This is a genomic window from Streptomyces sp. NPDC047974, assembly GCF_040653375.1.
Classification (GTDB): Bacteria; Actinomycetota; Actinomycetes; order Streptomycetales; family Streptomycetaceae; genus Streptomyces.
In genome coordinates this window covers 50,599-104,868 of sequence record NZ_JBEZNU010000022.1, presented here as the reverse complement: position 1 = coordinate 104,868, position 54,270 = coordinate 50,599, and the positions used below count along the sequence as shown (strand labels likewise).

The 54,270-nt window shown below is 72.5% G+C and carries 56 protein-coding genes, 1 tRNA gene and 1 riboswitch; of the genes, 39 read left to right on the top strand and 18 right to left on the bottom strand.

Annotated features, from left to right (window positions below; translation table 11 throughout):
• Positions 1 to 21: 21 nt before the first annotated feature.
• On the bottom strand, positions 22 to 648 hold the full coding sequence (locus tag AB0E19_RS27530; RefSeq protein ID WP_362184869.1) for an FMN reductase: 627 nt from the start codon (positions 646 to 648) through the stop codon (positions 22 to 24).
• Between the two features lie 4 nt (positions 649 to 652).
• Positions 653 to 1,732 carry an LLM class flavin-dependent oxidoreductase gene (locus AB0E19_RS27525; RefSeq protein WP_362184868.1) on the bottom strand — a complete coding sequence of 360 codons (1,080 nt, stop codon included), beginning with the start codon at positions 1,730 to 1,732 and terminating at the stop codon, positions 653 to 655.
• Positions 1,733 to 1,833: 101 nt separating this feature from the next.
• Between AB0E19_RS27525 and AB0E19_RS27520 the strand changes: the two genes are divergently transcribed.
• The 3 genes from AB0E19_RS27520 (at position 1,834) to cobM (ending at position 4,028) form a co-directional block, all read left to right on the top strand.
• Entirely contained in the window at positions 1,834 to 1,974 is a 141-nt protein-coding gene (locus AB0E19_RS27520) for a DUF6126 family protein (protein WP_362184867.1), read from the top strand.
• Positions 1,975 to 2,055: 81 nt separating this feature from the next.
• A complete protein-coding gene (gene cbiE / locus AB0E19_RS27515; RefSeq protein WP_362184866.1) occupies positions 2,056 to 3,282 on the top strand; it encodes a precorrin-6y C5,15-methyltransferase (decarboxylating) subunit CbiE in 1,227 nt (408 codons plus the stop codon).
• A complete protein-coding gene (gene cobM, locus AB0E19_RS27510) occupies positions 3,279 to 4,028 on the top strand; it encodes a precorrin-4 C(11)-methyltransferase (RefSeq protein ID WP_362184865.1) in 750 nt (249 codons plus the stop codon). Before cbiE ends, cobM begins: the two co-directional genes overlap by 4 nt.
• A 50-nt stretch (positions 4,029 to 4,078) precedes the next feature.
• Here the strand turns inward: cobM and AB0E19_RS27505 are convergent, their stop codons facing one another.
• On the bottom strand, positions 4,079 to 4,246 hold the full coding sequence (locus AB0E19_RS27505) for a hypothetical protein (RefSeq protein ID WP_362184864.1): 168 nt from the start codon (positions 4,244 to 4,246) through the stop codon (positions 4,079 to 4,081).
• Here AB0E19_RS27505 and AB0E19_RS27500 point away from each other — a divergent pair.
• From AB0E19_RS27500 to AB0E19_RS27490, 3 genes are all read left to right on the top strand, one after another.
• The gene (locus AB0E19_RS27500; protein WP_362184863.1) at positions 4,245 to 4,928 is read left to right on the top strand and encodes a hypothetical protein; all 684 of its coding nucleotides are present in this window, start codon (positions 4,245 to 4,247) and stop codon (positions 4,926 to 4,928) included. The two genes, AB0E19_RS27505 and AB0E19_RS27500, sit on opposite strands and share 2 nt — an antisense overlap.
• Positions 4,929 to 5,000: 72 nt before the next feature.
• Complete coding sequence (locus AB0E19_RS27495) at positions 5,001 to 5,339, top strand: transcriptional regulator (RefSeq protein ID WP_362184862.1); 339 nt, start codon at positions 5,001 to 5,003, stop codon at positions 5,337 to 5,339.
• Complete coding sequence (locus tag AB0E19_RS27490) at positions 5,336 to 6,013, top strand: nucleotidyl transferase AbiEii/AbiGii toxin family protein (RefSeq protein ID WP_362184861.1); 678 nt, start codon at positions 5,336 to 5,338, stop codon at positions 6,011 to 6,013. Before AB0E19_RS27495 ends, AB0E19_RS27490 begins: the two co-directional genes overlap by 4 nt.
• 36 nt (positions 6,014 to 6,049) lie before the next feature.
• On the opposite strand, the gene AB0E19_RS27485 is transcribed toward AB0E19_RS27490, so the two are convergent.
• On the bottom strand, positions 6,050 to 7,174 hold the full coding sequence (locus AB0E19_RS27485) for a cobalt-precorrin-5B (C(1))-methyltransferase (RefSeq protein WP_362184860.1): 1,125 nt from the start codon (positions 7,172 to 7,174) through the stop codon (positions 6,050 to 6,052).
• 12 nt (positions 7,175 to 7,186) lie between these two features.
• Here AB0E19_RS27485 and AB0E19_RS27480 point away from each other — a divergent pair, with 12 nt between their 5' ends.
• Positions 7,187 to 7,915 carry a cobalt-precorrin-6A reductase gene (locus tag AB0E19_RS27480; protein ID WP_362184859.1) on the top strand — a complete coding sequence of 243 codons (729 nt, stop codon included), beginning with the start codon at positions 7,187 to 7,189 and terminating at the stop codon, positions 7,913 to 7,915.
• A gap of 137 nt (positions 7,916 to 8,052) precedes the next feature.
• On the top strand, positions 8,053 to 9,624 hold the full coding sequence (locus AB0E19_RS27475; protein WP_362184858.1) for a serine hydrolase: 1,572 nt from the start codon (positions 8,053 to 8,055) through the stop codon (positions 9,622 to 9,624).
• A gap of 44 nt (positions 9,625 to 9,668) precedes the next feature.
• Here the strand turns inward: AB0E19_RS27475 and AB0E19_RS27470 are convergent, their stop codons facing one another.
• The 3 genes from AB0E19_RS27470 to AB0E19_RS27460 are packed head-to-tail and all read right to left on the bottom strand — an operon-like array spanning position 9,669 to position 13,095.
• A complete protein-coding gene (locus AB0E19_RS27470) occupies positions 9,669 to 11,153 on the bottom strand; it encodes a precorrin-2 C(20)-methyltransferase (protein ID WP_362184903.1) in 1,485 nt (494 codons plus the stop codon).
• Between the two features lie 5 nt (positions 11,154 to 11,158).
• The gene (locus AB0E19_RS27465; RefSeq protein ID WP_360602758.1) at positions 11,159 to 11,794 is read right to left on the bottom strand and encodes a precorrin-8X methylmutase; all 636 of its coding nucleotides are present in this window, start codon (positions 11,792 to 11,794) and stop codon (positions 11,159 to 11,161) included.
• A 2-nt stretch (positions 11,795 to 11,796) separates the two neighbouring features.
• Complete coding sequence (locus tag AB0E19_RS27460; RefSeq protein ID WP_362184857.1) at positions 11,797 to 13,095, bottom strand: cobalamin biosynthesis protein CobG; 1,299 nt, start codon at positions 13,093 to 13,095, stop codon at positions 11,797 to 11,799.
• Positions 13,096 to 13,174: 79 nt separating this feature from the next.
• Positions 13,175 to 13,310: riboswitch (cobalamin riboswitch) on the top strand.
• A gap of 39 nt (positions 13,311 to 13,349) precedes the next feature.
• Here AB0E19_RS27460 and cobN point away from each other — a divergent pair.
• Entirely contained in the window at positions 13,350 to 16,991 is a 3,642-nt protein-coding gene (gene cobN / locus AB0E19_RS27455; RefSeq protein ID WP_362184856.1) for a cobaltochelatase subunit CobN, read from the top strand.
• A 47-nt stretch (positions 16,992 to 17,038) separates the two neighbouring features.
• Here the strand turns inward: cobN and AB0E19_RS27450 are convergent, their stop codons facing one another.
• Positions 17,039 to 17,386, bottom strand: a complete 348-nt coding sequence (locus AB0E19_RS27450) for a DoxX family protein (protein WP_362184855.1) — start codon at positions 17,384 to 17,386, stop codon at positions 17,039 to 17,041.
• Between the two features lie 92 nt (positions 17,387 to 17,478).
• Here AB0E19_RS27450 and AB0E19_RS27445 point away from each other — a divergent pair, with 92 nt between their 5' ends.
• Positions 17,479 to 17,919 (top strand): MarR family transcriptional regulator, encoded by a 441-nt coding sequence (locus AB0E19_RS27445; protein WP_362184854.1) that lies wholly within the window; start codon positions 17,479 to 17,481, stop codon positions 17,917 to 17,919.
• Positions 17,920 to 17,925: 6 nt separating this feature from the next.
• Here AB0E19_RS27445 and AB0E19_RS27440 read toward each other — a convergent pair whose 3' ends face one another.
• The gene (locus tag AB0E19_RS27440) at positions 17,926 to 18,894 is read right to left on the bottom strand and encodes a S8 family serine peptidase (RefSeq protein WP_362184853.1); all 969 of its coding nucleotides are present in this window, start codon (positions 18,892 to 18,894) and stop codon (positions 17,926 to 17,928) included.
• Between the two features lie 151 nt (positions 18,895 to 19,045).
• On the opposite strand from AB0E19_RS27440, the gene AB0E19_RS27435 reads away from it, so the two are divergent.
• From AB0E19_RS27435 to AB0E19_RS27415, 5 genes are all read left to right on the top strand, one after another.
• Positions 19,046 to 19,990 (top strand): DUF1648 domain-containing protein, encoded by a 945-nt coding sequence (locus tag AB0E19_RS27435; protein WP_362184852.1) that lies wholly within the window; start codon positions 19,046 to 19,048, stop codon positions 19,988 to 19,990.
• Between the two features lie 2 nt (positions 19,991 to 19,992).
• Positions 19,993 to 20,349: a GntR family transcriptional regulator gene (locus AB0E19_RS27430; RefSeq protein WP_360602744.1), complete on the top strand. Its 357-nt coding sequence runs from the start codon at positions 19,993 to 19,995 to the stop codon at positions 20,347 to 20,349.
• Between the two features lie 63 nt (positions 20,350 to 20,412).
• Positions 20,413 to 21,753, top strand: a complete 1,341-nt coding sequence (locus AB0E19_RS27425) for a hypothetical protein (protein WP_362184851.1) — start codon at positions 20,413 to 20,415, stop codon at positions 21,751 to 21,753.
• 148 nt (positions 21,754 to 21,901) lie between these two features.
• Positions 21,902 to 22,312 carry a VOC family protein gene (locus AB0E19_RS27420; protein ID WP_362184850.1) on the top strand — a complete coding sequence of 137 codons (411 nt, stop codon included), beginning with the start codon at positions 21,902 to 21,904 and terminating at the stop codon, positions 22,310 to 22,312.
• A 160-nt stretch (positions 22,313 to 22,472) separates the two neighbouring features.
• A complete protein-coding gene (locus tag AB0E19_RS27415) occupies positions 22,473 to 22,940 on the top strand; it encodes a DUF1801 domain-containing protein (protein ID WP_362184849.1) in 468 nt (155 codons plus the stop codon).
• Between the two features lie 15 nt (positions 22,941 to 22,955).
• On the opposite strand, the gene AB0E19_RS27410 is transcribed toward AB0E19_RS27415, so the two are convergent.
• Entirely contained in the window at positions 22,956 to 23,852 is an 897-nt protein-coding gene (locus AB0E19_RS27410) for an NAD(P)-dependent oxidoreductase (RefSeq protein WP_362184848.1), read from the bottom strand.
• A 189-nt stretch (positions 23,853 to 24,041) separates the two neighbouring features.
• Between AB0E19_RS27410 and AB0E19_RS27405 the strand changes: the two genes are divergently transcribed.
• Positions 24,042 to 24,521: an SAM-dependent methyltransferase gene (locus tag AB0E19_RS27405; RefSeq protein WP_362184847.1), complete on the top strand. Its 480-nt coding sequence runs from the start codon at positions 24,042 to 24,044 to the stop codon at positions 24,519 to 24,521.
• 185 nt (positions 24,522 to 24,706) lie between these two features.
• Positions 24,707 to 25,753 carry a helix-turn-helix transcriptional regulator gene (locus AB0E19_RS27400; RefSeq protein WP_362184846.1) on the top strand — a complete coding sequence of 349 codons (1,047 nt, stop codon included), beginning with the start codon at positions 24,707 to 24,709 and terminating at the stop codon, positions 25,751 to 25,753.
• Between the two features lie 78 nt (positions 25,754 to 25,831).
• Here the strand turns inward: AB0E19_RS27400 and AB0E19_RS27395 are convergent, their stop codons facing one another.
• Entirely contained in the window at positions 25,832 to 26,350 is a 519-nt protein-coding gene (locus AB0E19_RS27395) for a thiamine pyrophosphate-binding protein (RefSeq protein WP_362184845.1), read from the bottom strand.
• 134 nt (positions 26,351 to 26,484) lie between these two features.
• A complete protein-coding gene (locus AB0E19_RS27390) occupies positions 26,485 to 26,652 on the bottom strand; it encodes a hypothetical protein (protein ID WP_362184844.1) in 168 nt (55 codons plus the stop codon).
• A 423-nt stretch (positions 26,653 to 27,075) separates the two neighbouring features.
• Between AB0E19_RS27390 and AB0E19_RS27385 the strand changes: the two genes are divergently transcribed.
• The 12 genes from AB0E19_RS27385 to AB0E19_RS27330 all read left to right on the top strand — a co-directional run bounded on the left by AB0E19_RS27385 (position 27,076) and on the right by AB0E19_RS27330 (position 39,234).
• Entirely contained in the window at positions 27,076 to 27,387 is a 312-nt protein-coding gene (locus AB0E19_RS27385; protein ID WP_362184843.1) for a hypothetical protein, read from the top strand.
• 35 nt (positions 27,388 to 27,422) lie between these two features.
• Positions 27,423 to 28,316 (top strand): GNAT family N-acetyltransferase, encoded by an 894-nt coding sequence (locus AB0E19_RS27380; protein WP_362184842.1) that lies wholly within the window; start codon positions 27,423 to 27,425, stop codon positions 28,314 to 28,316.
• 5 nt (positions 28,317 to 28,321) lie between these two features.
• Positions 28,322 to 29,020 (top strand): SDR family oxidoreductase, encoded by a 699-nt coding sequence (locus AB0E19_RS27375; RefSeq protein WP_362184841.1) that lies wholly within the window; start codon positions 28,322 to 28,324, stop codon positions 29,018 to 29,020.
• A gap of 1 nt (position 29,021) precedes the next feature.
• Complete coding sequence (locus AB0E19_RS27370; protein ID WP_362184840.1) at positions 29,022 to 30,437, top strand: long-chain fatty acid--CoA ligase; 1,416 nt, start codon at positions 29,022 to 29,024, stop codon at positions 30,435 to 30,437.
• Positions 30,434 to 31,072 carry a hypothetical protein gene (locus tag AB0E19_RS27365; protein WP_362184839.1) on the top strand — a complete coding sequence of 213 codons (639 nt, stop codon included), beginning with the start codon at positions 30,434 to 30,436 and terminating at the stop codon, positions 31,070 to 31,072. The genes AB0E19_RS27370 and AB0E19_RS27365 overlap by 4 nt, the downstream gene beginning before the upstream one ends.
• An 11-nt stretch (positions 31,073 to 31,083) precedes the next feature.
• Positions 31,084 to 32,799: a chloramphenicol-biosynthetic FADH2-dependent halogenase CmlS gene (cmlS, locus tag AB0E19_RS27360; protein WP_362184838.1), complete on the top strand. Its 1,716-nt coding sequence runs from the start codon at positions 31,084 to 31,086 to the stop codon at positions 32,797 to 32,799.
• Between the two features lie 5 nt (positions 32,800 to 32,804).
• Complete coding sequence (locus AB0E19_RS27355) at positions 32,805 to 33,368, top strand: alpha/beta fold hydrolase (protein WP_362184837.1); 564 nt, start codon at positions 32,805 to 32,807, stop codon at positions 33,366 to 33,368.
• 143 nt (positions 33,369 to 33,511) lie between these two features.
• Entirely contained in the window at positions 33,512 to 34,948 is a 1,437-nt protein-coding gene (locus AB0E19_RS27350) for a GNAT family N-acetyltransferase (RefSeq protein WP_362184836.1), read from the top strand.
• A gap of 153 nt (positions 34,949 to 35,101) precedes the next feature.
• Positions 35,102 to 36,568 (top strand): DHA2 family efflux MFS transporter permease subunit, encoded by a 1,467-nt coding sequence (locus AB0E19_RS27345; RefSeq protein ID WP_362184835.1) that lies wholly within the window; start codon positions 35,102 to 35,104, stop codon positions 36,566 to 36,568.
• Positions 36,565 to 37,833 (top strand): cation:proton antiporter, encoded by a 1,269-nt coding sequence (locus AB0E19_RS27340; protein ID WP_362184834.1) that lies wholly within the window; start codon positions 36,565 to 36,567, stop codon positions 37,831 to 37,833. Before AB0E19_RS27345 ends, AB0E19_RS27340 begins: the two co-directional genes overlap by 4 nt.
• On the top strand, positions 37,830 to 38,564 hold the full coding sequence (locus tag AB0E19_RS27335; RefSeq protein WP_362184833.1) for a ceramidase domain-containing protein: 735 nt from the start codon (positions 37,830 to 37,832) through the stop codon (positions 38,562 to 38,564). Before AB0E19_RS27340 ends, AB0E19_RS27335 begins: the two co-directional genes overlap by 4 nt.
• Positions 38,545 to 39,234 carry a 4'-phosphopantetheinyl transferase superfamily protein gene (locus AB0E19_RS27330; protein WP_362184832.1) on the top strand — a complete coding sequence of 230 codons (690 nt, stop codon included), beginning with the start codon at positions 38,545 to 38,547 and terminating at the stop codon, positions 39,232 to 39,234. The genes AB0E19_RS27335 and AB0E19_RS27330 overlap by 20 nt, the downstream gene beginning before the upstream one ends.
• A gap of 38 nt (positions 39,235 to 39,272) precedes the next feature.
• Here AB0E19_RS27330 and AB0E19_RS27325 read toward each other — a convergent pair whose 3' ends face one another.
• Positions 39,273 to 39,941 carry a M15 family metallopeptidase gene (locus AB0E19_RS27325; protein WP_362184902.1) on the bottom strand — a complete coding sequence of 223 codons (669 nt, stop codon included), beginning with the start codon at positions 39,939 to 39,941 and terminating at the stop codon, positions 39,273 to 39,275.
• A 202-nt stretch (positions 39,942 to 40,143) separates the two neighbouring features.
• Here AB0E19_RS27325 and AB0E19_RS27320 point away from each other — a divergent pair, with 202 nt between their 5' ends.
• The 3 genes from AB0E19_RS27320 to AB0E19_RS27310 all read left to right on the top strand — a co-directional run bounded on the left by AB0E19_RS27320 (position 40,144) and on the right by AB0E19_RS27310 (position 42,728).
• Entirely contained in the window at positions 40,144 to 40,893 is a 750-nt protein-coding gene (locus tag AB0E19_RS27320; protein WP_362184831.1) for a maleylpyruvate isomerase N-terminal domain-containing protein, read from the top strand.
• A 339-nt stretch (positions 40,894 to 41,232) separates the two neighbouring features.
• Complete coding sequence (locus tag AB0E19_RS27315) at positions 41,233 to 41,961, top strand: type IV toxin-antitoxin system AbiEi family antitoxin (protein WP_362184830.1); 729 nt, start codon at positions 41,233 to 41,235, stop codon at positions 41,959 to 41,961.
• Positions 41,958 to 42,728 carry a hypothetical protein gene (locus AB0E19_RS27310; protein ID WP_362184829.1) on the top strand — a complete coding sequence of 257 codons (771 nt, stop codon included), beginning with the start codon at positions 41,958 to 41,960 and terminating at the stop codon, positions 42,726 to 42,728. Before AB0E19_RS27315 ends, AB0E19_RS27310 begins: the two co-directional genes overlap by 4 nt.
• An 88-nt stretch (positions 42,729 to 42,816) precedes the next feature.
• Here AB0E19_RS27310 and AB0E19_RS27305 read toward each other — a convergent pair.
• A tRNA-Gly gene (locus tag AB0E19_RS27305) sits at positions 42,817 to 42,887 on the bottom strand.
• A 410-nt stretch (positions 42,888 to 43,297) separates the two neighbouring features.
• Between AB0E19_RS27305 and dcd the strand changes: the two genes are divergently transcribed.
• Both dcd and AB0E19_RS27295 read left to right on the top strand, forming a co-directional pair.
• Positions 43,298 to 43,873, top strand: a complete 576-nt coding sequence (gene dcd, locus AB0E19_RS27300; protein WP_030495892.1) for a dCTP deaminase — start codon at positions 43,298 to 43,300, stop codon at positions 43,871 to 43,873.
• 14 nt (positions 43,874 to 43,887) lie between these two features.
• A complete protein-coding gene (locus AB0E19_RS27295; RefSeq protein ID WP_360602676.1) occupies positions 43,888 to 44,385 on the top strand; it encodes a phosphoribosyltransferase in 498 nt (165 codons plus the stop codon).
• Between the two features lie 8 nt (positions 44,386 to 44,393).
• Here AB0E19_RS27295 and AB0E19_RS27290 read toward each other — a convergent pair whose 3' ends face one another.
• Positions 44,394 to 44,873 carry a hypothetical protein gene (locus AB0E19_RS27290; protein WP_362184828.1) on the bottom strand — a complete coding sequence of 160 codons (480 nt, stop codon included), beginning with the start codon at positions 44,871 to 44,873 and terminating at the stop codon, positions 44,394 to 44,396.
• A 242-nt stretch (positions 44,874 to 45,115) separates the two neighbouring features.
• On the bottom strand, positions 45,116 to 45,943 hold the full coding sequence (locus AB0E19_RS27285; RefSeq protein WP_362184827.1) for a Yip1 family protein: 828 nt from the start codon (positions 45,941 to 45,943) through the stop codon (positions 45,116 to 45,118).
• A 180-nt stretch (positions 45,944 to 46,123) separates the two neighbouring features.
• Between AB0E19_RS27285 and AB0E19_RS27280 the strand changes: the two genes are divergently transcribed.
• Positions 46,124 to 46,873 (top strand): hypothetical protein, encoded by a 750-nt coding sequence (locus AB0E19_RS27280; RefSeq protein ID WP_362184826.1) that lies wholly within the window; start codon positions 46,124 to 46,126, stop codon positions 46,871 to 46,873.
• A 53-nt stretch (positions 46,874 to 46,926) separates the two neighbouring features.
• Here AB0E19_RS27280 and AB0E19_RS27275 read toward each other — a convergent pair whose 3' ends face one another.
• Together AB0E19_RS27275 and AB0E19_RS27270 are read right to left on the bottom strand one after the other, a co-directional pair.
• Positions 46,927 to 49,185 carry a heterodisulfide reductase-related iron-sulfur binding cluster gene (locus AB0E19_RS27275; RefSeq protein WP_362184825.1) on the bottom strand — a complete coding sequence of 753 codons (2,259 nt, stop codon included), beginning with the start codon at positions 49,183 to 49,185 and terminating at the stop codon, positions 46,927 to 46,929.
• A gap of 162 nt (positions 49,186 to 49,347) precedes the next feature.
• Entirely contained in the window at positions 49,348 to 49,884 is a 537-nt protein-coding gene (locus AB0E19_RS27270; RefSeq protein ID WP_362184824.1) for a sugar transferase, read from the bottom strand.
• 246 nt (positions 49,885 to 50,130) lie between these two features.
• Between AB0E19_RS27270 and dnaK the strand changes: the two genes are divergently transcribed.
• From dnaK to AB0E19_RS27250, 4 genes are read left to right on the top strand one after another with little or no spacing between them, the layout of a single operon-like run.
• The gene (gene dnaK / locus AB0E19_RS27265) at positions 50,131 to 51,966 is read left to right on the top strand and encodes a molecular chaperone DnaK (RefSeq protein ID WP_362184823.1); all 1,836 of its coding nucleotides are present in this window, start codon (positions 50,131 to 50,133) and stop codon (positions 51,964 to 51,966) included.
• The gene (grpE, locus tag AB0E19_RS27260; protein WP_362184822.1) at positions 51,963 to 52,574 is read left to right on the top strand and encodes a nucleotide exchange factor GrpE; all 612 of its coding nucleotides are present in this window, start codon (positions 51,963 to 51,965) and stop codon (positions 52,572 to 52,574) included. Before dnaK ends, grpE begins: the two co-directional genes overlap by 4 nt.
• Positions 52,575 to 52,608: 34 nt before the next feature.
• Positions 52,609 to 53,787 (top strand): molecular chaperone DnaJ, encoded by a 1,179-nt coding sequence (gene dnaJ / locus AB0E19_RS27255; protein ID WP_362184821.1) that lies wholly within the window; start codon positions 52,609 to 52,611, stop codon positions 53,785 to 53,787.
• Positions 53,788 to 53,791: 4 nt separating this feature from the next.
• Complete coding sequence (locus AB0E19_RS27250; protein ID WP_362184820.1) at positions 53,792 to 54,241, top strand: helix-turn-helix domain-containing protein; 450 nt, start codon at positions 53,792 to 53,794, stop codon at positions 54,239 to 54,241.
• Positions 54,242 to 54,270: the final 29 nt, after the last annotated feature.

Here is a 54,270-nt window from a genome sequence, read left to right as displayed (position 1 = left end):
CTCCCCAACCTAACAAATCGGTCAGTCGAGCCTCAGGTCCGCCAGCTGCTTCTCGAAGGGGACCAGCTCCTCCTCGGCCGCGGGGCGGGCGTCCGCCGCCGTCGCCACCAGGTCCGCGAACTCCTCGCCCGCCCGGGTGATCCGGTGCGGCAGCCCCTCGGTGTACTCGTCGCCGCCCGTGCCCCAGTCCTCGGAGGCCGCGTAGACGGCGGTGGAGGAGATCCGGGCGCGCAGGTAGGAGAAGAGGGGGCGGAGGGCGTGGTCGAGGACCAGGCTGTGCCGGGCGGTGCCGCCGGTCGCGCCGAGGAGGACCGGCGTACCGGTGAGGGCCGCCGGGTCGATCAGGTCGAAGAAGGACTTGAACAGGCCGCTGTAGGAGGCGGTGAAGACGGGGGTGACCGCGATGACGCCGTCCGCGCCGGTCACCTTGTCGAGGGCTTCCCGGAGCGCCTCCGACGGGAAGCCCGTCACGAAGTTCTTCGCGATGTCCAGCGCCAGGTCGCGGAGTTCGATCACCTCGGCCTCGACGGCGTACTCCTGCTCGGCGAGCCGGTAGCGGGCGGCCTGGACGAGGCGGTCGGCGAGCAGCCGGGTGGAGGAGGGGCTGCTCAGGCCGGCGGAGACGGCGACGAGCTTCAGGGTCTGCATGGCGTCAGACCTCCTTGGAGGCGAGGACGGCGGGGTGGAGCGGGGCGGTGGCCGGGACGCCGGCCGGGCGGAGGTTCGCGAACTCCTTGCGGAGGACGGGGACGACCTCCTCGCCGAGGATGTCGAGCTGTTCCAGGACCGTCTTCAGCGGCAGTCCGGCGTGGTCGACGAGGAAGAGCTGGCGCTGGTAGTCGCCGACGTACTCGCGGAAGGAGAGGGTGCGCTCGATGACCTCCTGCGGGGAGCCGACGGTCAGCGGGGTCTGGCTGCTGAACTCCTCCAGGGAGGGGCCGTGGCCGTAGACCGGCGCGTTGTCGAAGTACGGGCGGAACTCCCGTACCGCGTCCTGCGAGTTCTTCCGCATGAAGACCTGGCCGCCGAGGCCGACGATCGCCTGCTCCTCGGTGCCGTGGCCGTAGTGCGCGTACCGCTGCCGGTAGAGGCGGACCATCTTCTCGGTGTGCTGCTTGGGCCAGAAGATGTGGTTGGCGAAGAAGCCGTCGCCGTAGTACGCCGCCTGCTCGGCGATCTCCGGGGAGCGGATGGAGCCGTGCCAGACGAACGGCGGGACGCCGTCGAGCGGGCGCGGGGTGGACGTGAAGCCCTGGAGCGCGCTGCGGAACTTGCCCTCCCAGTCGACCACGTCCTCCCTCCACAGCTTGTGGAGGAGCGCGTAGTTCTCGATGGCGAGCGGGATGCCCTGGCGGATGTCCTGCCCGAACCACGGGTAGACCGGGCCGGTGTTGCCGCGGCCCATCATCAGGTCCACGCGGCCGTCGGCGAGGTGCTGGAGGGTCGCGTAGTCCTCGGCGATCTTCACCGGGTCGTTGGTGGTGATGAGCGTCGTGGACGTGGAGAGGACGAGGTTCTCCGTGCGGGCCGCGATGTGCCCGAGGAGGGTGGTGGGGGAGGACGGGACGAACGGCGGGTTGTGGTGCTCGCCGGTCGCGAAGACGTCGAGCCCGACCTCCTCGGCCTTGAGCGCGATGGCGACCGTGTTCTTGATGCGCTCGTGCTCGGTGGGGGTGCGGCCGGTGGTGGGGTCGGTCGTCACGTCGCCGACGGTGAAGATCCCGAACTGCATCGTGGTCACCTCTCGCGTTCCGAAGTAGTAGTTGAAGTTTAAATCATCTCGTCCAACGGTGCCACCCTCCGTCCTATTCCACGGCCCGTACCCTGGACGGCATGACCGAGAAGACGCACGACGACGAGAGCTGGAAGGAGCGGGGCGTGATGCTCCGCGTCTTCGTCTACGTCTTCGCCACCCACGCCTTCGCCGGCTTCGTCTGGCTCCTCTTCTACGTGGGGCAGAACGCCCGGAAGTGAGACCCGCCCCACCCGCGGGCACGGCCCACGTGAGCGCCGCCACGTGCCGCCCGCCCGCACCCCTCACGTAGAGTCGCCGACGTGAACGGTGCGATATCGGTCGTCGGAATCGGCGCGGACGGCTGGGACGGACTCCCCGAGAGCTCCCGCCGCCCCCTGCGCGCCGCCGAGGTGCTCATCGGCGGGCCCCGCCAGCTCGACCTCCTCCCCGCCGCGGACTGCCCCGGCGAGCGGATCGCCTGGCCCTCCCCGCTGCGCCCCGCCGTCCCCGGACTGCTCGCCGCCCACGAGGGACGCGCGATCGCCGTCCTCGCCAGCGGCGACCCCTCCTTCCACGGCATCGCCCGCACCCTCGCCGAGACCGCCGGCGACCGGGACCTCGACATCCGCCCCCACCCGTCCTCCGTCTCCTACGCCTGCGCCCGGCTCGGCTGGCCGCTGGAGGCCGCCGAGACGCTCTCCCTCGTCGCCCGGCCCCTCGACGCCCTGCGCGCCGCGCTGCACCCCGGGCGCCGGCTCCTCCTCCTCGGCGAGGGCCCCGAGACCCCGGCGCGGGTCGCGGCGCTGCTCCGCGAGGCCGGCTGGGGCGGCACCCGGATCCGGGTCCTGGAACAGCTCGGCGGCCCCGCCGAGCACCTCCTCGACGGCACCGCCGCCGACTGGCCGCACGCCCGCACCGACGCCCTCCACGTCCTCGCCCTCGACTGCGTCCGCGACCCCGGCACCCTCCGCCTCGGCGCCACCCCCGGCCTGCCCGACGAGGCGTACGAGCACGACGGGCAGCTCACCAAGCGGTACGTCCGCGCCGCCACGCTCGCCGCGCTCGCCCCCGCCCCCGGCGAACTGCTCTGGGACGTCGGCGGCGGCTCCGGCTCCATCGGCATCGAGTGGATGCGGACCCACCGCGACTGCCGGGCGATCGCCGTCGAGCGCGCGCCCGAACGGGCCGCCCGCATCACCCGCAACGCCGCCGCCCTCGGCGTACCCGCCCTCCGCGTGGTCACCGGCCCGGCGCCCGCCGCGCTCGCCGGCCTGCCCGCCCCGCACGCCGTCTTCATCGGCGGCGGGCTCACCGTCCCCGGCCTGCTCGACGCCTGCTGGGACGCGCTCCCCGCCGGCGGCCGGCTCGTCGCCAACACCGTGACGCTCGAATCCGAGGCGCTGCTCGCCGACCGCCACCGCCGCCACGGCGGCGAACTCGTCCGGCTCGCGGTCTCCACCGCCGTGCCCGTCGGCGGTTTCACCGGCTGGCGCACCGCGATGCCCGTCACGCAATGGTCCGTAACGAAGGGTTCTCCAGAGGCATGACCGTCTACTTCATCGGCGCGGGCCCCGGCGCCGCCGACCTCATCACCGTGCGCGGCGCCCGCACCCTCGCGGCCTGCGGGGTCTGCCTCTACGCCGGCTCCCTCGTCCCCGCCGAGCTGCTCGCCGAGTGCCCGCCCGGCGCGAAGCTCGTCGACACGGCGAACCTGCACCTCGACGAGATCCTCGCGGAGATCACCGCCGCCCACGAGGCCGGCCAGGACGTGGCCCGGCTCCACTCCGGCGACCCGTCCGTCTTCTCCGCCATGGCCGAGCAGATGCGCCGGCTCGACGCGGCCGGCATCCCCTACGAGGTCGTGCCCGGCGTCCCGGCCTTCGCCGCCGCCGCGGCCGCCCTCAAGCGGGAGCTGACCGTCCCCACGGTCGGCCAGACGGTCATCCTCACCCGCATCGCCCAGCAGGCCACCCCCATGCCGGAGGGCGAGGACCTCGCCACCCTCGGCCGCAGCGGCGCCCTGCTCGTCCTCCACCTCGGCGCCCGCTACGCCGACCGGATCGTCTCCGAGCTGATCCCCCACTACGGCGCCGACTGCCCGGCCGCCGTCGTCGCCATGGCCAGCCGCCCCGACGAGCTCGTCCTGCGCGGCACCCTGGAGGACATCGCGGGCCAGGTGAAGGAGGCCGGCATCACCAAGACGGCCGTCATCCTCGTCGGCCGCACCCTCGCCGCCTCCGAGTTCCGCGACAGCCACCTCTACGACCCGGCCCGCGACCGCCACACCTGCTGACGCACCGGAGGCCGGACCCGTACCGGCCCGGCCTCCGTCTCCGCCACGGCTCAGGCGTTGGGCCGCTTGCCGTGGTTCGCCTTCTTCTTCTTGCGGGCCCGCTTCTTGTTGCCGCGCTTCGCCATCGGACTCCCTCTCTCGCGGGGTTGCGTCGTGGCCAGCGTAGGGTCGGGGTCAGGGCCCCGCACGTCGGTGCCGTCCACTTGAATGGGTGCCATGACCGTCTACGACGTGGCCCGGGCACTGCCGGGCATCGAGGAACTGCGCGACCGCTCCCGGGGCCTCGCGATGCTGGACGCCGTGCTCAGCCCCGCCTGGGAGGGCCGGTACTACTCCTTCGACGCGCACTGGTCCGAGACCGAGCAGCTGGCGTCGATGAAGGACGGCCAGGGCGGCGAGTACACGATCGTGCTCTCCCCGGCGGGGGCCTTCGCCCGCGTCTTCGACCACGAGTCGCCGCTGAGCCCGTACGGCCCGCTCGCCGACGGCGCGACCTGGCCCGGCGTCCTCGACGGCGTCCCGGAGGCCTTCGGGGAGTACCTCACGGAGCCCGCCTTCCTGGACGAGGACGACGTCCACGCCACCACCGCCTGCCTGTGGCGCGAGGCCGCGGACGACGCCTGGCACACCGGCCCGGTCGCCTTCCCCGACCTGGACGGCCACCCGGACCCGGACGGCTCCCACGGCCTCCTCCACCTGCTCCTGGACCGCACCCCCGAGGCGTACGCGGAGTGGGCCTCGGAGTACTACGGGACCCCTGTCGACCTCGACGCGGTCCGCCACGTCCTCGCCCTGCGCCCGCTCACCCAGGAGGTCGTGACGGCCCTCAACCCGGCGGTGACCCTCGCGGACCTCGCCGAGGACATCGCGGAGATCGGCTTCCCGCCGCCCCGCCCCTGACGGGATCCCGCCCGTGACGGAAGTGCCGCGTGTTCCCCCACGGGCCGGCCGCGCACGGGGATAATCGGAGGCATGGCACATGAGACGGCGACCGTCTCCGAGGTACGGCGCGAACGGTACGCACGACGGCTCCCCACCGACCTGTCCGCCCTCCGGGGCCCCGGAGGGGGACGGGTCCGGCTCCCCCTGCACCTGGCGTGGTCGGGGCTGACCGAGTACGACCTCGACCGGCCCCGGCTGCGGATGAGCTGCTACCGCACGGTCCTCGCCGAAGGCGGCCACGACGACCTCGTCCGGTACCTCGACCGGGACCTGCTCGTCGAGATGTGGCCCGTCCTGCGCACCCTCGTCAGCAAGGACCTGCGCGTCATCTGGGAGAGCGCCTTCCGCGAGCTGACCCCCGCCGGATGAAGCTCACGGGGCTCCACCGCCGCCTCCTCGACGACGTCCTGCGCGCGGGCACCGAGTACCCGCTCGTCCTGACCGGCGGCTACGCCGTCCAGGCGCACGGCCTGGTGGACCGGCTGAGCCAGGACCTCGACGTCGCCACCGAGAACCCCCGGCCGATGGCGGAGATCGTCGCCCACCTGCGGTCCGAACTGGAGGCGCGGGGTTGGCGGGTGCGGACGGTGGAGACCGACCCGCTCTCCGCCCGCCTGATCGTCACCGACGCCGGCACCGGCGAGGCGTGCGAGGTGGACGTCCTCAAGGAGGTGCTGTGCGGCCCGCCCGAACGCCGCGAGTTCGGCCTCCTCCTCTCCCTGCGCGACGTCGTCGGCACCAAGGTGCGCGCGCTCGCCGACCGGGGCATGGCCCGCGACCTGATCGACGTCCACGCCGCGGCGGGGCGCGGCTGGAGCCTCGAGGAACTGGAGGAGCTGGGCCGGCAGCACGCCCGGGACGCGTTCGACCTGGAGGAACTCCAGGCGAAGCTGGCCGGCGCGGAGTGGATCGACGACGACGAGTTCACCGCGCACGGCCTCGACGAGGACCGGATCAGGGACCTGCGCGCCTGGGCCCAGCGCTGGGCCGACGACATCGGCGAACGCCTCCTCGAAGGCGCCCCGCCGGAGGACGACGCCTGACCCGGCGCCCGGGGGCGGTCCCGGCGGTCGCCCGGATCACGCGCCCGGGCCCTTCGGGGAGGAGCGGCCCACGACGACGCCCGCGCGGTCGATGGCGACGACGTCCACCGTGACCGGGGCGCCGCGCAGGACCGCCAGGGCCTCGTCGCGGGCGCGGGCGGCGACGCGGTCGCCGAGGGGGACGCCGGCGGCCTCGCAGAGGCGGAGGGCGGCCAGGCCCGTGTTGGCGGCGGCGACCTCCGCCGCCAGGGCCTCGGACGCGCCGGCCGCGCGGGCCAGGTCCGCCAGGAAGCCCTTGTCGACCTGGGAGCGGGCCGAGTGGAGGTCCAGATGGCCCGCGGCCAGCTTGGAGAGCTTCGCGAAGCCGCCGCAGACCGTGAGGCGGTCGACGGGGTGCCGGCGGACGTACTTCAGGACGGCGCCGGCGAAGTCGCCCATGTCGAGGAGGGCGATCTCCGGCAGGTCGTACAGCTCCGTCACCGTGCGCTCCGAGGTGGAGCCCGTACAGCCGGCGACGTGCGTGAGGCCGCCCGCGCGGGCCACGTCGACGCCCCGGCGGATGGAGTCGATCCAGGCCGAGCACGAGTAGGGCACGACGACGCCGGTGGTGCCGAGGACCGACAGGCCGCCGAGGATGCCGATGCGCGGGTTCCAGGTGGAGCGGGCGATCTCCGCGCCGTCGTCGATCGAGATCGTGATCTCGACGTCCCCGGGGGCGCCGTGCGCCGCCGCCACCGCCGCCACGTGCTCCCGCATCAGCCGCCGCGGCACCGGGTTGATCGCCGGTTCGCCGACCTCCAGCGGCAGGCCCGGCAGGGTGACCGTGCCGACGCCCTCGCCCGCCCGGAACACGACGCCGGAGCCCGGCGGCAGGAGCCGTACCGTCGAGCGGACCACCGCGCCGTGCGTGACGTCCGGGTCGTCGCCCGCGTCCTTCACCACCGCCGCCATCGCCGCGTCCGCCGTCAGCGACTCGGCCGTGAGCGCGAACGACGGCGTCTGCCCCTTCGGCAGGGTGATCGTCACCGGGTCCGGGAAGTCGCCGGTGAGCAGCGCCGTGTACGCGGCGGTCGTCGCGGCCGTCGCGCACGCCCCGGTCGTCCAGCCGGGCCGCAGACCGGTGTGCTTGAGTTGGGCCTCGCGCCCGCCGCCGGTACTCACGAAGAGGCTCCTATGCACGTACTCATTCTCGGAGGGACGACCGAGGCCCGCGTCCTGGCCGGGCTGCTGGACGGCCGGGGGACGCGGGTGACCAGCTCCCTCGCCGGGCGGGTCGCGGCGCCCCGGCTGCCGGCCGGCGAGGTGCGGATCGGCGGCTTCGGGGGCGCCGGGGGCCTGGCGGACTGGGTGCGGGAGCACGCCGTGGACGCGGTCATCGACGCCACCCATCCCTTCGCCGAGCGGATCAGCTTCAACGCGGCCCGGGCGGCCGCCACCGCCCATGTTCCCCTGCTGGCGCTGCGCCGCCCCGGGTGGGTCCCGGGGGACGGCGACGACTGGCGCGACGTGGCGTCCCTGGAGGAGGCGGCCCGCGCTCTCGACGGCTTCCGGAGGGTGTTCCTGACCACCGGCCGGATGGGGCTCGCCGCCTTCGCCGACCGGCCCGAGTGGTTCCTCGTGCGGTCCGTGGACGCGCCCGACGCGCCGATGCCCGCACGGACCGGGGTCCTGCTCGACCGGGGGCCGTTCACCCTGGACGGGGAGCGGGAGTTGATGGCCCGTCACCGGATCGACGTGCTCGTCACGAAGGACTCGGGCGGCGCCGCCACCGCCCCCAAGCTCACCGCCGCCCGCGAGGCGGGCGTGCCGGTCGTCGTCGTCCGCCGGCCGCCGGTCCCGGAGGGCGTACCGACGGCGGCGGACCCGGAGCGGGCGGCGGAGTGGGTGCGGGGTCTGGGCTGACGTCCGCCGTCGCGGCGGACGCCCCCGCCCGGAGTTCCGCCGTCGCGGCGGACGCCCCCGCCCGGAGTTCCGCCGTCCCGGCGGACGCCCCCGCCCGGAGTTCCGCCGCCGCGACAGACGCCCCCCGCGGGCGTTCAATGGAAGGCGTGGCTACCGTCCACCGGCTCGCGGCGACGGGGCTCGTGGCGCTCCTCGGCGTCACCGGGCTCGCCCCGTCCCCCACGCCGACCCCAGCGCCCACCCCTCCCCCGGCCCAGCCCCCGCCCGAACTCGACGCGGCGGACGTCCGGCGGGCCGTCGACCGCCTCGACGGGGTGGTCGAGGCCGCCATGGAACGCACCGGCGTGCCGGGCGTCGCCGTCGCCGTCGTCCACGACGGGAAGGTGCTGCACCTGAAGGGCTACGGGGTGCGGAAGGCGGGCGAGAGCGCCGCCGTCGGCGCCGACACCGTCTTCCAGCTGGCGTCCGTCTCCAAGCCGATCGCCTCGACCGTCGTCTCCGGCGCCGTCGGCGTCGACGGCTGGTCGCGGCCGGTCGCCCCGCAGCTGCCGCGGTTCGCGCTGAAGGACCCCTGGGTGACCGGGCACGTCACCGTCGCCGACCTGTTCGCGCACCGCAGCGGACTGCCCGACCACGCCGGCGACCTGCTCGAAGACCTCGGCTACGACCGCGAGTACATCCTGTCCCACCTGCGGTACGAGCCGCTGACGCCGTTCCGCGCGAGCTACGCCTACACCAACTTCGGTCTGACGGCGGCCGCGCAGGCCGTCGCCGACGAGAAGGGCGTGCCGTGGGAGAAGCTCGCCGAGGACGTCCTCTACGAGCCGGCCGGCATGGACGCGACCAGCTCCCGCTTCGAGGACTTCGAGAAGGCCGCCGACCGGGCCTGGGGACACGTGAAGACGGGCGGCGAGTGGAAGCCGGAGTTCGTCCGCGACCCCGACGCCCAGTCCCCGGCCGGCGGTGTCAGCTCCACCGCCCGCGACATGTCCGTCTGGCTCCGCCTCCAGCTCGCGAACGGCGAGCTCGACGGCAGGCGGATCATCGACGCCGAGGCCCTGGAGCGCACCCACTGGCCCGAGGCCGTCTCCTCCCCGCCCCGCGCCCCCGCCGCCCGCACCGGCTTCTACGGCCTGGGCTGGAACGTGAGTTACGACGACGCCGGCCGGCTCCGCCTCTCCCACACCGGGGCCTTCGCCCAGGGCGCGCACACCAACGTGACGATGCTGCCCGGCGAGGAGCTCGGCATCGTCGTCCTCACCAACGGCTCCCCGGCCGGCGTCGCCGACGCCGTCGCCCTCGACTTCTTCGACCTCGCGGAGACCGGAAAGGTCAGCCGGGACTGGATCCCGCTGGTCGACGGCCTCTACCGGCAGCAGGAGGAGGCGGGCCGCTCGGACACCGACTACGCCCGCCCGCCGGCGAACGCGGCCCCCGCGAAGGACGCCGACGCGTACACGGGCACGTACCGCAGCGACTACTACGGGCGGGCCGAGGTCGTGGCCGCCGAGGACGGCACCCTGACCCTCCGCCTCGGCCCGGAGCCGCAGGAGTACCGCCTCACCCCCTACGACGGCGACGTCTTCAGCTTCGAGACCCGCGGCGAGAACGCCGTCGGCCGCACCGGCGTCACCTTCGCCGGGGACGGGAAGTCCTTCACCGTCGAATACCTCGACCGCGAAGGACTCGGCACCTTCACCCGGGGGTAGCGGCGCCTCCCGTCGGGCGTACGGCCGTCGGCCCGTACCGACTGTCAGCCGTACCGCCTCGGGGTCCACGCGATCGTGCGGCCGTCGCCGCGTTCGACGGCGCGGGTCTGCGAGGAGCCGATCAGGAGCAGGGTCCGCATGTCGACCTCGGAGGGGTCCAGGGTCTTCAGGGTGAGGACGCGGACGGACTGCTCCGGGCCGCCGACGTCGCGGGCGACGACGACGGGGGTGTCGGGGGAGCGGAGTTCCAGCAGGAGGTCGCGGGCGGCGGCCACCTGGTGGGTGCGGGCCTTGGAGCCGGGGTTGTAGAGGGCGAGGACGAGGTCGGCCTCGGCGGCGGCGCGGAGGCGGGACGCGATGACGTCCCACGGCTTGAGGCGGTCGGAGAGGGAGATCGTGGCGTAGTCGTGGCCCAGCGGGGCGCCGGCCGCCGCGGCCGCGGCGTTGGCGGCGGTCACGCCGGGGAGGACCCGTACGGGCACGTCCGCGTAGGCCGGCTCGCAGGCGACCTCCAGGACGGCCGTCGCCATGGCGAAGACGCCGGGGTCGCCGCCGGAGACGACCGCGACCCGGTGGCCGCGGCGGGCCAGGTCGAGGGCGAACTCGGCGCGCTCCGACTCGACCTTGTTGTCGGAGCCGTGCCGGATCTGGCCGGGGCGCAGGACCGGCACCCGGTCGAGGTAGGTGGTGTAGCCGACGAGCACGTCGGCGTTGACGAGCGCGCCGCGCGACTCGGGGGTCAGCCAGGGGGCGCCGGCCGGACCGGTGCCGACGACCGTGACCTCGCCCGTCTCCCGGACGGGGTTCTCCCGGTCGATGCGGGAGGGCAGCACGGCCACCGAGAAGTACGGGACCGTCGACGGGTCCACCTCGGCCAGCTGCTCCGTCCGCTCGCCCGCCATGAACGCCCGCTCCACATAGCGCGCGTCCTCCAGGCGGCCGGCCCGCTCCAGGGCGCGCCGCACGGTGGGGAAGGTGCGGCCGAGCTTCATGACGACCGCCGAGTCGGTGCCCGCGAGGCGGGCCGCCAGCTCGTCCTCCGGCAGGGTGCCGGGGATGATCGTGAGGACCTCCTCGGCCTCGCACAGCGGCTCGCCGAGCCGGGCGGCGGCGGCGCTGACGGAGGTGACGCCGGGGATGACGGTGGTGTCGTACCGGTCCGCGAGCCGCTTGTGCATGTGCTGGTAGGAGCCGTAGAACAGCGGGTCGCCCTCGGCGAGGACGGCGACCGTGCGGCCCGCGTCGAGGTGGGCGGCGAGCCGGGCCGCGGCCTCCTCGTAGAAGTCGTCGAGCGCGCCCCGGTAGCCGCCGGGGTGGTCGGTGGTCTCCACGGTGAGCGGGTACACGAGCCGCTCCTCGATGTGGTCCTCGCGCAGGTGGCCGGCGGCGATGGAGCGCGCTATCGAGCGGCCGTGGCGGGCCGAGTGGTAGGCGATGACATCGGCCTCGGCGATCGCCTTCACGGCGGCGAGGGTGAGCAGCTCCGGGTCGCCGGGGCCGAGGCCGACCCCGTACAGCTTGCCCTTCACAACGGTCACTGCTGGATCTCCGGTTCGTGCGCGAGGGCGTTGAGGGCGGCGGCGGTGATGGCGCTGCCGCCGCGCCGGCCGCGGACCACCAGGTGGTCGAGGCCGAGCTCGTTGGCGGCGAGGGCGTCCTTGGACTCGGCGGCGCCGATGAAGCCGACGGGGATGCCGAGGACGGCGGCCGGCTTCGGCGCGCCGTTCGCGATCATCTCCAGGAGGTGGAAGAGGGCGGTGGGGGCGTTGCCGATGGCGACGACGGAGCCTTCGAGGCGGTCCCGCCACAGTTCGAGGGCGGCGGCCGAGCGGGTGGTGCCGAGCTCGGCGGCGAGCGCGGGCACGGCCGGGTCGGAGAGCGCGCACAGCACCTCGTTGTCGGCGGGCAGCCGCTTGCGGGTGACGCCGGAGGCGACCATCTGCGCGTCGCAGAGGATGGGGGCGCCCGCCCGGAGCGCGGCGCGGGCGCTCGCGACGACCCCGGGGGAGTACGCGACGTCCCGGACGAGGTCCGTCATGCCGCAGGCGTGGATCATGCGGACGACGACCGTGGCGAGGTCGTCGGGCAGCCCGCCGAGGTCGGCCTCGGCGCGGATCGTGGCGAAGGAGCGGCGGTAGATCTCGGCGCCGTCCTTCTCGTACTCGTACATCCTCAGCTCTCCATCGGTGTCGTACGGGCCGCCGCGACGGCCTCGGCCAGGGCGGTACGGGGGACGGGGACGCCGTCCAGCAGATACGTGTCGGGGCCGAGGGCGGTGACCTCGATCCGGGTGCCGTGCGGATGTCCGCAGCGGCGCGCGCAGCCGGAGTAGTGCACGGGCAGCGGCCCGCCGGGCGCGCGCGCCGCGTCCGCCCGCACGTCGGCGAGGGACTTGGCGCAGCCGGGCGTGCCGGTGCAGGCGGTGACGCCGGTGCGGGGGTCGGCCGGGCCGGTGACCAGGCCGTGCGCGGCGAGGGCGGGGAGCAGGTCCGGGGCCGGGCCCGCCACGACGACCCCGCGCCAGGGGGTGAGCCGCACCTCGTCCGCGCCCGCGCCGAGCGCCCGCAGCTGCCCGGCGGTCAGCCGGCCGAGGGGGGCGAGGACGTGCAGGGCGTGGTCGCCGAGCGGACCGGGTGCGGGCGGGAGGGCCGCCGGGGGAGGGGCGAAGGAGGGCACGGGCTCCGCGGTGATCGCCGCGCGGGCCAGGGCGCGGGCCCAGTCCGGGAGGTGCGCGCCGGGCAGCTCGCGCGGGCGCCACGCCCCGGTGCCGGCGGCCTCGGCGGCGTCGAGGAAGGCGAGGGCGCAGGCCAGGGCGGCGCGGACGGCGGTTCCGGCTGTTCCGGCGGCGGACCCGGCTGCTGCCGCGTGCCCGGCTCCGCCGGCTCCGGCGCCCGGCAGGCGGAAGGTTTCGGTGCCCGCCGTCAGGAACGCGGCGCCGTCCGGTGCTGCGATCAAGGTCACATCGCCGCCGAGGCCCGCGACGTCGCCGCGGCCGTCGTCGAGGGCGAAGAGGAAGCGGCCGGAGAGGGCCGCCGCGCGGGGCTCCGCGCAGAGCGCGGCGTCCAGGGCGCGGGCCCACAACTGCACGTCGGCGTGGCCGAGTCCGTCGAGGCCGGCGGCCGGGGAGGCCACGATGTTGCGGACCCGCTCGTGGGTGGGGGAGGGCAGCAGGCCCGCGTCGGCGAGGAGCGCGGCGAGACCGGCGCCGCAGCCGTCGCGCAGGCCGCGCAGCTCGGCGTTGCCGCGCGAGGTGACGGAGAGGCTGCCGTCGCCCAGCGACTCCGCCGCGTCGGCCAGGACCATGACCTGACGTGACGTCAAGCGTCCGGCGGGCAGGCGGAGTCGGGCGAGGAGCCCGTCGGCGGCGGCGTGCAGCCGGAGCGCCCCGGGGCACGCGTCGCCACGGTCCCTTGTCGGCGCTTCGCCCGGTTCGGGCGAGGGGGGCGGGGTCGGCGGCATGGCGGCGAGCATACCCACGGGGAACCGGGCGGCCACCGAGTGTGATCCGGCCGACTCTCGGGCCCCCTCCGGCCCGCCGACGCCACGCCTTACTATGCAGATCGGCATGGGGTCCCAGGGCCCCGGGGAGGAAGCCCGGTGAGAATCCGGCGCGGTCCCGCCACTGTGAGCCCGTACCGGCCATCGGTACGGGTGAGTCAGGAACTCCCCGCCGACCCACGACCACCCGGGGCGCGGACAACCCCGAGGAAGGCCTGAGCCTCGCCATGCTCCTGCTGCTGTCGCACTCCGACACCGACCTGCTCAGCGCCCGTGCGGCCGGGGGGCCGGTGGAGTACCGCTTCGCCAACCCCTCCCGTCTCCCGCTCGGCGACCTCGAAGGCCTCCTCGACGGCGCCGAGCTCGTCGTCGTCCGCCTCCTCGGCGGCGTCCGCTCCTGGCAGGAGGGGCTCGACGCGATCCTCGCCACCGGGAAGCCGGTCGTCGTCCTCAGCGGCGAACAGGCCCCCGACGCCCAGCTGATGGGTGCCTCCACGGTGCCGGTCGGCGTCGCCACCGAGGCGCACGCCTACCTCGCGCACGGCGGCCCCGCCAACCTGGAGCAGCTGGCCCGCTTCCTCTCCGACACCGTCCTCCTCACCGGCCACGGCTTCGAGGCCCCGGCGGCCGCCCCCACCTGGGGCCCGCTGGAGCGCACCGCCCGCGTCACCGAGGGCCCGACGGTCGCCGTGCTCTACTACCGCGCCCACCACATGAGCGGGAACACCGCCTTCGTCGGCGCCCTCTGCGAAGCGATCGAGGACGCCGGGGCCCGCGCGCTCCCGCTGTACGTGGCCTCGCTGCGGGCCCCCGAGGAGGAGCTGCTCGCCGAGCTCCGCGGCGCCGACGCCATCGTCACCACCGTCCTCGCCGCCGGCGGCACCAAGCCGGCCGCGGCGCAGGCCGGCGGCGACGAGGAGGCGTGGGACGCGGGCGCGCTCGCCGCGCTCGACGTGCCCGTCCTCCAAGCGCTGTGCCTGACCGGCTCGCGGGCGAACTGGGAGGAGAACGACGAGGGCCTGTCGCCGCTGGACGCGGCCAGCCAGGTCGCCGTCCCCGAGTTCGACGGCCGGCTCATCACCGTCCCGTTCTCCTTCAAGGAGATCGACGCCGACGGCCTGCCCGCGTACGTCGCCGACGCCGAGCGCGCCGCCCGCGTCGCCGGCATCGCCGTCCGCCACGCCCGTCTCCGGCACATCCCGAACCCGGAGAAGCGGCTGGCCCTCGTCCTCTCCGCGTACCCGACCAAGCACTCCCGCATCGGCAACGCCGTCGGCCTCGCCACCCCCGCCTCCGCCGTCGCCCTGCTGCGCCGGCTGATCGAGGAGGGGTACGACTTCGGGCCCGAGGCCGACCTCCCGGGCCTGGTCTCCGGCGACGGCGACGAGCTGATCCACGCCCTCATCGAGGCCGGCGGCCACGACCAGGACTGGCTCACCGAGGAGCAGCTGGCGAAGAACCCGGTCCGCATCCCGGCCGCCGACTACAAGCGCTGGTACGCCGAACTCCCGGCCGAGCTGCGCGAGCAGGTCGAGGAGCACTGGGGCCCCGCGCCCGGCGAGATGTTCCTCGACCGGTCCCGGAACCCGGAGGGCGACATCGTCCTCGCCGCCCTGCGCCGCGGGAACCTGCTGGTCCTCATCCAGCCGCCGCGCGGCTTCGGCGAGAACCCGATCGCGATCTACCACGACCCCGACCTGCCGCCCTCCCACCACTACCTGGCCGCCTACCGCTGGATCGCGGCCCGCGCGGAGGACGGCGGCTTCGGCGCCGACGCGATGGTCCACCTCGGCAAGCACGGCAACCTGGAGTGGCTGCCGGGCAAGAACGCCGGCCTGTCCGCCGCCTGCGGCCCGGACGCGGCCCTCGGCGACCTGCCGCTGGTCTACCCGTTCCTCGTCAACGACCCGGGCGAGGGCACCCAGGCCAAGCGCCGCGTCCACGCCACCCTCGTCGACCACCTCGTGCCGCCGATGGCCCGCGCCGACTCGTACGGCGACATCGCGCGCCTGGAGCAGCTCCTCGACGAGTACGCGCAGATCTCCTCCATGGACCCGGCGAAGCTGCCGGCGATCCGCGCCCAGATCTGGACCCTCATCCAGGCCGCCAAGCTCGACCACGACCTCGGGCTCCAGGAGCGCCCGGAGGACGACGGCTTCGACGACTTCCTGCTGCACGTCGACGGCTGGCTGTGCGAGGTCAAGGACGCCCAGATCCGTGACGGCCTGCACGTCCTCGGCGGCGCGCCCACCGGCCCGGAGCGGGTCAACCTGGTCCTCTCCATCCTCCGCGCCCGCCAGATCTGGGGCGGCACGCAGGCGCTGCCCGGTCTGCGCGAGGCGCTCGGCCTGGACGAGGCCGCCCGGCAGCGGTCCGAGACCGACCGGTACGAGGCGATGGCCCGGACGGCCGTCGAGACGATGGAGGCCGCCGGCTGGTCGGTGGACGCCGTCGAGGCCGCCGCCCAGGCGGCCCTGGGGCCCGCGCCGATGGGCGGCGACTGGTACCCCCGGGCGGTGGCGCGGGTCGTGCCCGTGCTCCGTTTCGCCTGCGAGCAGGTCGTGCCGCGTCTCGCCGCCACCACCGACGAGCTGACGCACGCCGTGCACGCCCTGAACGGCGGCTTCGTGCCCGCCGGGCCGTCCGGCTCGCCGCTGCGCGGCCTGGTCAACGTGCTGCCGACCGGCCGGAACTTCTACTCCGTCGACCCGAAGGCCGTGCCGTCCCGGCTCGCCTGGGAGACCGGGCAGGCGCTCGCGGACTCGCTGCTGACCCGCTACCGCGAGGACAACGGCGCGTGGCCGACCTCGGTGGGCCTCTCCCTGTGGGGGACGAGCGCGATGCGCACCGCCGGCGACGACGTCGCCGAGGCGCTGGCGCTGCTGGGCGTCCGCCCGCTGTGGGACGAGGCCTCGCGCCGCGTCAACGGCCTGGAGCCGATCCCGCCGGAGGAGCTGGGCCGCCCGCGCGTCGACGTCACGCTGCGCATCTCCGGCTTCTTCCGGGACGCGTTCCCGCACGTCATCGGCCTCCTCGACGACGCCGTCCGGCTGGTCGCGGGCCTGGACGAGCCGGACTCGGAGAACTACGTCCGCGCCCACACCCAGGCCGACCTCGCCGAGCACGGCGACGAGCGCCGCGCCACGACCCGCATCTTCGGCTCGCGGCCGGGCACGTACGGCGCGGGCATCCTCCAGCTGATCGACTCGCGGGACTGGCGCACCGACGCGGACCTCGCCGAGGTGTACACGGTGTGGGGCGGGTACGCGTACGGGCGCGGGCTCGAAGGCCGGCCGGCGCGCGCGGAGATGGAGACCGCGTACAAGCGGATCGCGGTCGCCGCGAAGAACACGGACACCCGCGAGCACGACATCGCCGACTCGGACGACTACTTCCAGTACCACGGCGGCATGGTGGCGACCGTCCGCGCGCTGCGGGGCACGGCCCCCGAGGCGTACATCGGCGACTCGACCCGCCCGGAGACCGTCCGCACGCGCACGCTGGTCGAGGAGACCTCCCGGGTCTTCCGGGCCCGCGTGGTCAACCCGCGCTGGATCGAGGCGATGCGGCGCCACGGCTACAAGGGCGCCTTCGAGCTGGCGGCGACCGTCGACTACCTCTTCGGCTACGACGCCACGACCGGTGTCGTCGCCGACTGGATGTACGACAAGCTCACCCAGGAGTACGTCCTCGACGAGACCAACCAGGCCTTCCTCAAGGAGGCCAACCCCTGGGCCCTGCACGGCATCGCCGAGCGCCTCCTGGAGGCGGAGTCGCGCGGCATGTGGGAGAAGCCGGACCCGGAGACGCTGGCCGCCCTGCGCCAGGTCTTCCTGGAGACGGAAGGCGACCTGGAGGACGGCGCCTAGCCTTCCCGGTGCCCCCCGCCGTTCCCTCGCGGGACGGCGGGGGCCGCTCAGGCGCTGGCCATGCGCAGGACGAGGGCGATGGCCGGGAGGACCGTCAGGACGAGGGCCGGCGCCATGGCGTAGTCCTTGACGCGGACGTGGGCGATCACCGCGCCGATGAAGTAGAGGACCAGGCCGACCGCCGCGGCCTCGCCGAGCACCGGGACCACCAGGCCCGCGAGCAGTCCCAGCGCCCCGGCCACCTTCGCCGTGCCCAGCCACGGCAGCCAGCCGTCCGGTACGCCCACCTTCGTCATGCTTCCCACGACCGCGGGGTTGCGGGTGAAGGTCGCGACGGCGGAGCCGGTCATGGCGAGGGCGAGCAGTGCGGCGAGGACGACGTAACCGATGAACATGGGGGCACTCCAACGATCCGGGGGAGGAAACCGTTGAAGCGTAACAACGATTTATCTCGCTCCACAATGTCGTTGTTGTTACGGTGGACGGCATGGCAGCCCTCCCGACCGACCGGCTCGGTTTCCTCCTCTCCTTCCGCGGGGAGCTCACCGGCGCGCGCATCCGCTCCGCCCTGGGCGTCGCCGGGCTGCACCCGCGCAACGCGATGGCCCTCATGCAGCTCGCCCCCGCGCCCATGAGCCAGCGCGACCTGGCCGCCGCCATGGAGGTCGACCCCAGCCAACTGGTCGCGATCCTGAACGAGTTGGAGGCGGCCGGCCTCGCCGAGCGGCGCCGCGACCCGGCGGACCGCCGCCGCCACATCGTCGAGATCACCCCGGCCGGCGCGGCCGTCCTCGACCGCGTCGACCAGGCCGTCACCGAGGCCGAGGGCGAACTCTTCGCCGACCTCACCGAAGCCGAACGGACCGTGCTCCGCGGCCTCCTGGACCGCGTCGTCGTCGACCCGGCCAGTCACGACTGCGGCGCGTAGGAAGGGTCAGCTCTCGCCGGCCGCCGCCTTCACTGCGGCGGCCGCGTCCACGTTCCCGAGGCCCAGCTTCGGGTTCTGCGCCGGGTTCCGCGCCGTGTCGCGGATGGCCTTCATGATCTCGGTCGGGCTCAGGCCCTGCTGGTGCAGGAGCGCGGCCACGGCGGAGACGTACGGCGAGGCCATCGAGGTGCCGGAGAGCCTGCCGTACCCCGTCGTGTTCTTGAGGGTCTCCTTGGCCGTGTACGTCGGCAGGGTCGAGAGGATGTCGACCCCGGGCGCCGCCACCGCGTTCTGCGCGCCGAAGTTGGTGAACTCGGCCGGCTGCCCGGTCTGGTCGGCGGCGTTGACGACGAGGACCGGCGTCGTCAGCTCGTACGGCTGGAGCAGGGTCGAGTCGTTGCCGGCGGCGGCCACCACCACCGCGCCCTTGCTGTTCGCGACCGAGATCGCGTCGTTGAGCACGCCGCCCTTGAGCAGCCGGGCCATCAGGCCGGACTCGCCGAGGGAGAGGTTGATGACGTCGGCGCCGTGCTGCGCGGCCCAGACGATCCCCTTGGTGATGTTCCCGTCGCTGCCGCTGCCGTCCGCGCCCAGCACCCTCACCGGCATGATCTTGGCCCCGGGCGCGCCGCCCGCGATGCCGATGCCGTTGTCGGTGTGGGCGGCGGCGATGCCGGAGACGTGGGTCCCGTGCCCGTTGAGGTCCTTCGGGTCGTCGTCGCCGTCCACGAAGTCGTAGCCGTCGACGAGCCGCCCCTTGAGGTCGGGGTGGCTCGGGTCGACGCCGGTGTCCACGACGGCGATGACGGTGTCGTCGCCCTGGTCCGTGCCCCAGGCGTCCGGGAGCTTCAGCGAGTCGAGTGCCCACTGCTGGCTCCGCAGCGGGTCGGGCTCCTCGTCGCTCCCGCAGCCGGTGGCGAACGCGGCGGTGAGGACGGTCAGGGCGGTGAGGGCGGCGGCGGACCGACGGTGCATGAAGACTCCCCAATCGACGGCATTCGTCAGTTTTCGTCAGTATTTGAGCCAGTCAACTACCGCCCGTGCGCCGCCGCATCCGGAGGCCGGGGCCGACCGCCCCCTCTGAAATCCCACTTGTTCTAGTAGAGTGCGAACAAAGGAGGTCCCCATGACCGACGTCCCGCTCCGGCTCCGTCTGCTCGCCGCGCTCCCCTTCGTGCTCGCCACCGCCGCCTACCTGCTGCTCTTCGCGCTCTGGACCGACCGGCTCCCCGACCGGCTCGCCACCCACTTCTCCCCCGGCGGGCAGGCCGACGGCTTCACCGGCCGGGGCGCCTTCGCCGCCCTCGGCGCCGGGCTGCTGCTCACGCTCGGCGCCGGCTGGACCGTCTTCGTCCGGCGGAACGCCCTGTGGGGCGCCTGGCTGACCGCGGGCCTCGCCGGCACCCTGCTCGGCCTCGTCGTCCACGACAACCTCGACGCCGCCGACCCCGCCGCCGTCGGCTCCCCGCTCTCCCACCTCGCCGTCGCGGCCGCCGCCGGCGCCCTCCTCGCCCTCGCCGGCCACGCCCTCTCCCGGCTCGTCCCGCCCGAGGAGCACGACGCGGCCGGCGCGGAGCCGGAGCCGGACGCCCCCCGGCTCGACCTCGGCGCCCGGGAGGTCGCCGGCTGGTCCCGGGCCACCGCCTCCGCCCCGCTCACCGTCCTCGGCCTGCTCTTCCTCGCCGCGGGCGCCGTCTCCGCCCTCCTCGGCCCGTGGCCGCTGCTCCTCGTCGCGCTCGCCGTCGGCCTGCCCGGGCTCGCCCTCGCCCGGGTCCGCGTCCACGCCGACCGGCACGGCCTCACCGTCCGCTCCACGCTCACCCCCCGGCCCCGCGTCCACGTGCCGCTCGCCGACATCACCGCCGCCGACGTCCGCGACGTCGACGCCCTGCGCGAGTTCGGCGGCTGGGGCTACCGGGTCCGTGCCCACCGCTCCGGCGTGGTCCTGCGCTCCGGCGAGGCCCTGGTGGTCCGGCGCGGGAACGGCCGCGAGTTCGCCGTCACCGTGCCCGACGCGCGGACCGCGGCCGCCCTCCTCAACACCCTCGTCGAACGACGTGGAAGGCTCTGACCGTGCTCTTCCGCGTCGACCCCGCCTCCGCCGTCCCGCTCGGCGACCAGATCGCCGGCTGCGTCCGCGGCGCCCTCGCCGACGGCACCGCCGCCCCCGGGGAGCGGCTCCCCGCCGCCCGCGAACTCGCCGACTCCCTCGGCGTCAACGTCCACACCGTCCTCCGCGGCTACCAGCGGCTCCGCGAGGAGGGCCTCATCGAACTCCGCCGGGGCCGCGGCGCCCTCATCGTCCCCGGCGCCACCGCCCCCGACCGGGCCCGGCTCGTCACCCGGCTCCGCGAGGCCGCCGCCGAGGCCCGCGAGCTGGGCCTCACCGAGGCGGAGTTCCTCGACCTGGCCCGCACCAGCCTGGAGTAGGCCGCTCACCCGTTCGGCGCCGCCCGGCGCGCCGGGGCGGCGACCCGGCCCCACGGTGGGCCCATGGGTGCATCCGGAGGCGGTACCGACGACGAACTCACCATGCTCCGTGCCCGGGTGGCCGCCCTGGAGGCCACCTCGGGGCAGGGAGCGCCGAAGCGCGAGCACCACCGGCTGCGCTCCTTCTTCTCCGCGCTCCTCGTGTTCATCGGCTGCGTCCTCGTGCCGCTGGGCCTCGTGGCCGCCTGGACGGCCGACCTCCTGGGCGACACCGACCGCTACGTGCAGACGGTGACCCCGCTCGCCTCCGACCCGGACGTCCAGGCGGCCGTGGCGAACCGGGTCACCGGCGCCGTCATGGAGCACATCGACCTCCCGGCGCTCCTCGAAGGCGTCGCCCCCGACGAGCGGCCCCTGGCGGAGAAGGCGCTCGGGAAGCTCGGCGGCTCCCTGGAGAGCGCGGTCTCCAGCTTCGTCCACGACCGCGCGCAGGACGTCGTCGCCTCCCCGGCCTTCCAGACCATCTGGACCGACGCCAACCGCGCCATCCACACCTCCCTCGACCGGGCCCTGACGGGCGACCAGGAGGGGGCGGTGAAGATCCAGACCGACACGGTGACGATCGACCTGGCCCCCGTCATCGAGCGGGTCAAGGAGCGCCTGGTCGACTCCGGGCTCACCATCGCCGGCAAGATCCCCGAGATCCACACGGACTTCACGGTCCTCCGGTCCGACGACATCGGGAAGGCGAAGACCGGCTTCGCGCTGCTCCAGACCATGGGCGTGTGGCTGCCGGTCATCGCGGTGCTGCTGGTGGCGGGCGGCGTCCTGCTCGCCGTCCGCAGGCGCCGGGCGCTGGTCGCCGCGGCCCTCGGCTTCGCCTTCGCGGCCGTCGTCCTCGGGGTCGCGCTCACCGTCTTCCGCACGGTCTACCTGAACGCGCTGCCCTCCTCCGTCTCCCCGGCCGCCGCCGGCTCCGTCTACGACACCCTGATCCGCTTCCTGCGCACCTCGGTCCGGGTGTGCGCGGTGCTCGGCGTGCTCGTCGCGCTCGCCGCCTGGCTGTCCGGCCCCAGCCGCCCGGCCGTCCTGGCGCGCGGCCTGTGGCACTCGGGCATCGCGGCGACCCGCTCCACGGCCGACCGGGCGGGCATGCGGCTCGGCCCGGTCGGCGGCTTCGTCCGCCGCTTCCACACCTGGATCGTGTGGATCCTGGTCGGCGCCGCGGCCCTCGCCTTCGTCCTGTGGTCGCACCCGACGGGCTGGGTCGTGTTCGGCCTGGCGCTCGCGCTGCTCTTCGCCCTGGCGGTGACGGACTTCCTGGCGGGCGAGGACGAGGGCGAGGCCGGGGACGACGCCGGGAAACCGGCGCCCGCCGACACGGCGCCCGACGACAGGACCTAGGCCGTTTCTTTCGGATCGGGCCGGATCAGGGAGCGTGCGTGCCAGGCGACGCGAACCCGGCCTGATCCGGAAGAAACGACCTAGGGCCGGCGCGACACGGTCAGGATCCGAGAAGCGCGCGCCGGGGCCGCCAACTACCGTCGTCCGTATGGACATCACCATCCACACCACCGCCCTCCCGCACGAGGACCCCGAGGCGTCCGTCGCCTTCTTCCGCGACGTCCTCGGCTTCGAGGTCCGCAGCGACGTCGGCCAGGGGAAGACGCGCTGGATCACCGTCGGCCCCGTCGGACAGCCCGGCACCTCGATCCTCCTCGCGCCGCCGGCCGTCGACCCGGGGATCACGGAGGAGGAGCGCCGCACCATCACGGAGATGATGGCGAAGGGCACGTACGGCTGGATCCTCCTCGCCACCCCCGACCTCGACGCCGTCTTCGCGAAGGTCTCCGCCGGCGACACCGAGGTCGTGCAGGAGCCGACCGAGCAGCCGTACGGCGTCCGCGACTGCGCCTTCCGCGACCCGGCGGGCAACCTGATCCGCATCCAGGAGGTCCGCTGATGTGCAGCCCCGCCTGGGCCCGGGCCCGCACGGAGGCGGTACGGCTCCGGGAGCGGGAGGACGGCGACCGGTCGGTTTCGGAGAAGCACCGGGAGGCGCCCGGGCCCAGCATGGAACCAGCGCAGGACATCCACGGAAGCGACGAACGAGGGGACCGATCATGACCACCAGGGAGACCAAGTCCACCCGGCCCGCCAAGCCCGCCCCGTCCCACGAGGGCTTCACCGAGGACGAGCGGGCGGCGATGAAGGAGCGGGCGAAGGAGCTGAAGGCCGCCAAGGCCCGCGGCAAGGCCGCCGACGCCGAGGCCGACCTCCTCGCGAAGGTCGCCGAGATGACCGGCGACGACCGCGCGCTCGCCGAGGGCATCCACGCCCTGGTCAAGAAGGCCGCCCCCGAACTCGCCGCCAAGACCTGGTACGGCATGCCCGCCTACGCCAAGGACGGCAAGGTCGTCCTCTTCTTCCAGAGCGCCGCCAAGTTCAAGGCCCGCTACGCCACCCTCGGCTTCAACGACTCCGCCGCCCTCGACGACGGCGAGATGTGGCCCACCGCCTTCGCCCTCACCACCCTCACCCCCGAGGTCGAGGCCCGCGTCGAGGCGCTCATCAGGCGGGCCGCCGGCTGATTCCCGCCCCGGCGGTCAGGCCCGCATCCCCGCGCGGTGGTCCGGGTACCGGGGGGTCCAGCCGAGGTCGCGGGTGGCCTTGGCGTGGGAGACCCGCAGGCGGGTGTCGAGCATGAGGGAGCCCAGGTAGGGGACGGCGAGGCGCAGGAGGCGGCCGGGGAGGACGAGACGGCGGCCGCCGCGGGCGGCGGAGAGCTCGCCCCAGGTCGACGGGCGGTCGTCGACGATGTTGTACGCCTCGCCCGCGCGGCCCCGCTCCAGCGCGGCGACGGTCGCCTCGGCCGCGTCCTCGACGTGGACCCACGACATCGTGCCGCCGCCGCCCCACGGGACCGGGAAGGGCCGGGTGCCGGGCGTCGGGTCGAACCAGGTGCCGGGGCCGTAGAAGACGCCGTACCGCAGCGCCGTGCCCGCCACGTGGTCCGCGGCGAACAGCCGGCCCTCCGCCTCGACGAGCCCCGTGATCACATGGTCCGCGACCGTGCCGCCGCGCACCCCGAACGGGTCCTCCTCGGTGACCGGACGGTCGCCGTGGTCGCGGTAGCCGTAGCCCAGGACCAGCGACTGGGTCACGAAGCGGCCCGCCCCGAGCACGCCCGCAGCCTCCAGGAGGTGCGCGGTGCCGCGCTCCCGCAGCACGTTGCTGGGATCGTCCGCGGTGAGCTTCAGCTTGGGCGCCTTGAGCGCGGTCAGCTGGTGGACCACCGCGTCGGCGGAGAGCCCGTCGAGCGCCCGCAGCAGCCCCTCCCGGTCGAGCGCGTCGGCCCGCACGGGCGTCGCGCCCAGGGCGCGTACCGTCGCCGCGGAACCGTCCGAGCGGGCGAGGGCCAGCACCTCGTGACCGTCCCGGACGAGGGCGCGGGTCAGCGGGCGGCCGATGGCGCCGGTGGCACCGGCGAGCAGGATCCTCATGGTCAACCTCCAGATGGCTACACCCTCATGACCACGCGGCGCCGCGATCCGTGACAGCCGTGACGGTCCGGAGGAGTGATCCGGGTCACGCCCTTTCCGGCGTACGGTGAGGTGTTCGAGTTCCGTTCGGGATCCCGTTCCGTGATCCCGTTCCGTGATCGTCCCGTCTCGTGGAAGGCCGGCGCGCGCATGACCGAGAACAGCACCCCCGTGGAGATCGTCTCCGAGCCCGTCGGCCGGGTGGTCGGAGGGCGGGCCGAGGTCCTGGACGACGAGTGGGGCGGGGTGGCGGCCGTGATCCGCCTGGACGAACGGTTCGGCGCGGACGCGCTCGCCGGCCTCGACGCCTTCTCGCACGTGGAGGTCGTCTACCACTTCGACCGGGTGCCGGCGGAGAAGGTGGAGACGGGCGCCCGGCACCCCCGCGGCAACACCGACTGGCCGCTGGTCGGCATCTTCGCGCAGCGCGGCAAGAACCGCCCGAACCGCCTCGGGGTGTCCCGCTGCCGGCTGCTGCGCGTCGACGGCCGCGAGGTGCACGTGGAGGGACTGGACGCGGTCGACGGCACCCCGGTACTCGACATCAAGCCCTACATGAGCGAGTTCGGCCCCCGCGGCGCCACGACCCAGCCCGGCTGGGCCACCGAGATCATGCGCCACTACTACTGACGCGGCCGCCCGTCCCGGCACCGTTCCGGACGCCGGGAACCGGACACCGCCGGGGCGCTGTTCGGATGGTGGAAGGGCCTGGAATTCTCCGCCGGATCTTCTACGCTCTGCAGAACCCGCAGGTAACTAGGGGGTTCGCAACGGGGCGAGCTGGTTCTGATCTCATTGATTGAGGGGCTGGTTGCATGACTGTCGCGCGGCTTGAACTGATGCACGCCACCGGGGAGGCGCAGCTGGAGTACGCCGCCTACTCGTACGCGGTGCCCCGGGAACACGTGACGGAGGACGAACTGACGCAGGTCCTGGACGCCCCCCAGGAGACCGCGCGGGACGTCGTCAGAACCCTCCGCGAACTGAGGCTGCTGCGCAGCGTGGACGCCGAGGGGACCCGCCTGTGCGCGGTGCCGCCGGCCACCGCCGGCGCGCAGCTCCTGATGCCGGCCATCCGCCAACTGCGCGAGAGCCAGCGGGAGATGAGCCAGTCCTTCGCCCGGATCCTGGCGATGATGCCGGCGTACGAGTCCGGGGTGCTGGCGCAGCTGGAGCAGCCGGCCTTCCAGTACCTCTCCGACCTGGCCACGACCCGGCAGGTGATCACCGAACTCGCGGCGCGCGCCAAGGACGAGGTGCTCACCGTGCAGCCGGGCGGCAGCCGCCCGCCGGGCAGCATCTCGGAGGCGCACGACCGCACGGTGCGGCTGCTGCGGCGCGGGGTGCGGATGCGCACCCTCTACCAGCACTCGGCCCGGTTCGACGGCACGACCGTCGACTACGTGCGCATGGTGAGCGAGCTGGGCGCGGAGGTGCGGATCGCCAGCGGGGTGGTGTCCCGGCTGCTGGTCTTCGACCGCGAGGCGGCGCTGATCAGCCTGCCGGGCCTTCCGCACGGCGCGGTGGTGGTCCGGGAGTGCAGCGTCCTGGAGTTCATGACGGAGATCTTCGAGAACACCTGGAACACCGCCGCCGAGTTCCCCCTGCAGCAGCAGCGGGCCCAAGTGGTGGACGCCTCCGAGGAGTTCAAGCAGGCGCTGCTGCGCCTCCTGGTCGAGGGCGACGACGACAAGGTGATCGCCAGGAAGCTGGGCGTGTCCATCCGGACCTGCCAGCGGCACCTCTCGGAGATCATGACCCGGCTCGGTGCCCGGAACCGGCTGCACGCGGGCTATCTGATCCACAAGCACGGGCTGCTCGACCAGTCGTTCCGGCAGGACGAGCCGGCGCCCGGTTCCTGAGCCGGTTCCCGAGCGGGTTCCCGAGCCGGTTCCCGAGCGGGTTCCTGAGCCGGTTCCCGAGCCGGTTCCCGAGCCGGTTCACAGCGGTTCGGTCACGATCAGGACGGCGGGGCGTCGGGTCCGCTGCATGAGCCGGTAGCACTCCCCGACGGCCTCCTCGGGGCGCAGCGGGTCGAGGACGACGCCGGGCGGGGCGAACTGGTCGACCAGCCCGTCGGGTTCCTCGACGGTGCCCTTCCCCGGGCGTCCGACGACCATCAGGAGCGGCACCTCGTAGGCCCGGTTCAGCGCGGTGAGTCCGGCGAGGGCGTGCCCGGGCCCGGTGTGCGCCAGGAACACGGCGGCGTCACCGCCGGTGAGGGCCATGCCGGTGGCCATGCTGATGGCCGCGTCCTCGTGCGGCGCGGGCACGTAGACGAGGTCGCGGAGTTCGGGATACGGGCTCCGCGGCGCGTCCTCCAGGAGCCGGAAGAACCCCTGGAGCATCGCGCAGGGCACTCCCGTGAAGTGGGCGAAGCCCAGGCGGGCGAGGGTGAGCAGCACGGCCTCGGCGAGATCGATGTTCTGCGGCGGGACGGTGCCGGGTGTCGTGGTCATGGGTTCCGGTCTCGGTGGGCTGCGTCGTCGGGGCCACTGCCGGGGGACGGGGTGCCGGGTGTCCGGCGCGCGGGAGGGGGAGTCCCGGTGCCGGCCGGCGGCGTGCCCGTCGGGGGCTGCGGGGGCGCGCCGGGTCAGTCCCAGCCGAGGTCGAGCGGGACGGCGCCGGAGCTGTCGGCGGCGAGGCCGGCGGGGCCGGACGCGCCGTGGCCCGCACCGCCCTTCGCGAGGCCGATGCTGCACAGCGTCACGACGAGCGCGCTGAGGACGACGGGCGACCATGCGGTGCGGAGACGGAGCACAGCTGGATTCCTCACGTGGGGGGTCGGCGGACGCGCCGCCTGCTGACACCGACGACTCTGGTGCACCCGGCGCGGTGGAGACACCGGTTCCGGGTGCCGCATCCGCGACAGTCGCAGATGCGTCAGACCACTTCGGCGGCGAAACCGGACAAAGATCTCGGGAAGGTCTCGTCATGCGGACATCCCACTGGATCTCTGCCGCCGAGTGCGTATAGAAATCACTCGCCGCCGATCCCCACGGATCCGGAAGCCTCTTCGGGGGCCGTTCCGGAGGGGGTGCGCGCTTTATTGCCTCGGGCCGGGAAGGGGAGTTCTCGGTCCGTCCAGGACCGCTTTCCTGCCCCGGGTCGAAAGCTTCGAAGCTTCCCCGGTTCTTGAATGCCTTGAATGCCTTGAGTGCGTTGGACCAGAAAGGGAAGAACGATGCGCGAGCGTCTTGTCGGTCTCATCGGGAACGTCGTGGCGGAGGTCAACGAGCGGCGGGACGAGAAGATCCCCACCGGTGACCTCCTCAACGTCAGCCTCTACGGGGACGCCGGCGTCTTCGATTCGATGCACCTCGTCAACTTCCTCACGCTCGTCGAGGAGGCGATCGAGGACGAATTCGACGTGGAGATCTCCCTGACCTCGGAGAAGGCCGTCTCCCGTCGGGTGAGCCCCTTCAGCCGCGTCAGCCGGCTCATCGAGTTCATCGAGGAAGAGATGAACGAGAACGCGGAGACGACCGCGGCCTGACGGCCCGGTTTCCGCGGAGAGGCGAGAACATGTCGGTGACGGTGAGAAAGGCCCTGGAGGGGGACCTGTACAAGGTCTACCTGCTCCTCAAGGGATCGACGCTGAATTCGGCGTGGATTCCCTTCGAGTGGCGCCGGCGGATGTTCCAGCCGGTCTGGGGCGGCAGCGAGGGCTACTACGGCTACGTCATGGAGGACGGCGACGAGGTCGTGGGCTTCCTCGGCACGCTCTTCACCGAGCGGGAGGTGCGGGGCGAGCCCCACAAGTTCTGCGAGATCCACAGCTGGTACGTGAAGGAGGAGTACCGCAACGAGAGCCTCAAGCTCTTCCTGCCGGTCACGTCCCTGCGCAAGGTGACCCTGGTCAACTACACGCCCACACAGGCCGTGTACGACATCAGCAACAAGTTCGGCTGGGCGGACCTGGAGACCGGCGTCCGGCAGTTCCTGCCGGTGCCGACGCCGCGCAGCCTCGGCCGGGGCTGGAAGGTGGAGACCCGCAAGCACGTCATCGCACAGCACCTCGACGAGGCCGACCGGCGGATCTTCCTCGACCACGCCGACCTCCGCTGCCGGCACTTCCTGATCACCAGGAAGGACAGCTCCGAGTACCTGTACGTGATCCTCAAGAAGCTGCACCTGCGCCGGTTCGTGCCCTTCGGCCGCCTCCTGTACGTCAGCGACAAGCCGATGCTCCTGGAGGCGCTCGACCACCTGCGGATCCGCTGGTGCCTCCGGCTCGGCCTCGCCTTCACCGTCATCGACGAAGCGGAGCTCGCGGACACCGCGGCGGCCGCCTCGCCGCCCGCGTTCTCCCGCCTGGTCCCCCGCGCGGTCCCGTCGCAGTTCAAGTCCAAGACCCTGGAGCCCGAAGACATGCGGCCCGCCCTGTACTCGCTTCCCCTGCTCATCGGCTACCGGCTGCACTGACGACGATGATCATTCTTGTCACCGGCACCAGGTCCGGGGTCGGCAAGGCGCTCGCCGAGCACCTCGTCGAGCAGGGCCACCAGGTCGTCGGATGCAGCCGGAGGCCGTCCACCGTCGACCACCCCGGCTACCGGCACCACGAGGTCGACCTCACCGACGCGAAGGCGCTGCGGGCCATGTTCCGCGAGGTGCGCCGGGAGTTCGGCCACCTCGACGCGCTGGTCAACAACGCCGGCACGTCCAGCATGAACCACTTCATGATGACTCCGGAGAAGACCGTCCGGGACATCTTCGACATCAACTTCTTCGCGGTGCTCAACTCCTGCCGCGAGGCGGCCAAGCTGCTGCAGAAGAGCCCCGGCTCCTCGTCGGCGATCCTCAACGTCTCCACGGTCGCCGTGCCGTGGGCGCTCGACGGGCAGCTCGCGTACTCGGCGAGCAAGAGCGCCGTCGAGCAGCTGACCCGGGTCATGAGCAAGGAGCTGGCCGGCTTCGGCATCCGCGTCAACGGCATCGGGCTGCCCCCGGTGCGGACCGTGCTCACCCGCACCCTGCCCGCGGGCATGGTCGAGTCCCTGATCGACCGGCAGGCCATCAAGCGGATGTGCACGATGGCGGACCTCTTCGGACCCGTCGATTTCCTGATCTCCGAGCAATCCGGATTCGTCACCGGAGAAACGCTCTTCCTGGGGGGAGTCCACTGACATGAGCGATGAACTGGACCGTCGCGACGAACGGGAACCTCGCGACGAACTGGCGGAGAGGTTCGCCCGGTTGGGAGACCGTCCCGCCGTCATCGACAAGGGCAGGACGCACAGCTACGGCGACCTGGCCCGGGCGATCCGCACCACGGCGGACCGGCTGCGGGAGCGGGGCGTGGCCCCGCACGAGGCGGTGGTCCTCAACTCCGACTTCTCGTTCGGCTCCATCGCCACCCTGCTGGCGCTGTACATGAACCGGAACGTCGTGGTCCCGCTGGTCGCCTTCACCGAGGGCGCCCTGCGCACCGTCAACGACTCCTGCGCCCCGCGCCACCTGGTGAAGGTCGCCGACGACGGCTCCGAACTGGTCGTCGAGCCCATGGCGGCGGAGGACCCCGGGACGGCGACCCCGGAGGCGTACCGTCCGCTCGTCGAGGCCGGCGCGGCGGGCCTCGTCCTGCTCAGCAGCGGCAGCACGGGCGCGCCCAAGGCGATCCTGCACAACCTCGACACGCTCGTCGCGGAGAAGACCGGCTCCGGCGACCGCGTCGGCTCGCGGACCACGAACATCCTGATGTTCCTGCTCTTCGACCACATCGGCGGCATCAACTCGCTGCTCGGCGTGTTCAAGGTCAGCGGCACGGCGGTGCTGCCCGCCCGGCGCACCCCGGAGGAGATCTGCGCGCTGATCGAGGAGCACGGGATCCGGCTGCTGCCCACCAGCCCCACCTTCCTCAACCTCATCCTCATCGGCGACTACCACCGCAAGCACGACCTCAGCAGCCTGCGGATGATCTCGTACGGCACCGAGCCCATGCCCGAGGAGCTGCTGCGGCGCCTGCACACGGCGCTGCCGCGCGCCCGGCTGCTGCAGACCTTCGGCACCAGCGAGACCGGCATCTCGGCGACCACCAGCGAGTCCTCGGAGAGCACGTACTTCCGGATCTCCGACGAGAACGTGCAGTACCGGATCGTCGACGGCGAGCTGCAGCTCAAGAGCCGCACCCAGTTCATGGGGTACCTCAACTACCCCGACGACTCCCTGACCGAGGACGGCTGGTTCCGCACCGGCGACCTCGTCGAGGAGAAGGAGGACGGCTTCCTCAAGGTCAAGGGCCGGGCCAAGGAGGTCATCAACGTGGGCGGGGAGAAGGTCCTCCCGCTGGAGCTGGAGTCGATCCTGCTCGGCAGCCCGCTCATCGACGACTGCGTGGTCTACGGCCGGCCGAACTCGATCACCGGCCAGTCCGTCTGCGTCGACATCAAGCCGAGCGGCGAGATGACCCGGGCCGACGCCCGCCGGCACGTCCGCGAGTTCCTGGAGGGCAAGGTCGAGCCCTTCAAGCTGCCCGCCAAGGTGAACCTCGTCGAGGAGCTGCGGGTGTCCGACCGTTTCAAGAAGCAGAGGATCCGCGCATGAAGGAGCTCGTCTTCATCGGGGCGGGCAAGTTCGCCCTGGAGGTCGCCCGGTACGTGGCGGACGCCTCCGCCGCCGGACCCGAGGCGTACCGGATCGTGCGGTACGTCGTCGTGGACGGCGAGACGGCGCACGCGCCGGCCGAGCTGTGCACCGGCCTCGACGAGGCCGTGTGGGAGCCCGGCACCCCCGTGGTGCTCGCGGTCTCGGACACGGCCGTACGCCGCCGGCTCATCGACGAGGTCGTCGTGAAGCACGGCCTGGCGGCCGAGAACATCGTCCACCCCTCCTCCCGGGTCGACCCGGGAGCCCTGACGGGCGTCGGCAACATCATCGGCCCCGACAACTACCTGGGCGTGAACGTCACCCTCGGGGACTTCAACGTCCTCAACTACCTCAGCAGCGTCGGGCACCACTCGCGCCTCGGCGCGAACAACTTCCTGGCACCCAACTTCCACTGCGGCAACAGCGTCGAGGTCGGCGACGACAACTTCTTCGGGCTCGCGTGCACCGTCGCCCCGGAGGTCGTCATCGGCAGCGACTGCCGCTTCCAGGCCGGCCTCGGCCTCTTCGAGAACGCGGCCGGCGGCCTCACGTACCTCGCACCGAGCCGCATCAAGACCATCAAGTCCCTCTGAGGAGACAGCACATGAAGAAGTCGAAGGTTTCCATCATCGGTGCGGGCCCCGCCGGCTGCGTGGCGGCACTCACCCTCACCAAGCTCGGCCACGAGGTCGAGGTCTTCGAGCGCGACACCTTCCCGCGCTACCGCGTCGGCGAGTCCTTCCTCCCCGGCACCCTGTCGATCCTCACCCGGCTCGGCCTCCAGGAGAAGCTCGACGCCGCCGCGTTCGTGAAGAAGCCCTCCGCGACCTTCCTCTGGGGCCAGGACCAGGCCCCGTGGACGTTCTCCTTCACCACCCCGCGCACCTCGCCGTGGGTCTTCGACCACGCCATCCAGGTCAAGCGCGAGGAGTTCGACCAGCTCCTCGTCGACGAGGTCCGCGAGCGCGGCGTCACCGTCCACGAGTCCACCCCGGTGACCAACGTCGACATCTCCGCCGCGGACTCCGTCACGCTCACCGTCCGCCAGGGCGAGGAGTCCCGCACGGTCGTCAGCGACTTCGTCATCGACGCGAGCGGCTCGCACAGCCCGCTCGCCCGCCAGCTGAAGATCCGCCGCTACGACGAGTTCTACAAGAACTTCGCGGTCTGGTCGTACTTCAAGAAGCCCGACCCCTTCGAGGGCGACCTCAAGGGCACCACGTACTCGATCACCTTCGAGGACGGCTGGGTGTGGATGATCCCGCTCAAGGGCGACCTGTACAGCGTCGGCCTGGTCGTCGACCGCTCGAAGTCCGCCGAGGTCAAGGAGCTGGGCCCGGAGCGCTTCTACCGCGAGACCCTCGCCAAGGCCAAGCGCGCCACCGCCCTCCTGGACGGCGCCGAGATGGTCGACGAGGTGCGGATCGTCCACGACTGGTCGTACGACTCCGAGTACGTCTCCGCCGGCCGCTTCTTCCTCAGCGGCGACGCCGCCTGCTTCACCGACCCGCTCTTCTCGCAGGGCGTCCACCTCGCCACCCAGTCCGCGGTCTCCGCCGCGGCCGCGATCGACCGGATCAGCGAGAACCCGGACGAGAGCGACGAGGTCCACGCCTGGTACAACCGCACCTACGGCGAGACCTACGAGCAGTACCACGAGTTCCTGGCCTCCTTCTACACCTTCGCCTCCTTCACCGAGCCGGAGTCCGAGTTCTGGCTCAAGCGCCGGATCAGCGAGTCCGCCGACGAGCGCCTCAGCCGCAAGGCGTGGTTCGACCGCCTCGTCGAGGCCGACCAGGGCAGCAGCGACTGGTCGATCGCCGACTTCCGCGACCGCGCCTCCACGATGATCGGCATCGGCCGCCACCAGCGCCTCGAACTGAGCGACGAGTTCACCGACGACGAGCTCAACGTGGCCCGCGTCCAGTGGATCAGCCGCCTCACCAAGGACCTCAACAGCATCAAGCGCCTCCAGTGGAACGGCGGCGAGGTGCGCCTGGAGCCCTTCTACAAGGTGGACCCGGAGGGCTTCACGCTCCAGCGCAAGCAGGTCATCGGCAACGAGGCCGGCGTCGACATGGTCAAGTGGCCGCTGGAGGAGGAGCACCGGGAGATCTTCGAGGCCCTCCTCAAGGAGGACCTCGGCTACAAGGAGGTCATCCGCCGCCTGAGCGAGACCGGCAAGCAGGAGCTGAGCTCCCAGATCGTCATCCGGCTCATGGAGGCCGGGCTCGTGACCGGCTACGACAAGAACGACCAGCCCGTCTTCATCCAGGACCGCCTGCGCTTCGACGGCGTCGGCGTCGAGTACGAGGTGTGACGACCATGCAGAACCAGAACCCGACCCTTGTCTTCCTCGCCGGCATCGGCAACTCCGGCCCCGAGCACTGGCAGCGCCAGTGGTTCGAGCGCGAGACCGACCGCGCCGTCTGGGTGGAGCACTCCTCCTGGGACGAGCCCGTCGCGGCCACCTGGGTGAAGGAGCTCGACGAGGCCCTCGCCGCCGTCCAGGGCCCGAAGGTCGTCGTCGCCCACAGCCTCGGCTGCACGCTCCTCGCGCAGTGGGCCCGCGCGAAGGCCGAGAACCCGGCCCTCGCCGACGTCACGGCCGCCTTCCTGGTCGCCGCGCCCGACGTGGCCGGCGAGAACTTCCCCACCCAGGCGGAGGGCTTCGCCACCGACGCGTACGCGCTGCCGCTGCCGTTCCCGGCCGTCGTCGTCGCCAGCGAGGACGACCCGTACGGCTCCCTGGAGCACGCCGAGACCGCCGCCGGGCAGCTCGGCGCCCGCCTCCACAACGTGGGCAGCCTCGGCCACATCAACGCCTCCTCCGGACTGGGGGACTGGAGCGAGGGCTGGCAGCTCTTCCAGGACGCCCTGAAGGCCTGACGGCCCGGTGGGCACACGGGCACAGCGGTGGCGTGCCCACCGGCGGGCGGAGCCGCCCAGGCTCCGCCCGGCCGGCGCCGCCCCCGGTCCGGCCACACCCCCCGAGGGCCGTCCGCGCCCGGGGAGAACAGCAGGGAGCAACGATGGAACTTGTCCAGGCCGAACCGACCAGTCCCTCGGCCGATCCGGCGGATCCGGTGGACCGGGCCGCCCCGGCGGACCCGCCGGCCCCGGCGACGTACCGGTACTGGCCCGCCGATCTGCACCGGCCGCAGGTCGTGCTCCGCTGCGGTCGCCAGCGGGTGACGTGCGTCCTCGACGAGCGCACCGCGGACGGGACGCTCGTCCTGTCCGCGCCCGAACCGGACCGGCTGTCCGGCATCCGGCCCGGCGCCCGTCTCTCGCTGCTCTTCCGCGGCGACGGCCGGCGCCCCGGCGGCGGGGCCCCGGTCCCCCTCTTCAGCCGCGACCACACCGTCGACCACCGGACCGGCCGGGTCGAGGTCCGCCCTCCCGCCGTCCGCGACGACGCCCACACCCACACCCTGGCGGAACCGATCACCGCCCGCCTCGACAGCCCCACCCTCTTCTCCCGGCCCCAGCGCGTCACGATCAGCCGACTCGGCCCGTACGGCGGCGAGTTCACCGCCGACGACCCCGGCCGGCTGCTGGCGCCCGGCATGTCCGTGACGCTCGACCTGTGGCTGCCCTGGCTGGGCCGCCGCCGGATCGCCGCCCGGCTCACGTCCTGCCGCCAGTCCGGCGACGAGGCCCGCTTCTCCTTCCGGACCGCCTCCCGCAGGTCCGTACGGGACTGCGCCGTCGTCCTCGCCGGCACGGTGCCGGAGTTCGGCTTCCCCGCGCTGCGGGCCGCCGGCGTCCGCCCGTCCCGGGTGAACCGCTACCTGTCGATCCGTACGGTCGCCAACGAGGCCACGTACCGGCAGGCACTCGACGTCCGGCTGGCCGGCAACCGGCACTTCGGTCGGCTCGCCGAGGTCGACGACAGCCTGGAGGTCGGCGACCGCCTCGACCGCCACGCGGTCGGCATCGTGTGCCGGCTCGGCGACAAGCCGGTCGGCACCGGCCGGATCGTCGTCAACGCCGGCGACCGGACCCTCAGCGAGATCGAGGCGCAGACCGAGGGGCTGCCGCCGCACATCTGGCGCGGCGGCTTCGTCGAGGTCTCCCGCCTCGCGATCCACCCCGACTACCGGGGCTCCGGCGTCGTCCTCGCCCTCTTCCGCGAGATCGCCCGGCTGGCCTTCAACCTCGGCTGCCGCTACCTCGTCCTCGACGCCATCGACAAGCTCGTCCCCCAGTACGAGCGCCTCGGCGGCCGCAAGCTGCCGATCGCCAAGACGCACCCGTACACCAAGGAGACGGTCCGGGTCATGGCGATCGACATCGGCGAACAGCTCGGCCGCCTGGGCCGCGACTGGCCGCGCTGGCAGTACGTCTTCGGCCCCGTGGTCGGCCACTACCTGCGCACCTCGTCGCCGCACACCCTGACCGCCCTGGTCCGGGGCGTCCGCCGGGTCCCCTTCCGCGTCAAGCGGATCACGAGCAGCCTGCTGTAACCCGGCGCCCGGCCCCGCCAGGCCCCCGCCCCGGCGCCCGGCCCTTCCCGCCCGGCCCCTCCCGCCCCGGCCCTTCCCCGCCCGTCCCGACCTTCCCGACCGCCCCGCCCGTCCCGACCTTCCCGACCGCCCCGCCCCGTGAGGACCCTGCCCGTGCCCGCTCCACCCCGTCCCTGGCCGGCGCTGGCGGCGCTCTGTGTCGGCTACTTCCTGGTCATCCTGGACATGACCGTCGTCTCCGTGGCGAACCCGGCGATCATGGCGAGCCTGCGCGCCGACGTCACGTCCCTGGTCTGGGCGACCAGCTCCTACCTCCTCACCTTCGCCGCCCTGCTGCTGCCCGCAGGCCGCCTCGGCGACCGCTTCGGCCCCAAGCCCGTCTACCTCACCGGACTCGCCGTGTTCACCGGCGCGTCCCTGTGGTGCGGCCTGTCGCAGGACATCGGGACGCTCATCGCGGCCCGCGCCGTCCAGGGCGTCGGAGCCGCGCTGCTGACCCCGCAGACGATGGCCGTGATCAGCCGCACCTTCCCGCCGGAGCGGCGCGCCGCCGCGATGAGCGTGTGGGGCGCCGTCGCCGGACTGGCCAACCTCCTCGGCCCGCTCCTCGGCGGCCTGGTCGTGGACCGGGCGGGCTGGGAGTGGATCTTCCACGCCAACATCCCGATCGGACTGGCCGGCCTCGCACTGGCCGTCCGGTACGTGCCCGTGCTGCCCACCCGCCCGCACCGCTTCGACACCGTCGGCATGGTCCTCGGCACCGTCGGCATGGCCGCGCTCGTCCTCGGCCTCCAGGAGGGCGGCAGCCGCGGCTGGACCGCCTGGACCTGGTCCGCCACGGCCGCCGGGCTCGCCGTCCTGGCCCTGTTCGTGGTCCACCAGACCCGCACCAAGGCCGATCCGCTGCTGCCGCTCGGCATCTTCCGCGACCGGACCTTCGTCGCCGCCTCGCTGGCGGTCGCCCTCGCCGCGGCCGCGGTGACGGCCGTGATGGTGCCGCTGTACCTGTACCTGGAGGAGGCCCGCGCGCTGTCCGGGACGGGGGCGGGTGCCGTGCTCGCGCCGATGGCCGTGGCCGCCATCGTCTTCGTCCCCCTCGTCGGCCTGTTCGGCGACCGCCTCCACCCGCGCACGGTGCCGCTCGTCGGGCTCGTGCTGTTCGCCGCCTCCCTCGCCGCGTTCGCGGCGCTCATGACCCTCGACCTGCCGCTCGGCTGGTTCCTGGCCGTCGCGGCCCTCACCGGGCTCGCCAACGCCTGCATCTGGCCGTCGCTGGCCGTGGCCGCCACCCTGCGGCTCCCGGCCGACCGGGCGGGCGCGGGCTCGGGCGCGTACAACGCCCTCCGGCAGGTGGGTTCCGTCCTCGGCAGCGCCGCGATCGGCGCCGTCCTGGCCTCCCGGCTGGCCGCCCACGGCCTGACGGAGGGCCTGACGCCGGCGGCCGGGGGCACCGGAGGTCCCGCCCGCCCCGCGCTGAGCACCGCCCTGGCCGAGACGGTGTACCTGCCCGCCGGGCTCCTGCTCCTCGGGGCGCTCGCCGCCTCACTGATCGTCCGTTCGAGCCCGCCGCCCCGGCAGCCGGACGGTTCAGCCTCTTCCTCCCTGGCGGTGACCCCATGACGGGCCAGACCACGGTCCACCTGTTCTTCAGCCTCGCCGCGCTCCTGGCGGTGGCCAAGCTGTTCGGCGCGCTCGCCCGCGCCGTGCGGCAGCCGCCGGTGGTCGGCGAGATCGTCGCCGGTGTCCTGTGCGGCCCGCTGGTCCTGCCCGAGTCCGTACGCGCGGTCCTGATCCCGAAGGACGTGGCGCCGCTGCTCTCGGCGCTCGCCGCGGTGGGCCTCGCCCTCTTCATGTTCGTCGTGGGCTACGAGCTGGAGCACACCCTGCTGCGCGGCCGCCGGCGCGCCGCGCTCGGCGTCGCGGTCGGCTCGGTCCTGGTGCCGCTGGTCGTCGGCGTCCTGGTCGCGCTGCCGCTCGCCGCCCGGTACGCCCCCGGCTCCCACACCGGCTTCGTGCTCTTCCTGGGCATCGCCATGTCCGTCACGGCCTTCCCCGTCCTGGCGAGGATCCTCGCCGACCGCGGCCTCACCAACGGCCCCCTCGGCGGCCTCGCCCTGGCGGCCGCGGCCGTCGGCGACCTGGTCGCCTGGGTGGGCCTGGCCGGCGTGGCCGCGCTGACCGCCGACGGCGAGCAGTGGCGGATCGCCCTCCTCCCGGTCTACGTCCTGCTCCTCCTCTGCGCCGTACGCCCCCTGCTGAAGCGGGTGCTGACCCACTGGGCCGAGCGGCCGTCCGCACCGGCCGCGCTCTTCCCGCTCCTCGTCTCCGGGCTGCTGCTGTCGTGCGCGGCCACCGAGTGGATGGGCGTGCACTACATCTTCGGCGCCTTCGCCTTCGGCGCGGTCATGCCGCGGGCCGGCCTGGAGAAGCTCCGCGACCGCCTGATCCACACGGCGGACCAGGCCGGGACGCTGCTGCTGCCGCTGTACTTCGTGGTGGCGGGGGCGAAGGTGAGCCTGGACGGCTTCGGCGCCTCCACCCTCGTCACGCTCCTCACCCTGCTGACCGTCGCCGTGGCGGCGAAGGCGGCCGGCGTGTACGCGGGAGCCCGCCTCTCGGGCCTGGACCACCAGTCGGCGCTGCCGCTCTCGATCCTCATGAACGTCCGCGGCCTCACGGAGATCGTCATCCTCTCCGTCGGCCTCGAACTCGGCCTGATCGACGGGACCGTCTACTCGATGATGGTCGTCATGGCCGTCGTGACCACGGCGATGGCCGGCCCCCTCCTCGCCGCCGCCCCGCCGCCTCCCGAAGAGGCCCCCCTTCCCGCCCCCGCCCCCCTCACCCATGCGACGGCCGACGAGACCGTAGGAATCGGACGATGAACCTGTACGAGCACGTGGACCAGTACTGCGAACGGGCCTCGGCCGCCTTCTGGGCCGAACCCGTCAACGCGCTGAGCAACCTCTCCTTCGCCGTCGCCGCGTGGGCGATCTGGCGGATGCTGGCCCGCCACCGCGCCGGCCCGGCCGGCCGGAAAGCCCCGGTGAGCATCGCCTTCACGGTGCCGCTCGCCGCCTCCATCAGCCTGGGCAGCTTCGCCTTCCACACCCTCGGCACCCGCTGGGCGCAGGTCCTCGACGTCGCGCCGATCGCCCTCTTCGTCCTGTGGTTCCTGGGCAGTTACCTGCACTGGTTCCACGGCCTGTCCCGCTCCCGCGCCTTCCTCGGCGTGCTGGCGTTCATCGCCTTCCTGGCCGCGTTCATCGTCGTCGTGGGCCCGTACGTCCCCAACAAGTCGGGTACGTACGTCCCGGTGCTGCTCCTCCTCGCGGCCCTGACCGTGGTCCTGCGCACCTCGCCCCGCCCCGAACTCCGCACGCACGCGGGCACGTTCGCCCTCGCCACCGTGGCCTTCACCGGCGCGCTGCTCGCCCGCACGGCCGACGAGTCCGTCTGCGCCGACTTCCCGCTGGGCACCCACTTCCTGTGGCACCTCCTGGACGGCCTGGTGGTCTACCTGGCGTCCCTGGCCCTGGTCCGCCACTGGAAGACCCGGACGTCCGTCACCCCCACCCCCGCCGAAGGCCCCGAGCGTGCTCCCAGCCCCCGGTGAATGCCACCTCTGGCTGACCCCGGTCCGCCCGCCCCGCGACTGGCCCCGCCTCCTCGCCCCCGAGGAGGCGGCCCGGGCGACCGCCCTGCCCCCCGGCCCGCCCCGCGACACCTACACGACGTCCCGGGCGGCCCAACGCCTCCTGGCCGCCCACTACGTGGGTACGCCGCCCGCCCAGGTGCGCATCGACCGCACCTGCCACCACTGCGGCGCCGACCACGGCCGCCCGCGCTGGCTCACGGCGACCCCCCTGGACTACTCGGTGGCGCACACCGCCCACTGGATCCTGATCGCCGTCGTGGCGCGGGGCCTGGTGGGCGTCGACATGGAGGAACTCCGCACCACCCCGCCCTCCCCCCGCCTGGTGGCGAAATCCCTCGCCGCCCCGGAACGCGACCTCCTGGCGGCCACCCCGCCCCCCGACCGTCCGACCGCCTTCGCCCGCCTGTGGACCCGCAAGGAGGCGGCCACCAAACTCACCGGCCACGGCCTGGCCACCCCCTTCGCCTCCCTCGACACCACGACCCCCCTCCTGGCCCACCCCCGGTTCCCCACCCCCCTCCACCTCCAGGACCTCCCCGTCCCCGCCCCCCACCACCTGTCCTCCCTGGCCACCACCCACCCGACCACCCCCGCCCCGCCCCGCCGGCTGGCCTCCCTGTCCGCCTGAACGGGAGCGTGCGGCACCGGGGACGGAGGGGAGGCCGGTCAGCGGCTCCGCGAGCCGTCGAGCTCCTTCGGGCCGTAGAGGGCCGCGGCCTCTCCCGTGGCCAGGGCCCAGTAGCGGTCGCCGTAGGACCAGTGCCACCACTCCGTGGGGTAGTTCACCAGCCCCGCGGCCGCGAGGACGCCGCCCAGCAGCTCGCGGCGGGCGCGGGCCTCCTCGCCGATGCCGGGGGCGTGGGTGTAGCAGGCGCCCGCGCTCTCCTCCGGGTCCGCGTTCATGCGCGTGCCCAGGTCCAGTTCGTGCCCGTCGGCATCGGCGAGGGTGAGGTCGACGGCCGCGCCGGCGCTGTGCGGGGCGATGTCGGGAGGTGACACGTACCGGCTCGCCGCCGAGTGGATCCGGTCGGCGGACCATTCGGGATGGGCGGCTCGCAGCTCACCGGCGTACTCCTCGAAGTACTCCCGCTGGAGGGACGGGGGCCGGTAGCCCTCGACGAACAGCAGCCGCAGGCCCGCCGGAAGCAAGGTCTGGGCCGTGACCAGCCGCGCCAGCACGCCTTCCCGCAGATGGGCGAAGGCGTCCGCCGGGTCCTGCTTGCGGGTGTCGACGAGCAGGCGCCCGTCGCGGCGGACGTCGACGAGGCGTTCCCCGGACTCGACCACGGGGACGGCTGCGACCCTGGGGTCCGCCATCAGCACGATCTCGGGTATCGGCGTCGGTATCGGGGCGGGCGGCCATGCGGAGGTTCCGGGTTCGGTCATGGAGGGGAACCTATCGGCGCCGCCGGACCGCAACCGGGACCGGTCCGGCGCGCGTGTCGATGATCTGAGACGTGCGAAGCGAGAAGCGTCGTCGCCCGTAAGGCCGTTGCGGGGTCAGATCCGTGCGGCCGAGAGGATCTGGAGCCGTTCCATGCCGGATGAGACCACCCTCCCTCCCGTCACCGCCGAACGAGGGACGAGCGGGGAGCGGAGCAGCGCGGACCACGACCGGGTGCTCGACGCCTTCCGGCGCGAATGCGGCGCCCTCACCGCTGCCGTGGCCGGACTGTCCGAGGCGGAGTGGGACCTCCCGACGCGCTGCGCCCCCTGGTCCGTACGCGACCTGCTCGGGCACGTGTGCGTGGTGATCGACTGGCTCCCGGCGATGCTGGACGCACCGGCACCCTCCGCCGCGGAGATCTCCGCTGCGGACTACTACCGCCCCGACGACCGCTTCTCGGCGGGGACCAACGGCAAGCGGATCGCCCTGGCCCGGGACCGTGCGGCGCGGCCGGCGGACGGTGCCGCGTGCGCCGAGGACTTCGCCGCGACGTGGCGGCGGGCCGACCGGCTGTGCCGGACCCAGCCGGACGGCCGGACCGTGCGGACCCGCCACGGCGATGCCATGCTCCTGTCGGAGTTCCTCCGCACGCGCGTCGTGGAAGTCGCCGTCCACGGACTCGACCTGGCCGACGCGCTCGGACACGAGGCCTGGCTCACCCCGGCGGCCGGGGACGCCGTGGCGGAGCTGCTCCTCGGCGCGGAGCACGCCACGGCGGTCGACGACCTCGGGTGGAGCCGTCCCGACTTCCTGCGCAGGGCCACCGGCCGGGAGCCGCTGGACGCGGCGGAGGCCCTGCGGGTCGAACGGCTCGGCATCCGCTGGCTCGCCCTGGGCTGACGAGCGGTGAAGCGATCACGACGAAGCCCCAGGTCGCTGACCTGGGGCTTCGTGGAAGAGCGGATGACGGGAATCGAACCCGCGCTATAAGCCTACTGGCGCGCTGTGGCACGGCCGCTCGCTCGATGACCTCTCGGACCGGACTCCGCGGTGCCGTTCTGGCCAGGTAGAGCGGACGACCTGGGGGATCGGGTCGATGAGTGGCTTCGCGACTCGCTGTGGATGCCGAGTTGCGGGTTATCTCCTGAGGCCGGGATGTTTGACGCAAGGTGGGTCGTCGGTGGATGATTATTGCGTCTTCCCTCCCGCTTTCGGGATGAAAGGCGAAAGGAGAAGGCGATGGATCTGCTCTCCGTTCGTGAAGCGGCCATAGCTCTGGATGTCGATGATTCACGCGTTCGACAGTTGTTGCGTGACGGAAGGCTCCACGGGACGAGGGTCGGCGGGCGCTGGCTCGTCGATGGCGGTGCCGTACGGGACCGCAGGGAGCGCGGTGCTCGCCCTGGACGTCCGCTGTCGGCCCGTAACGCATGGGGTCTTCTGGCGGTACTCGCGGGTCAGTCCCCCGCGGGGCTATCCGATGCGGAGAAGTCCCGCGTTGTGAGGCGGCTGCGCAACATGGCTGCGCACGACCAGCTGCCTGTGGTGCGCCTGCGGGAACTCCTCCAGGCGCGGGCAGAAACACGTCAGTATCGGGTGCACTCGGGCTTGCTTCGGACAATCCTGGCTCACCCGGACGTGGTGCGGGCCGGTGTGAGTGCCACCGGGGACGTGGGTGCCGACTACGTGGCGCCGGGGCGGGCCGAGGTTTATGTGCGTCCCGGCAAGGTGGGCGAGCTGGCAGCGGAGTTCGGCATGGTCCGTGATCACGAACGAGGCAACCTGGTGGTTCGGGTTCCTCCCGCCGACGCATGGCCTTTCCTCGCCTCGATCACGGGTGCTGCGCCTTCCTCCGTGGTGGCCGCCGACCTGCTCGACATCCATGAGGATCGCGCAGACGCGGCCGCGGCGGGGCTTCTGCGCCCGCTCCTGGCTCACTGCTCGCGGGCCGGGGATCGGCGCTCGTGACTGCCGGCATGCCTCACATCCGGCTGGAATCCGACCTGTTCACCAGGCCGCTGGTGGAGCTGTGGACCGTGCTGCTCGATCTGTCGGAGCAAGTGCCGAGCGCCTGGTCGCTCATTGGCGGGCAGATGGTGCTCCTCCACGGTCTGGAGCACGGACGGATCCCGCCGGCGGCCAGTGCAGACCTGGATGTCCTGGCCGATGTGCAGTCGGACCAACGGAGCCTGCGCCGCTTGGTCGACGCACTGGAGCGACTCGGCTTCGCCCCCGCAGGGATGTCTCCGCAGGGCAACCTGCTGCATCGGTACCACCGGGGTGAAGAGCCGGGCAGACTCGTGGTGGATCTTCTGGCTCCCGACAACCTCGGGCCTCGGGTAGACCTCACGACAACTCCACCCGGCCGTACGCTGGAAGTGCCGGGAGGCCGTCAGGCCGCGCAGCGGACCCAGGAGGTACCCGTCCGACTGGGACCGCGTACCGGCCGAATTCGCCGCCCCAGCCTGTTGGGGGCGATCGTTGCGAAGGCAGCCGCGGTGAGCATCAAGACTGCTCCGCCGGACCGTCACTACCGCGACCTGACCTTCCTGCTTTCGTTGCCCGCCAACCCGCTGGAACTCAAGGATCAACTCGAAAAGCGCGACCGCAAGAAGCTCGCTCTGGCCCAGGCCCTGCACGATCCGCACCATGCTGCCTGGCGTCAACTGCAGAGCGATGACGCCAAAGCGGATGGCCAGGCAATGTATGCCTTCTTGTCGCCTGCCACTGTATGAGGAGGTGGGGCACAGGTGGTGCACTGGCACCTGAATTGGTCTAGACAACGACGAAGCCCCAGGTCGCTGACCTGGGGCTTCGTGGAAGAGCGGATGACGGGAATCGAACCCGCGCTATAAGCTTGGGAAGCTCATGTTCTACCATTAAACTACATCCGCATTGCGGCCGGATGAGCCGGTCGCATGGTTGCACACTGTACCCCATGCGCCACGGGCGGCGTAGTTCGCCTCTCTTCGGTGGGTCGGAGTGCCGCGCGGAGGGTGTCCCCTTCATCCCCTAATGTGGCTGTCTTGTCCACCATGTGTGTAGGGGAAGGGACTTGATGGGTTCCGTGGAGCGCACCGTCGTCCGCTGTGCCGAAGGGCACGTGTTCAGTACCGCATCGTTTCCGCTTCAGCAGCTCGGGGCCGGGCGGATCGGGCCCGGGCGGCTCATCCGGTGTCCGCGGTGCGCGCGCTTGAGGCATGCGGTGCCGGTGGAGGTCCAGCAGCGCTGAGCTGGGTGAACCGGGTGGGCGCGGAACCGGTCCCGATTGGGGAGGTCCGCGCCCTCTGCGTATCGTGGGGGCGTGCTTCTCTCAGACAAGGACATCCGGGCCGAGATCGATGCCGGGCGGGTGCGCATCGACCCGTACGACGAATCCATGGTGCAGCCGTCCAGCATCGACGTGCGCCTCGACCGCTTCTTCCGGGTGTTCGAGAACCACCGCTACCCGCACATCGACCCCGCGATCGAGCAGCTCGATCTGACGCGGGAGGTGGAGCCGGAGGGCGACGAGGCGTTCATCCTGCACCCGGGCGAGTTCGTGCTCGCCTCGACCTACGAGGTCATCACCCTGCCGGACGACATCGCGTCGCGCCTGGAGGGGAAGAGTTCCCTCGGGCGGCTCGGGCTCGTCACGCACTCCACCGCCGGGTTCATCGACCCGGGGTTCTCGGGGCACGTGACGCTGGAGCTGTCGAACCTCGCGACGCTCCCCATCAAGCTGTGGCCGGGGATGAAGATCGGGCAGCTGTGCATGTTCCGGCTGAGCTCGCCCGCCGAGTTCCCGTACGGCAGCGAGCGTTACGGCTCCCGGTACCAGGGGCAGCGGGGGCCGACGGCGTCCCGCTCGTACATGAACTTCCATCGGACCCAGGTGTGAGGCGGTAGCCGGACATGAGTGAAGTACGCGAGAACCTGACGTACGAGGGCTTCGGGACGGCGATCCGCGAGCTCGCCCAGACCATCGCCGACGACGGGTACGAGCCCGACATCGTCCTGTCCATCGCGCGGGGCGGCGTCTTCGTCGCCGGCGGGCTCGCCTACGCGCTGGACTGCAAGAACATCCACCTCGTGAACGTGGAGTTCTACACCGGCGTCGGGACGACGCTGGAGATGCCGGTCATGCTGGCGCCCGTCCCGGACGCGATCGACTTCTCCGACAAGAAGGTCCTGATCACCGACGACGTCGCCGACACCGGCAAGACGCTGAAGCTGGTCCACGACTTCTGCATCGACCACGTCGCCGAGGTCCGCTCCGCCGTCATCTACGAGAAGTCCCACTCCCTCGTGAAGTGCGAGTACGTCTGGAAGAAGACGGACGAGTGGATCAACTTCCCGTGGTCCGTCGAGCCGCCCGTCGTCAAGCGCGAGGGCCAGGTCCTCGACGCCTGAGCCGGCGTTCAGTGCTCCTCTTCGACGTGGGCGTGGACGGCTCCGAGGATCGCCCGCAGGGCCGGGGGCGAGGCCCAGGGGGCCGTCGCGGCCGCCGCGCCGAGGAGGAGCGCTTCCTGTAGCTCCGCGCCCAGCGCGGCCAGCGCGGTCCGGCAGCCGTGCGGGTGCTCGGAGGCGACCCCCGCCCGCACCCCCTCGTCGAAGTCCTCGTACTCGCCCGATTCCAGCCACCACCAGAGCCGGTGGATCCTGCCGAACTTCAGCTCGGCCTCCCAGGGGGCCATCGGAAGCCGCTCGTAGTCCGCGGCCGGCTGCCGGTCATGGCGGCGGAGCGCCGCCGACAGCTGCCGGAGGAGAGCGGGGGCGGGGGTGTCCCCGGCCGCCTCGGCGAGCAGCGCGGCGAATCCGGCCGACAGGGTCGCCGGGTCCACCCGCTCCACCTCCTTCGAGATCAGGTCGAGCAGGGCGGCGACGGCGGGGAGCGGCATGGCCCAGTCGGCCTGCGGGGTCTCCCTGACGGTCCGGCAGAACCGCGCGATCTCGTCCTCCGGCGTCCTCGACGGATCGCGCCGGCAGGCGGCGGTCAGTTCCAGGAGCCGGGCGGCCGCGCTGTCGTGGAAGACCGCTCCGGTTTACGTCGTCATGGCGGGCATGGCCGGCATCGTAGGCGGACGAAGGCCCCCACCGGCTTTCCGGTGGGGGCCTTCGTGTGCGCGCGTGCGTGTGCGGGCTACAGCGTGCCCAGCTTGATCAGGCTCAGGAGGGCGACCAGCTGGATGGCGGAGGCGCCCAGCGCCTTGGGCCAGGGGAGGTCGTGGGAGCGGCTGATCATGAGGGTGAAGAGGGCGCCGGCGGCGAGCCAGGTGGCCCAGCCGATGACCTGCACCAGGCCGTTCTCGCCGCCCAGGAAGAGGGCGAAGAGGAGGCGGGGGGCGTCCGTCAGGGACATGATCAGCATGGAGAGGCCGACCGTGGGCTGCCAGGCGCCGTCGCCGCCGAGCTGGCGGGCGAGGGTGTGGGTGACCGCGCCGAGGATCAGGCCGGCGAGGACGAAGCCGACGCCCGTCATCAGGACGTACGGGATCGTGCTGGAGATCGTCGCGTTCAGCACCTCCTCGCGGGCCTGGTCGAAGCCGAAGATCGCCAGCAGTCCGTAGAGGAAGGTGACGATCAGCGCCGGGCCCCAGACCGCGTGGTCGCGCATCCGGAGGAAGGTGTCCGCCGGGCGCAGCACGATGCCGCTCAGGAGGGCCTTCCAGGGCAGGCGGGGGCCGACGGGGACGGGCGGGGCCTGGTAGGCGCCCGCCTGGCCGTAGGGATCGTCGACGCTGAACATCTGGGTGTGGCCCGGGTTGTTCGCCGTCGCCGCGTGGTGCTGCGCGTGCGGGTCGCCGAAGTACTCCGGCTCTCCGTACGGCTGCTGCTGTGGCTGTTGCTGCCACTGCTGCTGCGGGTGCGCCTGAGGGGGCGCGTTGTACCCGTACGGCGCCTGCTGCGGTCGATGCTGTTGCTGCGGGGGGCGGTTGTCCCGGCCGCGTCCGTTCCTGAATCCAGCCACGTCAATGAACGTACCCGGTTCCGCGGCGGCCTCGCGCCTTCCGTGCCGACCTGTGACATCCCCTAGGGGTCACGGGGTCGCGGAAAGGCCGTGCGGCCGCTGTTACAAAACGGATGTATCGCCTCAATGTGGGGTCCGTAGCTTCGGGGGGTCAGCAGCGAAACCCCTCTGGAGTTCTCCATGCTTCTCAACCGCCGTACCCGTGTCCTGCGCACCGCCGCCGTCGCCACCGGCACCTCCGTCGCCCTCCTCCTCCCGGCGGCCGCCGCCTTCGCCGACGACGGCGGCGCCCCCCAGGACCGGCGGGCGGCCGCGCGGGACCAGGTCTCCGACTGGCCGCTGGCCGACGGGTCCACCGCCTGGGTGCGGCAGACCGGCGGGGGCTCGTACAGCGCCGACATCGTGGGGCGGGACGGCGTGCCGATCGGCAGCCTGACCAGTACGGGGGGACAGCCCGCGTACGGGGAGAACAACGGGCTCCACATCGTCCTCCAGCCGGACGGCACGGTCAGCTCCTGGACGGAGGACGTCCCGGCGCCCGTACCGACCCCGAAGCCCCAGCCGAAGCCGCAGCCCAAGCCCCGGACAAAGCCCCAGCCCAAGCCCCGGCCGAAGCCGCAGCCGCAGCCCGCCCCGCACCGCCTGAACGCGCAGATCAAGCTCCCCGACGGCACCGTCGCCACCTTCGCCAGGCACACCGGGAACGGGCCCCGCGTCCAGGTGTCCCTGACGAACGACAAGCGGATCGCCACCGTCGACGCCCGGCACCCCACCGCCCGGCACCGCGGCTGGACCTACGAGCTCGCCGTGCAGCCCGGCCGGCACGCGTACCGCTTCGTCGTCGTCGACACCCCGAAGCAGGGCGGCAACAGCTGGGTCTACGACCTGGACGGCAAGCTCGTCGCGAAGTACCGCGCCCAGAAGGGGTGAGGGTGCGCGAAAGGGCCGCCCCACACCAGGTGGGGCGGCCCTTTCCCATGGTCCTACGCGACCGGCTCCGGCTCCTCCGCCGGGGCCTCCGGCTCGGGGTCGACCGGGGTCTTCACCGAGTCGAGCAGCAGCTGGGCCACGTCGACGACCTGGAGGCTCTCCTTGGCCTTGCCGTCGTTCTTCTTGCCGTTCACGGAGTCCGTGAGCATGACGAGGCAGAACGGGCAGGCGGTGGAGACGATGTCCGGGTTGAGGGACAGGGCCTCGTCGACGCGCTCGGTGTTGATGCGCTTGCCGATCCGCTCCTCCATCCACATCCGGGCACCACCGGCGCCGCAGCAGAAGCCGCGCTCCTTGTGGCGGTGCATCTCCTGCTGGCGCAGGCCCGGGACGGCCGACATGATCTCGCGCGGCGGCGTGTAGACCTTGTTGTGACGGCCCAGGTAGCACGGGTCGTGGTAGGTGATCAGGCCGTCGACCGGGGTCACCGGGACCAGCTTGCCCTCGTCGATGAGGTGCTGGAGCAGCTGGGTGTGGTGGATGACCTCGTACTCGCCGCCGAGCTGCGGGTACTCGTTGGCGATGGTGTTGAAGCAGTGCGGGCAGGTCGAGACGATCTTCTTCGCCGACTTCGGCTTCTTCGTCGACTCGTCCTCGTCGTCCTCGCCGAACGCCATGTTCAGCATCGCGACGTTCTCCTGGCCGAGCTGCTGGAACAGCGGCTCGTTGCCCAGGCGGCGGGGGGAGTCACCGGTGCACTTCTCGTCGCCGCCCATGATCGCGAACTTGACGCCCGCGATGTGCAGCAGCTCGGCGAAGGCCTTGGTGGTCTTCTTGGCGCGGTCCTCCAGGGCACCGGCGCAGCCGACCCAGTAGAGGTAGTCGACCTCGGAGAGGTCCTCGATGTCCTTGCCGACGATCGGGACCTCGAAGTCGACCTCCTTGGTCCACTCGACGCGCTGCTTCTTGGCGAGACCCCAGGGGTTGCCCTTCTTCTCCAGGTTCTTCAGCATCGTGCCGGCCTCCGACGGGAAGGCGGACTCGATCATGACCTGGTAGCGGCGCATGTCGACGATGTGGTCGATGTGCTCGATGTCGACCGGGCACTGCTCGACGCAGGCGCCGCAGGTGGTGCAGGACCACAGGACGTCGGGGTCGATGACGCCGTTCTCCTCGGCGGTGCCGATGAGCGGGCGCTCGGCCTCGGCCAGGGCCGCGGCGGGGACGTCCTTCAGCTGCTCCTCGGAGGCCTTCTCGTTGCCCTCCATGTCCTTGCCGCCGCCGGCGAGCAGGTACGGCGCCTTGGCGTGGGCGTGGTCCCGGAGGGACATGATGAGGAGCTTGGGGGAGAGCGGCTTGCCGGTGTTCCAGGCGGGGCACTGCGACTGGCAGCGGCCGCACTCGGTGCAGGTGGAGAAGTCGAGCAGGCCCTTCCAGGAGAACTGCTCGACCTGGGAGACGCCGTAGACGTCGTCCTCGCCCGGGTCCTCGAAGTCGATCGGCTTGCCGCCGGTCGTCATCGGCTGGAGCGCGCCGAGCGCGGTCGCGCCGGTGGCGTTGCGCTTGAACCAGATGTTCGGGAAGCCGAGGAAGCGGTGCCAGGCGACGCCCATGTTGGTGTTCAGCGAGACCACGATCATCCAGATGAACGAGGTGCTGATCTTCACCATGGCGGTGAAGTAGATGAGCGTCTGGAGCGTGGAGAGCGACAGGCCCTTGAAGGCCAGGACGAGCGGGTACGAGGCGAAGTACGCGGCCTCGTAGTGCTCGACGTGGTGGATCGCGCCCTCCAGGCCGCGCAGCACGTAGATCGCGAGGCCGATGGTGAGGATCACGTACTCGACGAAGTACGCCTGGCCGGCCTTGGAGCCGGCGAAGCGGGACTTGCGTCCGGCGCGCGAGGGCAGGCTCAGCAGGCGGATGACCATCAGCACGGCGATGCCGAGGATCGTCATGACGCCGATGAACTCGATGTAGAGCTCGAACGGCAGGAAGCCGCCGATGATCGGCAGGGTCCAGTCGGCCTGGAAGAGCTGGCCGAAGGCCTGTGCGAGGGTCGGCGGCAGGGTCAGGAAGCCGACCGCGACGAACCAGTGCGCGAAGCCGACGATGCCCCAGCGGTTCATCCGGGTGTGGCCCAGGAACTCCCGGACCAGGGTGACGCTGCGCTGGTAGGGGTTGTCCGTACGGGTGCCGGCCGGGACCGGCTGGCCGAGCTTGAAGTAGCGGACGAACTGGCCGATGGCGCGAGCGAGCAGGGCAACGCCGACCACGGTCAGCGTCAGCGACACGATGATCGCGGCGAGTTGCATGACGGGCTCCTCGGGCGGGCCTGGGGCGCGGCGGGGGCGGCCTGTGCTCGCCTCGCCCTCACTCTCGCCTTGAGCCTACTAAGCGGTAACTTAATTGGTCCGTGCTGAGATTACCGGTTCCCGGCGCCGCGCTGTAGCGGCCCTCGCGGTGATCTGTGTCGCTCAGGCAAGCCTTGCCGCGCGGGCGGAGGCGCGACGGAGACGACGTCGGCGGACTGCTGGAAGCGTACGCGCCAGAACGGCGAGATCCATGCCGAGCCAGTGGTGGTCCACATAGTGGAGGTCGAGCAGCTCGCGCTCCTCCCAGGGCAGGTCGGAGCGGCCGCTGATCTGCCAGGGACCCGTCAGCCCGGGGCGGACGGAGAGCCGGCGCCGCGCCTCGCCCGTGCACTCGGGGTGGCCGGGGGCGAGCGGGCACGGCCCGACGAGCGACATCTCGCCCCGGACGACGTGCAGCAGCAGCGGCAGCGCGGCCAGCGGGCCGCGGGTGCGCAGGGTCAGCATCGTGAAGGGCCGGCCGCGCAGCCCCGCCCTCGTGCGGCGGCGCAGGACGGGCCCCTCCCGGGCGAGCGAGAGCGAGAGCGCGGCCGCGCCGAGCAGGGGGGAGAGCAGGACGAGCAGGGCCGTGCCGCCGAAGAGGTCGAAGGCCCGCTTGAGGTCGAAGGTGCGGTGCCTGTGCTGCGTACGGTTCGCCGTCATGCCCCGGACCCCTCCGGCTGAGATGATGGGATGTTCGTGGAATATGCCCGCTTTGCCCGACACGGGGCACCGGGACTCTGCCACTTCTCGCACCGCGCGTCAGGGACCGACGCGCTTTCCGCGTCTCTTTGAGTGGTCGGACCGGCGAAGAGTTGAGTCGACACGACTCAGCTCTGTTGACGTCGCGGATCCCGTCATGCATCCTTGAGTCAGTTCCACTCAAGTCAGTCAGCTGGAGGAATCGAAATGGCACGTGCGGTCGGCATCGACCTGGGTACGACTAACTCCGTCGTCAGCGTTCTGGAAGGCGGCGAGCCCACCGTCATCACCAACGCCGAGGGCGCCAGGACCACGCCGTCCGTCGTCGCCTTCGCGAAGAACGGCGAGGTGCTCGTCGGCGAGGTCGCCAAGCGTCAGGCGGTCACCAACGTCGACCGGACCATCCGGTCCGTGAAGCGTCACATGGGCACCGACTGGAAGATCGAGCTGGACGGGAAGAACTTCAACCCGCAGCAGATGTCCGCCTTCATCCTCCAGAAGCTGAAGCGCGACGCCGAGGCCTACCTGGGCGAGAAGGTCACCGACGCGGTCATCACCGTGCCGGCGTACTTCAACGACTCCGAGCGCCAGGCCACCAAGGAGGCCGGCGAGATCGCGGGCCTCAACGTCCTGCGCATCGTCAACGAGCCGACCGCGGCCGCCCTGGCCTACGGCCTCGACAAGGACGACCAGACGATCCTCGTCTTCGACCTCGGTGGCGGCACCTTCGACGTGTCCCTCCTGGAGATCGGCGACGGCGTCGTCGAGGTGAAGGCCACCAACGGCGACAACCACCTCGGTGGCGACGACTGGGACCAGCGCGTCGTCGACTACCTGGTGACCCAGTTCAAGAACGGTCACGGCGTCGACCTGTCCCTCGACAAGATGGCGCTCCAGCGTCTGCGCGAGGCGGCCGAGAAGGCGAAGATCGAGCTCTCCTCCTCGACCGAGACCTCCATCAACCTCCCGTACATCACGGCCTCCGCCGAGGGCCCGCTGCACCTGGACGAGAAGCTCACCCGCGCCCAGTTCCAGCAGCTGACCTCGGACCTCCTGGAGCGCTGCAAGGTCCCGTTCCACAACGTCATCAAGGACGCGGGCATCGCCCTCTCCGAGATCGACCACGTGGTCCTGGTCGGCGGCTCGACCCGCATGCCGGCCGTCGCCGAGCTCGTCAAGGAGCTGACCGGTGGCAACGAGGCCAACAAGGGCGTGAACCCGGACGAGGTCGTCGCCATCGGCGCCGTCCTCCAGGCCGGTGTCCTCAAGGGCGAGGTCAAGGACGTCCTGCTCCTCGACGTCACCCCGCTGTCCCTCGGCATCGAGACCAAGGGCGGCATCATGACCAAGCTCATCGAGCGCAACACCACGATCCCGACCAAGCGGTCCGAGATCTTCACGACGGCCGAGGACAACCAGCCGTCCGTGCAGATCCAGGTCTACCAGGGCGAGCGCGAGATCGCGGCGTACAACAAGAAGCTCGGCATGTTCGAGCTGACCGGCCTCCCGCCGGCCCCGCGCGGCGTCCCGCAGATCGAGGTCGCCTTCGACATCGACGCCAACGGCATCATGCACGTGACCGCGAAGGACCTGGGCACGGGCAAGGAGCAGAAGATGACCGTCACCGGCGGCTCCTCGCTGCCGAAGGACGAGGTCGACCGCATGCGCCAGGAGGCCGAGCAGTACGCGGACGAGGACCACCGCCGCCGCGAGGCCGCCGAGTCCCGCAACCAGGGCGAGGCGCTCGTCTACCAGACCGAGAAGTTCCTCAAGGACAACGAGGACAAGGTCCCGGGCGAGGTGAAGTCCGAGGTCGAGGCCGCCGTCGCCGAGCTGAAGGAGAAGCTCAAGGGCGAGGACGCCGCCGAGATCCGCACCGCCACCGAGAAGGTCGCCGCCGTCTCGCAGAAGCTCGGCCAGGCGATGTACGCGGACGCCCAGGCCGCCCAGGCCGGCGCCCCCGCCGGTGAGGCCAAGGCCGACGACGACGTCGTCGACGCCGAGATCGTCGACGACGAGCCCAAGAAGGACGGCCAGGCGTGAGCGAGGAGACCGCGGGCTTCGAGGAGAAGCCCGACGTCCCCTCCGGCGACGCCGCCGAGGCCGCCGAGTCCACCGAGGACGCGGCGGCCCCGGCCGGGGACGTGACGGACACGGCTCTCCTGGCGCAGCTGGACCAGGCCCGCACGGCGCTCTCCGAGCGGACCGCGGACCTCCAGCGGCTCCAGGCCGAGTACCAGAACTACCGGCGCCGGGTCGAGCGGGACCGGGTCACGGTCAAGGAGATCGCGGTCGCGAGCCTCCTGTCCGACCTGCTCCCGGTCCTCGACGACATCGGCCGGGCCCGGGACCACAGCGAACTGGTGGGCGGCTTCAAGTCGGTCGCCGAGTCGCTGGAGACCGTCGTCGCCAAGATGGGGCTCCAGCAGTTCGGCAAGGAGGGCGAGCCCTTCGACCCGACGATCCACGAGGCCCTGATGCACTCGTACGCGCCGGACGTCACCGAGACGACCTGCGTCGCGATCCTGCAGCCGGGGTACCGGATCGGCGAGCGGACCATCCGGCCCGCCCGCGTGGCCGTCGCCGAGCCCCAGCCGGGGGCGCAGGGCAAGACGGAGGAGTCCGAGGACTCCGAGAAGGACAGCGAGTAGAAGGCCACACCCGCGTGCGGGAGGAGGGACGTCGATGAGCACGAAGGACTTCGTCGAGAAGGACTACTACAAGGTCCTCGGCGTCCCCAAGGACGCCACCGAGGCCGAGATCAAGAAGGCGTACCGGAAGCTCGCCCGCGAGAACCATCCGGACGCCAACAAGGGCGACGCCAAGGCCGAGGAGCGCTTCAAGGAGATCTCCGAGGCGAACGACGTCCTCGGCGACCCCAAGAAGCGCAAGGAGTACGACGAGGCGCGCGCGCTCTTCGGGAACGGCGGCTTCCGGGCCGGCGGCCCCGGGGGCGGCGGCTCGTTCAACTTCGACCTGGGCGACCTCTTCGGGGGCGCCCAGGGCGGGGCCGGCGGCTTCGGCGGCGGCGGTGGTGGCATCGGGGACGTCTTCGGCGGCCTGTTCAACCGCGGCGGCGGCGCGGGTGCCCGCACCCAGCCCCGGCGCGGCCAGGACATCGAGTCCGAGGTGACGCTCAGCTTCACCGAGGCGATCGAGGGCGCGACCGTGCCCCTGCGGATGTCCAGCCAGCAGCCCTGCACGGCCTGTTCGGGCACCGGCGACAAGAACGGCACGCCCCGGGTGTGCCCGACCTGCGTCGGCACCGGCCAGGTCTCGCGCGGCAGCGGCGGCGGCTTCTCGCTGACCGACCCGTGCGTGGACTGCAAGGGCCGCGGCCTGATCGCCGAGAACCCCTGCGAGGTCTGCAAGGGCTCCGGCCGGGCCAAGTCCTCGCGGACCATGCAGGTCCGGATCCCGGCGGGCGTCTCCGACGGCCAGAAGATCCGGCTGCGCGGCAAGGGAGCCCCGGGCGAGCGCGGCGGGCCCAACGGCGACCTGTTCGTCGTGGTGCACGTCGACGCCCACCCGGTCTTCGGGCGCAAGGACGACAACCTCACCGTCACGGTGCCGGTCTCCTTCGTGGAGGCGGCGCTCGGCGGCGAGATCAAGGTCCCGACGCTCGGCGGCCCCGCGGTCACGCTCAAGCTGCCCGCGGGCACCCCGAACGGCCGGACCATGCGCGCCCGCGGCAAGGGCGCGGTCCGCAAGGACGGCACGCGCGGCGACCTGCTGGTGACGGTGGAGGTCGCGGTGCCGACGGAGCTGGACGACAAGGCCCGCGAGGCCCTGGAGACCTACCGCGAGGCGACCGCCTCGACGGACCCCAGGGCGCAGCTGTTCGAGGCGGCGAAGGGAGCCTGACGCGGTGGACGGACGCAGACGCAACCCGTACGAACTGACCGACGAGACCCCGGTGTACGTCATCTCGGTGGCGGCCCAGCTGTCCGGGCTGCATCCGCAGACCCTGCGCCAGTACGACCGCCTGGGGCTGGTGTCCCCGGACCGCACGGCCGGCCGGGGCCGGCGCTACTCGGCCCGCGACATCGAACTGCTCCGCCAGGTGCAGCAGTTGTCGCAGGACGAGGGCATCAACCTCGCCGGCATCAAGCGCATCATCGAGCTGGAGAACCAGGTCGCGGCGCTCCAGTCCCGGATCTCCGAGCTCTCGGCGGCCGTCGAGGGCGCGGCCGCCGCGATGCGCCAGCGCGAGGCCCAGGTGCACGCCTCGTACCGGCGTGATCTGGTGCCGTACACCGACGTGCAGCAGACCAGCGCGCTGGTGGTCTGGCGTCCGGCGCCGAAGCGCGGCGAGTAGCCGCACGCGCCACGGCTCATGAGGGCCCC

Bases quoted from the DNA above. Each gene is read 5' to 3' on its own strand.
- AB0E19_RS27530 (WP_362184869.1), bottom strand. From the start codon at position 648: ATGCAGACCCTGAAGCTCGTCGCCGTCTCCGCCGGCCTGAGCAGCCCC.
- AB0E19_RS27525 (WP_362184868.1), bottom strand. From the start codon at position 1,732: ATGCAGTTCGGGATCTTCACCGTCGGCGACGTGACGACCGACCCCACC.
- AB0E19_RS27520 (WP_362184867.1), top strand. From the start codon at position 1,834: ATGACCGAGAAGACGCACGACGACGAGAGCTGGAAGGAGCGGGGCGTG.
- cobM (WP_362184865.1), top strand. From the start codon at position 3,279: ATGACCGTCTACTTCATCGGCGCGGGCCCCGGCGCCGCCGACCTCATC.
- AB0E19_RS27500 (WP_362184863.1), top strand. From the start codon at position 4,245: ATGACCGTCTACGACGTGGCCCGGGCACTGCCGGGCATCGAGGAACTG.
- AB0E19_RS27505 (WP_362184864.1), bottom strand. From the start codon at position 4,246: ATGGCACCCATTCAAGTGGACGGCACCGACGTGCGGGGCCCTGACCCC.
- AB0E19_RS27495 (WP_362184862.1), top strand. From the start codon at position 5,001: ATGGCACATGAGACGGCGACCGTCTCCGAGGTACGGCGCGAACGGTAC.
- AB0E19_RS27490 (WP_362184861.1), top strand. From the start codon at position 5,336: ATGAAGCTCACGGGGCTCCACCGCCGCCTCCTCGACGACGTCCTGCGC.
- AB0E19_RS27480 (WP_362184859.1), top strand. From the start codon at position 7,187: ATGCACGTACTCATTCTCGGAGGGACGACCGAGGCCCGCGTCCTGGCC.
- AB0E19_RS27475 (WP_362184858.1), top strand. From the start codon at position 8,053: ATGGAAGGCGTGGCTACCGTCCACCGGCTCGCGGCGACGGGGCTCGTG.
- AB0E19_RS27465 (WP_360602758.1), bottom strand. From the start codon at position 11,794: ATGTACGAGTACGAGAAGGACGGCGCCGAGATCTACCGCCGCTCCTTC.
- AB0E19_RS27460 (WP_362184857.1), bottom strand. From the start codon at position 13,095: ATGCTCGCCGCCATGCCGCCGACCCCGCCCCCCTCGCCCGAACCGGGC.
- cobN (WP_362184856.1), top strand. From the start codon at position 13,350: ATGCTCCTGCTGCTGTCGCACTCCGACACCGACCTGCTCAGCGCCCGT.
- AB0E19_RS27450 (WP_362184855.1), bottom strand. From the start codon at position 17,386: ATGTTCATCGGTTACGTCGTCCTCGCCGCACTGCTCGCCCTCGCCATG.
- AB0E19_RS27445 (WP_362184854.1), top strand. From the start codon at position 17,479: ATGGCAGCCCTCCCGACCGACCGGCTCGGTTTCCTCCTCTCCTTCCGC.
- AB0E19_RS27440 (WP_362184853.1), bottom strand. From the start codon at position 18,894: ATGCACCGTCGGTCCGCCGCCGCCCTCACCGCCCTGACCGTCCTCACC.
- AB0E19_RS27435 (WP_362184852.1), top strand. From the start codon at position 19,046: ATGACCGACGTCCCGCTCCGGCTCCGTCTGCTCGCCGCGCTCCCCTTC.
- AB0E19_RS27425 (WP_362184851.1), top strand. From the start codon at position 20,413: ATGGGTGCATCCGGAGGCGGTACCGACGACGAACTCACCATGCTCCGT.
- AB0E19_RS27420 (WP_362184850.1), top strand. From the start codon at position 21,902: ATGGACATCACCATCCACACCACCGCCCTCCCGCACGAGGACCCCGAG.
- AB0E19_RS27415 (WP_362184849.1), top strand. From the start codon at position 22,473: ATGACCACCAGGGAGACCAAGTCCACCCGGCCCGCCAAGCCCGCCCCG.
- AB0E19_RS27410 (WP_362184848.1), bottom strand. From the start codon at position 23,852: ATGAGGATCCTGCTCGCCGGTGCCACCGGCGCCATCGGCCGCCCGCTG.
- AB0E19_RS27405 (WP_362184847.1), top strand. From the start codon at position 24,042: ATGACCGAGAACAGCACCCCCGTGGAGATCGTCTCCGAGCCCGTCGGC.
- AB0E19_RS27400 (WP_362184846.1), top strand. From the start codon at position 24,707: ATGACTGTCGCGCGGCTTGAACTGATGCACGCCACCGGGGAGGCGCAG.
- AB0E19_RS27395 (WP_362184845.1), bottom strand. From the start codon at position 26,350: ATGACCACGACACCCGGCACCGTCCCGCCGCAGAACATCGATCTCGCC.
- AB0E19_RS27385 (WP_362184843.1), top strand. From the start codon at position 27,076: ATGCGCGAGCGTCTTGTCGGTCTCATCGGGAACGTCGTGGCGGAGGTC.
- AB0E19_RS27375 (WP_362184841.1), top strand. From the start codon at position 28,322: ATGATCATTCTTGTCACCGGCACCAGGTCCGGGGTCGGCAAGGCGCTC.
- AB0E19_RS27370 (WP_362184840.1), top strand. From the start codon at position 29,022: ATGAGCGATGAACTGGACCGTCGCGACGAACGGGAACCTCGCGACGAA.
- AB0E19_RS27365 (WP_362184839.1), top strand. From the start codon at position 30,434: ATGAAGGAGCTCGTCTTCATCGGGGCGGGCAAGTTCGCCCTGGAGGTC.
- cmlS (WP_362184838.1), top strand. From the start codon at position 31,084: ATGAAGAAGTCGAAGGTTTCCATCATCGGTGCGGGCCCCGCCGGCTGC.
- AB0E19_RS27355 (WP_362184837.1), top strand. From the start codon at position 32,805: ATGCAGAACCAGAACCCGACCCTTGTCTTCCTCGCCGGCATCGGCAAC.
- AB0E19_RS27350 (WP_362184836.1), top strand. From the start codon at position 33,512: ATGGAACTTGTCCAGGCCGAACCGACCAGTCCCTCGGCCGATCCGGCG.
- AB0E19_RS27340 (WP_362184834.1), top strand. From the start codon at position 36,565: ATGACGGGCCAGACCACGGTCCACCTGTTCTTCAGCCTCGCCGCGCTC.
- AB0E19_RS27335 (WP_362184833.1), top strand. From the start codon at position 37,830: ATGAACCTGTACGAGCACGTGGACCAGTACTGCGAACGGGCCTCGGCC.
- AB0E19_RS27320 (WP_362184831.1), top strand. From the start codon at position 40,144: ATGCCGGATGAGACCACCCTCCCTCCCGTCACCGCCGAACGAGGGACG.
- AB0E19_RS27315 (WP_362184830.1), top strand. From the start codon at position 41,233: ATGGATCTGCTCTCCGTTCGTGAAGCGGCCATAGCTCTGGATGTCGAT.
- AB0E19_RS27295 (WP_360602676.1), top strand. From the start codon at position 43,888: ATGAGTGAAGTACGCGAGAACCTGACGTACGAGGGCTTCGGGACGGCG.
- AB0E19_RS27290 (WP_362184828.1), bottom strand. From the start codon at position 44,873: ATGCCGCTCCCCGCCGTCGCCGCCCTGCTCGACCTGATCTCGAAGGAG.
- AB0E19_RS27280 (WP_362184826.1), top strand. From the start codon at position 46,124: ATGCTTCTCAACCGCCGTACCCGTGTCCTGCGCACCGCCGCCGTCGCC.
- AB0E19_RS27275 (WP_362184825.1), bottom strand. From the start codon at position 49,185: ATGCAACTCGCCGCGATCATCGTGTCGCTGACGCTGACCGTGGTCGGC.
- AB0E19_RS27270 (WP_362184824.1), bottom strand. From the start codon at position 49,884: ATGACGGCGAACCGTACGCAGCACAGGCACCGCACCTTCGACCTCAAG.
- dnaK (WP_362184823.1), top strand. From the start codon at position 50,131: ATGGCACGTGCGGTCGGCATCGACCTGGGTACGACTAACTCCGTCGTC.
- dnaJ (WP_362184821.1), top strand. From the start codon at position 52,609: ATGAGCACGAAGGACTTCGTCGAGAAGGACTACTACAAGGTCCTCGGC.